This window comes from Amycolatopsis sp. TRM77291 (assembly GCF_054166285.1).
Map to the genome: position 1 here is coordinate 1,646,598 of NZ_JBSZHF010000001.1, position 57,671 is coordinate 1,704,268.

A 57,671-nucleotide genomic window follows, 5' to 3' on the forward strand; every position below is an offset into this window, starting at 1 on the left:
GTCGCGAAAGCCACTTTCGGGACATCAGACGTCGCGAAAGTGGCTTTCGCGACACGCTCGGCCATGAGCACGCCGTCATGAACGACGTTGGCCTCAACGCGAAGGGTCCCTTCGCTACCTTCAGGGTAGGCAAGGAGGCCTTCACAGACGACCGCGTCCGCGTTTAGTCGACTGACTCCGAGCATTTAGGTCAGGATCTGGCCTGAATGGCCCCTACGGTCGCCTCATGACCGACATCGAGCAGTTCCGCATCGACATCCCACAGTCCGATCTGGACGATCTCACCGACCGGCTGGCCCGCACCCGCTGGCCGTCGGCGCTGCCCGGTGCCGAGTGGAGCAGGGGCGTTCCCGTCGCGTACCTCAAGGAGCTGGCCGAGTACTGGCGAGACGGCTACGACTGGCGCGCATACGAGAAGCGGCTCAACGAGTTTCCGCAGTACACCACGATCATCGGCGGGCAGCGGATCCACTTCCTCCACGTCCGGTCGCCGGAACCCGACGCGATCCCGCTGATCATGACGCACAGCTGGCCGAATTCGATCGCCGAGTTCCTGAACGTCCTGGGGCCGCTCACCGACCCGCGCGCCCACGGCCTCGACCCGTCGCGCGCCTTCCATGTCGTCGCGCCGTCCTTGCCAGGTTTCGGCTTCTCGCCGTTCCCCGAGTCTGCTGACGAGCGCCCGTGGGACATCGCGCGGGTGGCGCGGACCTGGGCGGAGCTGATGAGCCGTCTCGGCTACGAACGCTATGGCGCGCACGGGAACGACGCCGGAGCGCTGGTGACACCCTGTCTCGCGGTGCACGCGCCCGAGCACGTCATCGGCTCGCACATCACGTCCGGGCTCGGCGTGCCGACCGGAGACCCGGCCGACTTCGAAGGGCTCACCGAACGGGATCAGGCGGATCTCGCGGGGCTGCTGGAGCGGTTCGCGGGCGGCAGCGGATACGCGCCGTACCTGACGAACCGGCCGCAGACGCTCAGTTTCGGCTTCCTCGATTCGCCGGTCGCGCAGCTGGCGTACCTGGTCGAACGGTTCAAGGAGTTCGACGGCTGGCCCGAAGGCGCGGCGCCCGCCGAGCCGATCGAGCGCGACCTCCTGCTCACCAACGCGACGTTGTACTGGCTGACCGGGACCGGCGGCACCTCGCTGTGGCCGTACTACGAGGGCGCGGCCGCGATGCCGATCGACCAGACCGCGGTGCCGACCGGCGTGTCCCACGGCGGGCCGTCCGCGCTGCGCACGATCGCCACCCGCAAGAACGACATCGTGCGCTGGGCGGATCACGAAAGCCCCAGCCATATGGTCGCGATGGCCGTTCCGGACGACGTGGTGGCCGAGCTCCGGGAATTCTTCGGAAATCTCCGGAAGTGATGTCGAGCGGTGGTCGCCGGCTCCGACCCAGGGACGAAGCTAAAGTGCGAAAGACCCCTTGGAGGACCTGATGACCACCTCGTTCGAGACCGTCACCTCGGCCGACGGCACCTCGATCGCCTTCGATCGCACCGGGCAGGGCGCGCCGGTGATCCTGATCGGCGGCGCGTTCAACGACCGGACGACCGTCGCCGGCCTGGCCGCGACGCTGGCCCCGCACCACACCGTGATCGCCTACGACCGGCGCGGACGCGGCGACAGCGGCGCGGGCGCGGTCTATTCGGTGGAGCGCGAGGTCGAGGATCTCGCGGCGCTGGTCGAGCACGTGGGCGGTTCGGCGGCGGTGTTCGGGCACTCCTCGGGCGCCGTGCTGGGCCTGGAGGCCGCCGCGAGAGGCGTCGCCATGACCAGCCTCGCCGTGTACGAGCCGCCGTATGTCGTCGACGACAGCCGTACGCGGCCCGCGGCAGACCTTTTCGACCGCGTCCGGGCGTTGATCGCCGACGGCGACCGCGACGGCGCGGCCGAGCTCTTCCTGGTCGAGGGGACGGCCACCCCGGCCGAGGTCGTGAAGGGGATGCGGGACGACGCGTTCTGGGCGTGGTTCACCGGCCTCGCCCACACGCTGCCCTATGACCTCGCGCTCTGTGGTCCCGGCAACGTGCTGCCCGCGGACAGGCTGGCCAAGATCCAGGTCCCCACGCTCGTCATCAACGGCGGCGAGAGCGACGCCTGGATGCGGGCGGGCACCCGCGCGGTCGCCGACACGGTCCCCGGCGCCCGCTATGCCACGGTCGAGGGGCAGGACCACGGCGTCCTCCACCAGCCGGACACCTTGCGCGACCTGCTCACCGGATTCCTCAGGTGACGACCTTCAGCGGTTCGGGGCACAGGCCCATCGCCGAGTAGTGGTCTCGTGCGGCGCGGGTCTGTCCCAACCCGGCGAGCGCGCGGGCTTCCTGCAGCCGGTAGCCGATCCGCCTCGCCGTTTCCAGCGCGAGCCGGTGCCGGTCGAGGCCCGCCGTCGTCTCGCCGAGGGCGAGGCAGGCGGTGCCAAGGCTGTTCGCCGCCATGGCCAGCAGCAGCGGATGGTTGAGCCGACCGAGGATCGCGCACGCGCGTTCGGCCTGGTCGCGCGCGTCGCCCGGCCGGTGGGCGAGCAGCAGGGCCTCCGCGAGGTCGATCCGGCTCCACGCCTCGCCGAACAGGTAGCCGAGATCCCGCGAGGTGGCGATCGCACGCTGGATGGTCTCGAAAGCTTCGTCGAAGTGGCCGAGCCGGGCGAGGACGAGACCGAGCTGGGCCGAACTCAGGATCATGCCGCGGTCGTTTTCGCGGAGCGCCACCGATCGACGAGCCGACTTGAGCGCGTCGTCGAGGTCGCCGAGGACCTCCTGCGTGTTGCTGAGGTTGGTCCACAGCGTCGCGGCGGCGTCGGTGCTGCCACCCGAGACAGCCAGGCCTTCCCGATAGAACCGGATCGCTTCGGCGTAACGGCCGAGCATGCTGTGCAGGGCGCCCGCCCGGGACAGCGCGATCGCTTCGGCCGCCCGATCGCCGGATCTCCGGACGACGTCGAGCCGCTCCATGGCGCAGTCCATCCCCTCGGTGAGCCGCCCGTTCTCCCAGAACGCCAGGGTGAGGCCCGCCAGGCTCAGCTGGATCGCGTGCGGATCCCCGATCCGGCGGGCGGCGGCGGCCCCGGTCCGCGCCACGGCGAGCAACTCGTCGAGATACCCGTTCTCCCGGAGGTTTTCGGTGGTGTCCTCGGCGATACGCCAGGCGTACTCGTCGAGACCGGCGTCGAACGCGTGGCGCGTCACCGCGACCAGGTTCGCCCGTTCCCCGCGGTACCAGCCGGGGCCGCCGCCGTCGCGGTAGTGATCGAGCAGCCTGGTCATCGCCGGACCCGATTCCTCGTCGCGCGCGACGCTGCGGGCGTGCTCGGCGATCAGATCGTGGAACGCGTAACGGCCCAGCGCGGGCTGCCTGAGCAGATGAGCGTCGAGCAGGTCCTCCAGCAGCCGTTCGGCCTCGGGTTCACCGACACCGGCCAGCGCGGCCGCCGCGGGTACCCCGATGTCGGTGCCGGGATTCCGCCCCAGCAAACGGAACATGCGCTGTTGTGCGGAGTCCAGCTCCCGATAGGACAGTGCGAAGGCCGCGGCCACGTCGCGTCCGGCGACCTTCAGCTCGGCCAGCCTGTCGTGTTCGGAACCCAGCCGTTCGGCCAGGGTCGACACGGTCCACTGTGGACGATTCTGGAGCCGCGCCGCGGCGATCCGGATCGCCAGCGGCAAATTCCCGCACAACGCGGCCACGCCCGCATCGGGTCGTCCGGACGCGGCCGCGAACAGGGCGCCCGCCTGTTCGTCGGGCAGGACTTCGAGACTGATCGACGCGGCACCGTCCACGGCGGCGAGGCGGCGCCTGCCGGTGACCACGAGCGCGATCGTGGCGGAACCCGGCAGCAACGGTCTCAGCTGTTCGGCGCTCGCGGCGTTGTCGAGCACCACGAGCAGTGACCGCCCCGCCGTTCTGGCGCGCCAGAGCTCGGCCCGGCGGTCCGCGCCGCTGGGGAGCCTGCTCGCCGGCACGTCCAGCTGGCCGAGCAGGGCTTCGAGTGCGGCCTCGGGTGAAAGCGGTTCCCGGGCGGGGGAATGCCCGTGCAGATCCACGAACAGCTGCCCGTCGGGAAAATCGGCGGCGAGCCGGTGCGCGACATGGACGGCGAGCGCGGTCTTGCCGACCCCGGCCATCCCGTCGACGGTCACCGGGCGGCCGAGCCGGACAGCGTCGAGCAGGCGGCCGATCTCGGCTTCCCTGCCGGTGAAATCCGGGACGTCGTAGGGGAGGAAGCACCGGGTCTTGCCGTATTCCGGCTCGTCGCGGAGGATCCGTTCGTAGAGCTCGCGGAGCTTCGGCCCGGGTTCGATCCCGAGTTCCTCCACCAGCCGCGTCCGTGCCTGCCGGTAGACGTTCAGCGCGTCGGCCTGCCTGCCCTGCTGATGCAGTGCGCGCATGAGCAACCCGGCGAACGGTTCCCGGAGCGGATGTTCGGCGACCAGCGCCGTCAGCTCCGCGACGGTGTCCTCCCCGGCGGAGATCTCCTCGTCGAGGCAACGCTCCACAACGGACAGACGACGCTCGTCGAGCTCTTCGGCCTCACCGCGTAGTGCCATACTGTCCACACCGGACAGAGCCGGGCCGCGCCAGCACGCGAGTGCTTCGCGGAACTCGCCTCGCGAGACGTGATCCTCGAACGTGCGCAGATCGAAGACGCGCGGGCGCAGGACGAAGCCCGGCCCCTCGGCGGTCAGGACGTCATCGGCGGCGCCCTCGGCGACGAGTGCGCGTTTCAGCGCGGTGGTGAGGTTGCGGATCTGCCGGGTGGCGGTGGCGGGCGGGTCCTCGTCCCAGACGACGTCCACCAGCCGCGAGACCGAGACGACGCGATCGGCGCCGAGCAGCAGCGCGGCCAGGATCCGCTCCTGCCGTGAGCCCGCCAGCTTCAGCGCCCGCGAGCCGCTGCGGCACTGCACCGGACCCAGAATCCGAAACTCCATCGCACCCCCTACCGCGAGGTTAACCGGCGGTCCGCCCGCGCCGGTGCGGAAGTGATGCAGCTGTGATGCGCCGTCCGGAGAACCTGCGAGGACGGAATACAGGACGTGATGAGGAGAATCCCATGCGCAAGCGGTATTACGCGGCGTTGGCCGGGGCGGTCGTGGCGGCGGCGGGAATCGCCGTACCCGCCGCCGCGGCGGCCAGTGACCAGCGGGCGGAGACGGAGCGGCAGGCCTGCCAGCGCGCGTTCGACCGCGCGGTCTGGGAGGACATGGACAGCTTCAACAAACGTGACGCGGCCCGCTACCGGGCGATCATCCACCAGAACATGGTGACCATCGGCCGCAAGGGCCAGACGATCATCGGCTACGACGCCAACGTGGATCCGGTGATCGACGTGCAGTTCAAGCTGCCGTACGAGTGGAGCATGCCGTGGACGGTGACGCACACCGTCGTCGAGGACTGCAAGATGGGCTTCGCGATCCTCGACGCGTACTACAAGGCTCCGTCGCAGAACATCGACCGGCACTACACGATCAGCCTGACGCTGGTGCGTGAGCACGGCAAGTGGCAGGTCATCAAGGACACCGTGACCGACGTACTGCCCTGAGGGGGTCGTGAGTGGTAAGGACGGTTCTGATCGTCCTTACCACTCACGAGGGCTGCCTCAAGGTTTGCGGCCCACCCCGGCGTACGGCAGCGCGTTGATCTCGGGATCTTCGGACATGTCGCCGGCGCCTTGGGGGTTCCACATCGCGCAGCCGACGACGCCGGGTTCGATGACGTCGAATCCGTCGAAGAACGACAGCACCTCGTCGTGGGTGCGGGGGATGGGGTCGTTCTGGGTGCTCTTGTATGCCTCGATGGCCTCGTCGAGGCCGCTCGAGTCCGCGTCGGCGGCGACATGCGAGATGGCGAGGAAACTCCCGGGCGCGATCCGGTCCCGGTAGCGGGCCAGTATCGCGTGCGGCTCCCACGAGTCCGGCACGAAATGCAGCAGCAGCAACATGAACAGGCCGACCGGCTGGTCGAGGTCCAGCAGTTCCTTCGTTTCGGGCGCGTCGAGGATGCCGTCGACGTCGCGGAGATCGGCCTGGATCGCCGCACATCGGTCGTTGCCGCGCAGCAGCAGTTTGGCGTGGGCGACGGCGACGGACTCGCGGTCGACGTAGACCACCCGGCAGGAAGGGTCGATCCGCTGGACGATCTCGTGGAGGTTGCCGACGGTCGGGATGCCGGAGCCGATGTCGAGGAACTGCCGCACGCCCGCGTCCACCATGTGCAGCGCGGCGCGCCGGAGGAACGCGCGGTTGAGCCGGGCCGCGTCGCGGATTCCCGGCATGATCTTCAGGATCTGGTCACCGAGGACGCGGTCGGCCTGGAAGTTGTGGTCGCCGTTGAGCCAGTAGTCGTAGACCCGGGCGGGATTCGGCACGGTCGTGTCGACCTCGGGGGGTACCCAGCTCAGGTTCGAAGTCACCGTGGTCGCCGCCGTTCGGTCGAGGATCCGTTGGGGCACAGGAGTCTAGCGGCCCCACCGGAGCGGGCCGCCATCGTCCGATCGTGTGGATGCCCGGCGATGGACCCCGCTCCGCGGCCTCATGGCCCTAAGGTGGCCGGGTTCAGCGCCCAGGCACCGGGAGGCGAGCACGATGGCACCACCTCGGGACGTCGCCGTCGCTCCAGGCCGGTGGCCGGTGCTGGGACATACCGTGCCGATGCTGCGTGATCCGGTGAAACTGTTGTCCTCACTGCGATCGCGCGGCGACGTCGTACGGCTCGACTTCGGCCCGATGCCGGTCTATCTGATCACCACACCGGAACTGGCGTGGCGGCTGCTCGCCGTCGACGCGGCGAAGTTCGACAAAGGCATCGTGTTCGACAAGATGCGGCCGTTGTTCGGCGACGGGCTCGCGACCTCCAACGGAGCCTTCAACCAGCGGCAACGACGGATGATGCTGCCCGCCTTCCAGCGAAGCCGGATCGCGCTCTACGCCGAAACGACGATGACGAAGGTCGCTGTAGAGCTTGCGGACACGTGGAAACCCGGCGAGGTGGTCGAATTCGACCGGCGCATGCAGGATCTCGCGCTGACCGTGTCCGGGCGCACGTTGTTCTCCACCGAACTCGGCGACGACGCGCTCACCGAGATCCGGCGGTCGATCCCGATCATGCTGAAATACGTCATGGTCAGGGCGTTCTCGCCGAAGTTCGTGGAACGCCTGCCGATCCCGGCCAACCGCGAGTTCGACGCGGCGGCCGCGCGGCTGCGGCGGGTCATCGGCGACGCCGTCGTCCGCGCGCGCGAGAAGGGCGGCGACCAGGGCGATCTGCTGTCGATGTTGCTGCTGGCCGAAGACGACGAGACCGGCGAGAAGATGACCGACCGCCAGGTGGAGGACGAGGTCATCACGATCCTCACCACCGGCGCCGAGACGACGGCCGTCGCGCTCGCGTGGTTCTTCCACGAAATCGGGGCGCGGCCGGAGATCGAACGCCGCTTCCACGCCGAGGTCGACGAGGTGCTGGCGGGCGGGCCCGCGCGGTTCGAACACCTGCCGCGCCTGATCTACACGCACCGGATCATCAACGAGGTCGTCCGCCGCACCCCGCCGGTGATCCTGATGCGGCGGGCACGGGAGGACGTCGAACTCGGCGGAGTGCGCATCCCCGCCGGGACCGAGGTCGCGGTCAGCCAGCACACGCTGCACCGTGATCCGCGCTGGTTCCCCGATCCCGACAGGTTCGATCCGGATCGCTGGGAGCCGGAGCGCGCGGCGGAGGTGCCGAAGGGAGCGTTCATTCCGTTCGGTGCCGGCGCCCGGCTGTGCCCCGGCCATCGGTTCGCTCCCACGGAGATCGCGTTGGTGGCGGCGACGATCGGCGCCCGGTGGCGGCTGGAACCGGTACCGGGGGTGAAGGTCTTTCCCAGGATCAAAGCGACGATGCAGCCGAACCGGTTGCCGATGATCGTGCGGCCGAGAACCCCGGGCTGACCGTGAGTGTCCGATCACCCCGTGTAGGGTTCATGCTCCTTCCGAGCGTCCCGATTCCGGAGAGGTTCTGTGAGAATGCCGCTCAAACTGGCCACGGCGGTGGCCGCCTGCTGCGTGCTCCTCGGCGGTTTCCTGGTCGCGGCACCGGCCGAAGCCGTCGACGTCCGCTGTTCCGATCTGGATCTGCCGGTCACCGGCCCGCTCGGCGAACCCGCCACGGTCCACGGCCGGCTCTGCCTGCCCGGCGGTCCGGCGCCCGGCGCGGTGCAGTTGCTGGTGCACGGCGGTACCTACAACAGCGCCTACTGGGACCTGCCCTACGACCCGGACCGCTATTCGTATCAGCGGGACATGGCCAAGCACGGTCACGCCACCTTCGCCGCGGACCAGCTCGGCACGGGCGGGAGCAGCAAACCACCCAGCCTTCCGCTCCTGCTGCCGGTGCTGGCACGCTCGATGCACGAGGTGGTCGGCCATCTGCGCGCGGGCCGGGTCGGCGGCACGCCGTTCGAGAAGGTGGTGATCGTCGGGCATTCGGTCGGTTCCGGCATCGTCGCGGCCGAGGCCTCGACGTATCAGGACGTGGACGGCGTGATCCTCACCGGAATGACGCATCTGCCATCGGTCCCCGCCTTGGCCCTCGGGGTGCTTTTCGGCCTGCAACCCGCGTTCACGGACGGCAAGCTCGGTTCGCTCGGTAGCGATCCGCTGTATTTCACGACGAAACCGGGAGCACGTGCCGGGCTGTTCTACGCGACGGAAAATACCGACCCCCGGGTCATCGAAGCCGACGAGGCCACCAAGGATCAGGTTTCGGTACCGGGAATGGGAACGGTCGCCGTGTTCGGGATCGTGCTGCCCGCGACGAAAGCGATCCGCGTACCGGTTCTCCAGGCGGTCGGATCGAAGGACGTCCTGTTCTGCGGCCTTTTCGCGCTTCGGGACTGTTCGAGCGGCGAGACCCTGCGTCCGGCGGAAGCGCCGTTCTTCCGGCCCGAGGCCCGGCTTTCCACGTATGTTCTGTCCGGTGCCGGACATTCGCTGGCCTTGCATCGCAACGCGTCCGAATATCGGGACGCCACCCGGGTTTGGCTGAGGGACAAGGTGGGAGTTGCAGTACCGTAGGGTGACCACCCGATTGGATGATCGGTGAACCGTGAGTACGGTTAGAGAATCGTGGAAGATGTTTCTCCACCACGGAATACGAAAGCGACCCCAGGACCGGCGGACGTGACTGCCCCACTTCCGGACGGCGATGAGTTCCCCGTATCGCCGGACGCCCCGAAGAGAACTTCATCCTCCGCATCCCCGAGGCGGAAGAACACCGCGCCGAGCCGCGCCACGCTGGCCCGCAAGTGGGCCTACCTGGTCACCGGTACGGCGTATCTTCCGTATACCCACGCCCAGATCGAAGAGCATTTCGCCGCTCTCCTGGACGAGGTCTTCGCGGCGGTGCTGAGTGAAGACGCCGAGCCCGCGCAGGCCACCGAAGCCGGCGCGCGGCTCGTCGCGCTCAGATGCGTCGGCCCGGACAGCCTCCGCCGCACGATGGAGGTGCTCGGCAAGGGGCTCTTGCACGAGCCGGAGCTGCAGAGCGTGAAATCGCTCCCCGAACGGGTACTGCAGGTGCTCGGCGCGCTCGCGGCGGGCTACGGCGAGGCGTTGCGCGAGAGCATCCAGACCCAGCAAGAGGATCTGAGCCGCACCATGGTCACGCTCGAACGCGAGACCCGGCGTGAGCTGGTGCTGACCCAGGCGCGCTTCGAGCAGCTCTTCACCGGTTCGGCCACCGGCGTGGCCGTCACCAGGGTCGACGGCCGCGTCCAGCGGGTGAACCCCGCGTTCGCCGAAATGGTGAACCGGCCCGTCGCCGACCTGACCGGGGTCAACCTCTACGACCTCGTGCACCCGGACGACGCCGGCGGCCTGCGCGAGGGCTACCGGAAGCTGCTCGACGGCGAGAGCCAGCGGCTCGAGCTGTCGCGAAGACTCGTGGCCGAGGACGAGGAACCGACGTGGGCCGGTTTCACCGGCGCCGTCATCCGCGACCCGGCGGGCGAAGCCCAGCAGTTGATCACCCTGGTCGCCGGCGACACGGACGTCTCCCTGTTGCAGCGGCAGCTGAGCCGTCAGGCCCTGCACGACCCGCTGACCGGCCTGCCGAACCGGCAGTGCTTCGGCACCCGCCTGGAACGGGCGCTCCGGCACGCCGACCCGTCCTTCGGCGTCACGGTCTACCACCTCGACCTGGACGGTTTCTCCCTGATCGCGGGCGGGCTCGGCCAGAAACAGAGCGACGACCTGTTGAAGAACGTCGCCGCGAAACTGCGGGCCGTCGTCGGCGGCGAGGACGCGCTCGTCGCCAGGATCGGCGGTGACGAATTCGGCATCCTCATCCAGAACACCGCGGCCAGCCCGGACGTCGCCACCGTCATCGGCATGATCAACCACGAGCTCGCCGAACCGGTCTACCTCGACAGCGGGAGCGGGGTGGCGGTTTCCGCCTGTATCGGGGTCGTGCACCGGCCACCGAGGGACATCGCGCCGAACGAGCTGCTGCGCGTCTCCGGGATGACGCTGCGCCGGGCGCAGGCCAACGGCTACCGCCAGTGGGCGTTGTCCGACTCCGTCCTCGACACGAGGGAACGGCACGAGTTCGGCCTGGCCGTCTCCATGGCGGGCGCCTGGGAGACCGGTCAGCTCGAGGTCGGCTTCCGGCCGCTGACGTGGCTGGCCGGCAGCAGGCCGGCGGGGATCGAGGCCAGGCTCGCGTGGAACCACCCGCGCCACGGCCGGATCGGTCACGACACCTGCGTCCGCTTCGCCGACGAGACCGGTCTCATCGTGCCGCTGGGCGAATGGCTCATCCGCACCGCATGCGAGGAGTCGGACGACCGGCTCCCGATGGTCGTGGGACTGACCCCGCACCAGGCCGCGGACCCCGATCTCGTCGGGTCGGTGCGGACCATCCTGACCACGACCGGGCTCGGGCCGTCACGGCTGCGGCTGGGCTTCCCGGCCGGTGCCGTGCTCGCCGAACTCGGCGAAACGGTGGACAACCTGCATCTCCTCGCCGAGATCGGCGTGGACGCTGAACTGCAGGACTTCGGCGCGGCCGGTGACGTCGTCTGCCTCGTCGACGTGCCCGTGCGGACGGTCCGGATCGCGCCCCGGCTGGCGGAGCGGCGGACGGAACCACTGGCGGAACGTTCGCTGCGGAACCTCATCGACACCGCGAAGATGGCGGGCGCGACGGTGATCGCGGACGGGATCGACTCGACCGGTGACGCCGGATGGTGGCAGAACGCCGGTGCCCACATCGGTGCCGGACGTTATTTCGGTTAGGCCTTTCGGCCGAACACGCGTGATCAGAGCCGTAACTCGCGTGATCAGAGCCGTAACTCGCGTGATCAGAGGCGTAACTCACGAGTTACGCCTCTGATCACGCGAGTTACGCCTTCAATCACGCGAGTCGCGAGTTCGGTTAGGCCGTTTGCCGCAGCGGAACGCGCTAAGTTACCCGAGGGTTGACGTTCGCGGGCGGATTGGGCAACATCCCAGGTCCTCACCCCGCACCTCGGAGGCATGCACATGCAGGTAGGCCCGAGGCGTGGCGGGCGTTTCAACGCGCCCGTCGTCGTCTTGAGCCTGTTGCTGGTGATCGCGCTCGGCGCCTGGTGGGGCGTGGACTATCTGCGGGCACGGCTGGCGGGCAACGGTTGTGACGCGTTGACGCCGGTCGAGATCACCGCGGCACCCGACGTGACACCGGTGCTCACGCGGCTCGCGAAGACCGTGCCGCAGGAAGAATGCTTCAGCGTCAACGTGACCGCGAAGGAGTCGGCCGAGGTCGCCGATCTGCTCGGGACCACCGCTTCCGGCGGGCCCGACGTCTGGGTTCCCGAGTCGAGCACGATGTTGTCGCAGGCGAGGGACGCCGGCGCGTGGAACCTGCCGGAATCCGGTCAGTCGGTGGCGAATTCCCCGGTGGTACTGGGACTTTCCGACGAAACCGCGCGGCGGTTCGGCTGGCCGGGGAAAGCGCCCTCCTGGCAGGAGATCCTCGACGGCTCCCCGGTCGGGATCCCGGATCCGGCGCGCGATCCGCTCGGCGTCGGCACCCTGCTCGCCCTGCGGAAGCTGACCGAGAAGGAGCCCGACCCGGCCGCGGCCTTCACCGCCGCCATGCGAAAACTGAACCCCGCGTCGGGGCAGGCCCCGACGACCGAACAGTCGGCACTCGCACGGAATCTGGTGGCCGCGTATCCCGGCGTCCCGGTGCAGGGGTTCGACTATCCGTATGTCGTGCTGCCCAAGGCCTCCGAAGCGTCGAGGACCGCGGCGGAACGTTTCCTGCGGCTGCTGCTCGATCCGCTCGCCGGCAGCATCTTCGCCGACGAGGGATTCCGGGCGCCCACCGGTCAATTCGCCGTGCCGCGGGCGCGGGACAGCCGGACCGACCCGGCGCCACATCCGCCGGGGCCTCCGCCGGTCACGGACCTGTACGCCGCGCTGCAGGCCTGGGCGGGGACGAACCTGAGCGCCCGGGTCCAGGTGCTGCTCGACGTCTCCGGATCGATGTCCGCCGCCGTGCCGGGGACGGGGAAGAGCCGGATGGAGCTCACCCTGCAGGCCGCGACGCAAGGCCTCGGGCTGTTCAAACCCTCCACCGAACTGGGCCTGTGGCTGTTCTCGACCAAATTGGACGGTGACAAGGACCATCGGATCCTGTTGCCGATGAAGACGATCGCCGAGCAGAAGTCGTCGGGCGGGGTCGAGCGGCTTCAGGCCGTGCGGCCGAAGGCCGGCGGCGCGACCGGGCTCTACGATTCGATCCTCGCCGCGTATCAGAACGCCAGGCAGAACTGGAAACCCGGCCGGATCAACCTGGTCGTCGTCCTCACCGACGGGCGCAACGAGGACAACGAGACGATCGGGCTGCCGCGATTGCTGGAGGAACTGGGTGAACTCCAGGACCCGAGGAAACCGCTGCCCGTCATCGGGATCGGCATCGGGCCGGATATCGACGCGTCCGAACTGCGGCAGGTTTCCACCGCCACCGGCGGGGATTCGTTCACCACCCCCGATCCGAGGACGATCTCGGACGTCTTCTACCAGGCGCTGAGCAAGATCATGTGCCAGCCGCCGACCTGCAAGAATTGAGGCGATCCGTGCTCCTCCGGGGGAAAAGACCTTCGCCGGTCACGCTCGCCGCGTTGGCCGCCGGCGCGATCCCGTTCGTCCTGCACGTGTGGGCCGCGCTGCGCGGCAGCCTCGCGCAGGACGATTTCGTCATCACGTATCACGCCGCGAAGTCGGGCCCGTTCGACTTCGGCTACTTCTTCCAGGACTACCACGGCCATCTCGCGCCGGGCGGGTTCCTGCTCGCCGACGTGCTGACCGCGTGGGCGCCGCTGAACTTCGCCGTGCTGATGGCGCCTGTCCTGGTGATGCAGGCGGCGTCCTCCGTGCTGCTGTGGGCGGTACTCGTACGCTGTTTCGGGCGCCGGTGGGGGATTCTCGTCCCGTTCACCATGTTCACGACGTCGACCCTGCTGCTCGTCCCGACGTTGTGGTGGGCGTACGCCATCCAGATCGCGCCCGTGCTGCTGGCCGCCACCGCCGCCCTCCACGCGCATGTGCGGTATCTCGCCGACGGCGGGCGCTGGGCGTTCGCCACCGTGGCCTGGACGGTGTTCGGGCTGGCCTTCTACGAGAAGGCCGTGTTCATCCCGGTGCTGATCGCCGGGATCACCGTGCTGCTCGGGATTTCCTTGCGGCGGCACCTCGTGCTCATGGGTGTCCTCGCCGCCGTCCTCGCGAGCTACGCCGTCGTTTTCCTGGCTTTGACCACGAGCCAGGTCGGGCAGGGCGGCGGCGCGGTCACCGTCGGCACGGTCGCGGACATGACGGGACGGATGCTCGGCGACACCTTGATCCCCGGGCTCGTGGGCGGGCCTTGGTCGGGCCCGGGTCCCGGTGCGACGTTCGCCGCTTCCCCCGTGGCGGTGCGGATTCCGCTGCTGCTTCTGGCAGTCGCGGTGCTGGTCGCCGGGATCCGCGTGGGTGGGCTCCGGGCCAGGAAGGCGTGGCTGTTGCTGGGTCTGGTGTTCGTGGCGGACATCGGGCTTTCGGCGGCCACCCGGCTCACCGAGGTCGGCCCGGAACTGGGCAGCGATCCCCGCTACGGCGCCGACCTGGCGCTCGTCGCCGCGCTGTGTCTCGCTTTCGCCTTTCTCGAGCCCAAACCTCTCGACCGGCCTTCGGATACCGTGGCGTCCACGGCGAAACGGCCGATCGCCCTGGCGTTGTGCCTTGCCTTGCTCGCGAGTTCCGCCGGGGGATTCTCCCGGCTGGCGCCCGGGCTGCGATTCGACCACTCCCGGGAGTTCCTCGCCAATGCGCGTGCCTCGATCGAACGGGATCCCGATCTCGTGCTGTTCGACACGGCGGTGCCGAACGACGTCCTGCACGGGTGGTTCGGGGAAAACGCCCGCACGTCCAGGGTGGTCGGCCTGATCCCGGGTTTCCAGTTCGACCAGCCGACGAGCCGGATGTCCCTTTTGGACGATTCGGGCACCGCGCGGACGATCACCGGAGTGGAGCCGGTTTCCCGCGGCGTGCCCGGCCCGGTGGCGGGCTGCGGGTACACCGTCGGTGAACAACTGGTCCGCGTTCCGTTGGACACGCCCGTTCTCGGCCGTTACCTGCTGCGGATCGACTACTTCACCTCGGACGGCGGCGAAGGGTTCGTGGACCGCGACGGCACCCGCGTGCCCGTGTGGTTCCAGCCCGGCCTGCACACGATGTACCTGCCGATCGAGGGACTTTTCGACAAGATCGGCTTTCAGCTGTCCGCGAAGGGGGCTCCCGTCTGTCTCGCGAAGGTCGACGTCGGCAAGCCGCTCACTCAGTAGGGGTCGTACGGACTGTCGTGCCCGAAGACCCTCGCGACGGGCGCCAGCCGGAGCCGCAGCAGGATCTTGATCCCGACGTTGCGCAGGAACCACGGCAGCTGGGTGAGGACGCGCACTCTGTCCTTGAACGACGGTGGGGAGAGCCGGAATCGCGCCAGCGACGTCGCGCGGTCGAGATAGGTGTAGCGCCGTCCGAAGAGGACTTTCGCGATCGTGCCGAGGGTGACACCGATCGACGAAAAGCAGTCGTGGACCAGGATTTCCCGGCCGTCGGCCAGGTTGGCCGACCAGCGCAGGTCGTCGGTGTAGGTCCAGTAGTCGTGTTTGCCGTCGATGTAGAGCAGCTCGATCGGACGATCCCAGCTCGGGCGGAGCTTCGTGCTGTACTCCGCCACGAGCTCCACGACGTCCTCGACGCCGGCCTTCCGCAAGTTCGCCTCGAACCGTTGGCGTGTCGGCGATCCACCGAACAGACGGCCGTCGACGAACGGGTCGACGGCGACCACCCGCGCGCCGACCGTGCGGGCGGCACTGGCGAGCACGATCGTCGAACGGCCCTGGTGGCTGCCGATTTCGACGATGAGGTCGCCCTTGTCCAACCGGCGGGCCGCGTTCCACAGGGACAGGCCCTGCTCCCGCGTCATCCAGCCCTTGACGGGTTCGGCGAGCGACCACGCATCTTCGAAACCGTCTGTCATAGGGCGCATAGTAGCCACGTTTCCGCCTAGTATCTACCGGATGGTAACCCCCGGGGCGCTTGTGAAACGGCCGAGCACGTGGATCGTGCTGGTGCTCACCGTGCTGTCCTTTGTGCAGCGTCCCGGCAGGACGACGTTCGACACGAAACTCGATCTGGCCGTGGATCCGCTCGCCTTCCTCGGCCGGGCGCTGCACCTGTGGAATCCCCAGGCGACGGCGGGGGAGCTGCAGAACCAGGCGTACGGCTACCTGTTCCCGATGGGACCGTTCTTCGCGCTGTGCCAGGCGGCCGGGATCCCGGTGTGGATCGCGCAGCGGTTGTGGTGCGCGATCCTGCTCGCGGTCGCCTTCGGTGGCGCCCTGCTGGTGGCCCGCGCGCTGAAAATAGGGAACGAACGTACTCGGCTGATCGGAGCAGTCGGTTACGCCCTCGCGCCGAGGATGGTCACCGAAATCGGTTCGCTGTCCTCGGAAATGCTGCCCGCCGTCCTGTTGCCGTGGGTGCTGCTGCCGCTGATCCTCGCCGATCGCGTCGGCTCGCCGCGCCGTGCCGCCGGGTTGTCCGCGCTCGCTGTCCTGTGCATGGGCGGGATCAACGGCGCGATGGTCGTGATGGCCCTCGTGCTCCCGGGGTTGTGGCTGCTGACCCGGAAATGGCGGAGCACGCATGTCGCGCTGGTCATCTGGTGGTTCGTCGTCGTCGTCGGCGTGGTGCTGTGGTGGTTCCTGCCGCTGGTGCTGCTCGGCCAGTACAGCCTGCCGTTCCTCGACTACATCGAATCCGCGACCAACACCACGGCTCCGATGTCGTTGTTCGAGGTGCTGCGCGGCACGAACCAGTGGGTCGCCTACGTCGTGCAGGGCACGCCGTGGTGGCCGTCGGGCTGGGCGCTGATCGACAATCCCGTGTTGATGGCGGCCACCGGGCTGGTGGCCGCGGTGGGGTTGCTCGGCCTCGCGAGGCGTGGCCTGCCGGAACGGCGTTTCCTGGTGCTCGGGGTCCTGACCGGGCTGACGCTGCTGACCGTCGGCTATGTCGGGACGCTCGACAGCCCGCTGGCGGAACCGGTGCGGCAGCTGCTCGACGGACCGCTCGCACCGCTGCGGAACGTGCACAAATTCGAACCGGTGCTGCGACTGCCGTTGATGCTGGCGTTCGTGCACGGCATCACGAGCGCCGCGCCCGCGCTCCGGCGGAATCTGCGTCCGGCGCTGGGCGCCTTGCTGGTGGTGGCGATGGCCGCGCCGGTATGGCTGCTGACGTTGCGGCCCGGGCCGGGCTGGGACGAAGTGCCGGGATATTGGTACGACGCGATGGGACACGTCGCCAAGACCGACGCGACGGCGCGCACGCTGCTGCTGCCCGCGACCGGATTCGGCGAGTACGGCTGGGGCCGCACGGTGGACGAACCGGCGCAGGCCATCGCGGACAGCCCGTGGGCGGTGCGCAACCAGGTCCCGTTGGGTTCGGAGGGCAACACCCGCCTGATGGACTCGATCGACGCGGCCCTGGCCGACGGCCGGGGGGATCCCGGGCTCGCGGCGCTGCTCGCGCGATCGGGTTACCGGTTCCTGGTGCTGCGCGGCGACATCGACCGCGCCAAGGTCGGCGCGCCCGATTTCACGACGTTGCGCGCCGGGCTGGCGGGTTCGCCGGGGATCGAGAAGTCGGCCCAGTTCGGGCCGCTGGAGGTCTTCGAGGTGAAACGGCCGGTGCCGCTCGTCACCGCGACGTCCGCGAAGGACGTCCCGACGGTGAGCGGTGGTCCGGAGAACCTGCTGCCGCTGATGAACTCCGGGCAGCTCGACCCCGGCACGCCGACGGTGCTGACCGGTGACGGCGGTTCGCCGTCCGGGCCGAGGCTGGTCACCGACGGGCTGCGGCGTGCCGAACGCAACGTCGGCGGGGTGCGGGACAACCTGAGCCAGACACTGACCGCCGGGGAATCCGCGCGGCAGCAACGAGCCGCGCTGGACGTCTTGCCGTTTCCCGGCGAGCAGCACCAGACCGTGGCCGCGTACCGGGGAATCCGTTCGGTCGACGCGTCGACGGCGGCTTCGTTCGCGGACGCGTTCGGTGGTTCGGACCCGAGCCACCAGCCGTTCGCCGCACTGGACGGAGATCCGCGCACCGCCTGGCATTCGTCGAGTTTCACCGGTCCGATCGGCGAATGGCTCGAAGTCGAGCTCGATACGCCGAGGCTGGTGAATTCGGTCGATCTCGCGATGGTCGACGACATCCGCGTCGGCTGGCCGCCGACCCGGATCCGGATCACCACGGACAACGGTTCGGTAAATCACCAGGTCGTCCGGGGCGCGGGGGCGCACACCTACCCGGCACCCGCCGGGGTGACTCGGAAGGTGCGGGTCACGTTGCTGTCGCTCGTGGTCGGCAGGCAGGACGGCAACGTCGGGATCTCGGAACTGAAGATCCCCGACGTCGACCCGCAACGCGCTCTCGAAGTCCCCGCGGACCTCGGCCCCGGTGCGGCGCCGGGCTTCGCGTTCACCCGGGGCCCGCAAGCGCGTTACGCGTGCGTGCCCGATGGAGGGCGCGTCCGCTGCGATGCCAACGCGGGCCGCGACGGTGAAGAACCGGACGGCATCCGGCGGCTGTTCTCGACGACGTCGCCGAGCGCCTACGAGTTCGGCGGCACCGTGCTGCCTGCCGGCGGCGGCCGGTTCCCGGTGACGTTGCCCGGCGTGCAGGTGTCGGCGACCTCGCAACTGGGCGGGGATCCGTCGGCGAGCGGATTCGCCGCGGTGGACGGGAATCCCGCGACCACCTGGCTGCCCGACGTCACCGACCTGCGGCCGGCGCTGACCCTGGACTGGGCGAAACCCCAGACGATCTCGGGGATCCGCGTCGCCGCCGACACCGGCGCGCCCGCACGGCTGGAACTGACCACACCGACGTCGAGCCGCTCCGTCGAGCTCGACTCTTCCGGCGCGGCGACGTTCCCGCCCTTGGAGACTTCGCAGCTGAAGATCGCGTTCGCCGGTCTCGACGACGACCAGCGGACGCGGCATTCGCTGGGCATCGGGAGCCTGTCCCTGACCGGGGCCGAACTTCCCGCCCCCGCTGAGGAGTTCACGCTGCCCTGCGGATCGGGTCCGAACGTCCGCCTGGACGGCTTCGACTACGACACTTCCGTGCGCGGCACCCTCGCCGACTTCGTCGCGCACCGGCCGCTGACGCTCTCCGCGTGCCCCGATTCGGCGGGCGGCGTCGACCTGGCGGCGGGCGGGCACGAATTGCGGACCGAGCGATCCGAGTCCTTTGTGGTCCAAGATCTGTGGCTGAAACCCGCCGGTCGGACCGTTGCGCCCGCCGCGCATCGCGCCGTCACAGTGGAGTCCTGGGACGCGACGTCCCGCTCGGTCACCGTGGCGGGCGGCGACGAGTCCATTTTGGCCGTTCCGGAGAACGCGAACGCGGGCTGGACCGCTTCGTTGAACGGGACTCCGCTGGTGAAGACGCGTGTCGACGGCTGGCAGCAGGCGTGGATCCTGCCCGCCGGCTCCGGTGGCGTCGTGAAGCTGGAGTTCGCCCCGGACTGGAAGTACCGGTCGGGTCTGCTGATCGGGGCGGTCGCGATCCTGCTGGTGCTGATCGGTGCCCTGTGGCCGGTCCGGCGGCGACGTGTCCCGGTCGAGGCGGGCTCCGGACGAGTGGTCCCGGTGGTGCTCATCGGGTTGCTGGCCGTCCTGGGCGGAATGCTGCCGATCGTGCTGCTGATCGCCGTCCTGCTGGCCCGCCAGTTCAGCGAACGCGCGCCGCGGTACCTCGCTTTCGGCGGCATGGTCGTGGGAACGCTCGTCGCGGTGGTGGGGCGGCTGCTGGGGCACGGGCAGGAGTGGGCCTATGGTCCGGTGACGCAGGCTTCGCTGCTGCTGGCGGCGGCGGCGATGATGGCGACTTGTGTGCCTTGGTTCGCTGGACGGTCACCCGAGACGGACGTCGGGCCGCGGTCGTAGGCGTGCGCTGTCCAGTGCCGCCCGGAGCTCGGCCATGACCCTGCCGGGTTCCGAACGCAGCCGGGACGGCAGCGTCTGGAGAACGACGATCCCGGCCGCGGCATAGCGGGCGTTGCGGGCGAGGGTGTCCCGAAAGCCCGCCTCTCCCGCGTGGTGCCCGAGGGAATCGATTTCCCAGGCGAAGCCCAGTTCGTCGCACCAGCCGTCCGGCTGCGCGATGTAGGTGCCGTCCGCGGCGAAGATCTTGACGTTCCAGCGGAACTCGGGGAGATCCGATCGCTGCCAGAGCCGCCAGGCATCGGCTTCGGCGACCGACCGCGCGCCGCCCAGGATCAGGGTCAGTGCGCGACGCAGGAGTGCTTTGCCTGTTCGGCCTTCGGCGAGCTCGTCGGAGAGAGCACGCGGGAGGCAGAAACCTCGCTGGACGGACTCGGCCATCATCGCCGTGATCGCGTCCCTGTCCGGTGTCCTTCGCGCCGCGTCGATCACCGCGCGGGGGACAGGAGCGGTCGGGACGCCGCCTCGCGGTCTGGATTTCGGGATGCGCCGTGTCCTTTCGACGCGGACGAAGCCGCAGTTCGTGACCGAGCGTTCCGCGGGAACGAGGATGTGGACCTCCTGGCTCTCCGGAAGGCAGCGCAGCCCGTATCGCTGCAAGGCACGTACACCGGTCAGTAGCGAGCCGGGGCCGCAATGCAGCAGCGCGGCGTGAATCTTCTGCTCGTCGGTGGGCTCGCCGTTCTGGAGCAGCACTATGCCGGGCAGCAGCATCCGCCACGTCCCGCCGGGCCCGCAGCGTCGCGAGATCGTGCTCCGCGATACTCCGATGGTCTCGAGTTGTTTCGCCGCGATCACCGGTGGACCGTCGATGATCAATGGGTGGCGCGCCCACTCGCCTCTACGCACCGGATCAGCATGGAGCCGACCACCGACAGAACCCGGCGCCTCGGCTTCGTGACCGGACCTTTCACGCGCGACTGTGTGGATTTTGGTGCGTTGGATGACCAGAAATCCACACAGTGCCGCTCAAGCGCGACGCGACCGCCACTCCAACACGGCGCCGGACAAGGCCAAACCCCCGGCACAGCAAGCGGCGACGGTCACCACCTGGACAGCCGAAGAGTGCAGCCAGGCGGTCACCAGCACCGTCTCCACCACCACGGTCGTCCACATCAGCAAGGTCACCCGCCGGTCACCGGCGGCGAGGCGCGAGAACAGCAGGATCTGCACCAGCGCGAGCATCGAGCCGGCGAGGGCGAACGGCCAGACCGGCATGGTGCTGGCGGCGTAACCGGAGCCGCCGATGAACGAAAGCAAGCGCGACCCGAAAACGAGAGACACGAGAAGGACGAAGGCGTCGAGAGCGGCGCAGACGGCCAAGGCGACCGGCAGGATGCGGCGCCGGTCGTCGCCGTTCGCGAAACGCGGGAGCACCAGCACACCGACGGCCTGGGGGAGCCAGTAGGCGATCTTCGTGACGATCGCGCCGAGCGCGTATTCACCGGCCTCGGTCGCGGGGAGGGTGTGGCGCGCCAGCACCAGGTCGAGGTTCACCAGCAGGACCAGCGCCAGCATCGCCTGCGCCGCGTGCAGGACTTCGCCCGCGTGCCGGCCCGTCTTTCGCGGGCGCTGCCGTCCACAGAGGATCCAGCCGCAGAAGATCACCAGGTACGAGCCGATCGCGGTCCCGGCCAGCGCGCCGGTGGCATCGCCGCCGATGAGCAGGCCGATCAGCGAGCCGCCGACCTTGCCCGCGCCTTCGAGCGCCATGAGCCCGGCCAGCCGGGTGAAGCGGCCGCTGCCCTGGAGCAGGCCGTGGAAGAGGCCGAGCAGCGTCAGCGGGCCGAGCGTGACGGCGAGCAGGAGCGCGGGCACCACGGAATCCAGGTGCAGCACGAAGACCAGCACCGGCGCCAGTAGCAGCCCGATGGTCGCGACGATGGCGCTCGTGGTGAGGCCGAGCGCGAGCAGTGTCCCGCTGTCCTGCGGTTTGCGGGCCACCCGCAGCGCGACCACGGTTTGCAGCCCCATCGCGGGGACGACGCCGATCACCAGTACCGCCAGCAGCGAGCTCAGCTCACCGAACGCGCTCGGAGCGAGCAGGCGGGCGGCGACGATGCTCAGCACGTAGGCGCCGGCGTTGTTGGCCGCCAGCACCAGGGAAACGAGGATCGCCGCGACACGCTTGTCGGTCCTGGTCTGTTCGACCTCGACGTCTACGCTCAACAGAGCTCCCATTACCGGCGAGTAATCTCCGCGACCATAACCGTGATCGCGGCGGAAAGGGAAGAGCAGTTGGACGCACGGCGTGAACGTCTCGTACTGGCCGCGGTGTCGGCCGCGCTGGCGACGCTGGTGTTCCTGCCCGTGCTCGGACGCGGCTTCGTCCTGAGTTACGACATGGTGTTCGCCCAGCGTCAGTCGCTGATCCCGGACGCGCTCGGGCTCGGGTCCGCCCTGCCGCGATCGGTCCCCGCAGACGCCGTGATCGCGCTCGCGACAGCCGTGGTTTCGGGTGACATCGTCCAGAAAATCATCTTGCTGCTCTCGCTGTTCTTTGCGGCATACGGGGCAGGTCGGCTGGTCCCGACGGAGCAACTCGGTACGCGGATCGTCGCGGCCACCGGTTACGCGTGGACGGCCTATTTCGCGGAGCGGTTGTTCATCGGGCATTGGCCGCTCCTGCTGACCTACGCCTGCCTCCCGTGGATCGTGGGCGCCGCGGTTTCCCTGCGCCGGAACGAACCGAGGGCGCTCGCGGGACTGGTGCTCGCCTGCGCCCCCGCGGTGCTCACGCCACCCGGTGGTGTGCTGGCCGCGCTCACCGCGATCGCGCTGGCCGGACCGCGGAAACTCGGCCACACCCTCGGTCTCGCCGTCGTGCTCAACCTGCCGTGGCTCGTCCCGGCGTTCCTGCACGACGGCGGCACGCTGTCCGATCCCGCCGGGGTGCCCGCCTTCAGCGCCCGCGCGGAAAGCTGGGGCCCGGCGATCCTGAGCGTGCTCGGGCTCGGCGGGATCTGGAACGGTGACGTCGTTCCCGGCAGCCGGGGCGCGCCGATGGCCCCGGTGCTGATCCTCGTCACGGTCGCCGTGGCACTGGCCGGGCTCCGCCCCCTCGCGCGAAAGTGGGGGACACCGCCGGCGAGAGCGTTGCTGCTGCTGGGAGTTCTCGGTGTCGTGCTCGCCGCCCTGGCGACACTGCCGTTCGGCGAGCCCGTGCTCTCCTGGGCGATGGGGCACGTTCCCGGCGCGGGTCTGCTGCGGGACGCGCAGAAATGGGTGGCCTGGTGGGCGCTCCCGGTGGCGCTCGGGTTCGCGCTGGCGGTCGAAGCCGCCGCCGCACGCCTGCGGACCGGGGCGGCACGCAGGGCGATCGTCGCGGCCGCCGCGCTCTTTCCCTTGCTCACCATGCCCGATCTCGCCTGGGGCGGCTGGGGAAGGCTCGAAGCGGTGCGCTACCCGGCGGACTGGAGCGAGGTGCACCGCGTGCTGGCGGAAGGCGACCGGCCCGGCGACGTCGTCGCGCTGCCGCTGTCCACGTTCCGCAGTTTCGCCTGGAACGACCATCGGACCCAGCTGGACCCGGCGCCACGCGCGCTGCCCGAGACCGTCCTCGCCGACGACACATTGCGCGTCGGCGGTGAGGAGATCGCGGGCGAGGATTCCAGAATGGACCGTGTCCGCGCCGCGAAGTCGCCGGAAGAGCTGTCGGCGGCGGGAATCGGCTGGATCCTGGTCGAACACGGGACCCCGGGGCGGATCGACCCGCGGTTGCTGACCGGCGCGCAACCGGTGTGGTCCGGTGATTGGCTCACGCTTTACCGCACTCCCGGTGAGCCCGCGGTGACCGGGACGCGATCACCGATCCCTGTGGTGCTGGCAAACGGAGTAGCGCTGGTGTCGATCGCGGTCGCACTGTTGTGCCTCAAGTTACCGGTGCGTACATTGAGCCGACGCAGGAATTCCCTGTCTCGGAAGGAGTAGGTCTTGGGCACCCTCATCGGCGCGGCCGCCGCCGTAATCATCGGGCTCGCGACGGCCGCGGGCGGGAGTTACGCGCTGACGACCACCGCGGATCCGGACGCCGCACCCCAGGTGCAGGCGAAGATCAAGGAGCAGTTCAACCCGAACTCGAGCCCCGAGCACGTCATTTACGGCAACCGCTGAGCCGGTGTCCGAGCTCGCTTCCGACCACGCCGGCCGGGTCGTCGGGCTCTACGGCGACCCCACCGTTTCCTGGAGCATCCTCCTGGAAGCGAGGCTGTCTTCGTCGCTGACACCGGAAAAGGCGCGGATGCGGCTGGCGGTCGCGGTCGAGGAACGGCCGTGGCTCGGCGCCGCTCCCGAGGTCTTGGCCGTGTCCGGCGAAGAACTCCCGGCGATCCGCGATCGTTTCGCCGAGACCTCGTACGAGCGCGGCGCGCCGTTGCTCCGGGTCGCGGTCGGCGTCGACGAACCCGTCGTGCTGATCGCCGCGCACCACGGCGCCCTCGACGGGCTCGGCCTGCTCGCCGTCCTCGGGCTGGCCCTTGACGTCCCGATCTCGTCCGCCGCCAAGGGAATCGGCGCCCGCACGGCCGATCGATCGTTTCTCGTGTCCGCCTTCCAGCGCCTCGCTGAAGCGCTTTTCGCGCCTCCGGCGAGGATCACCCCGGAACGGGCCGAAAGTCGCCCAGGGGACGTGTTCAGCGCGAGGATCCTCCCTCGCTCGCGGTTCGGTTCCTCGGCCTTCGCGGCGGCAGCAGCCAACTTGACCGAGACGTGGAACGCCCGGCACGGCGAGGAAGCCGTCAGAGTGGTCGCCGCGGTCGGCGCGTCATGGCGCAGCGGAGCCGCGCCGGAACCCTTGCACGACAGCGCGTTCTTCCGGTTGAGGCTCGGCGGGAAACCCACGGTCGCCGAGGTGGGCGCGCTGCTGGCCGCCCAGCCGCCGGAACCCGATTTCCCCGCCCGCAGCAGCAGGATCGCCCGGCTGGGCACCCGGCTGCTGGCGAGCAGGCTCGGTTCGACCTACCTGGTTTCCAATCTCGGCGTCGTCTCGGCGGCGGACGCGGTCACCTCGATCGCGTTCTATCCCGCCGCCAGCGGCCGCTCAGGCGTGGCGTTCGGCGCGGTGACCGTCGGCGAGACGAGCACCGTCACCGTGCGCGCACGCCGCAAGGACTTCGACGACGCCGCCACGGCCGACCTGGCCGACGGGCTCGTGGAAGCGCTGCGGCGTCAGTGTCTGTAGGTGAACCCGCGTCCGCGATCGACGTCGACAGGGCGCGACCTGGTGTTCCGGGTCGCGAGAATGGTGAAGGCGCCCTGCCGCCGCGATAGCGGGGCCTTCGGCCGGGCGGGTTCACGCCTGTGGTCACGTTCCGGACAAAACCTCAGCTCCGCCAACAGGCATCAGCACCCGGGGATGGGGGATGGCCACCCCGGCCACGTCGCGCACGAGTGATTCGAAGCGGTTCACGCTGTGTTCCCAGTCGAACAGGCCTGCCCAGGTGATGCCTGCCTTGCCCATCTCGTCCCGCCGTGCGCGGTCGGCGAGCAGTCCCTCGACCTGCGCCGTGAAATCGGCGAAGTCGTCGGCCAGCAGCCCGGTCTTGCCCTCCACAATGGACTCGGCCACCCCGCCGGCCGACCGGTAGGCGACCGAGGGCACGCCGTGCGCGGCGGCCTCCATGATGACGATTCCCCAGCCTTCCTTGACCGACGGGCACAGGTGCAGCCAGGACCGTTCCAAAATCTCGTGCTTCTCGTGCTCGTCGACCCAGCCGTGCAGCCGGACGCGGTCTTCGACGCCCCGGTCGCGGGCGTGCTTGCGCAGGACCTCTTCCCATGGACCTTGGCCCACGATCTCGAGCCGGAGCGTCGGCCAGCGACGGCTCAGCTCCGCGACGACGTCGATCGCGTGCTCGATCCGCTTGTGCGGTACCAGCCTGCTGACCGCCACCAGCGTCGGCTCGGGTTCGCGGACGGCCTTGCCGCGCGGGGGAGTGTCCAAGCCGTTGGGTACCACGGTGATCCGCGAGCCTTCGACGCCGAGTCCGGCCAGTTCGCCCTTGGTGATCTCGGAAACCGTGGCGTAGCGGCAGTGCCGGAACAGCCACGGCGCCAGCCTCGACTCGATCCACCAGCCGATACGGCCCAGTGGCTCGCCGAGCGCGCTGATCCACTGTTCCTTGTGGACGTGGTGCACCAGCACGAGAACCGGGCAGCCCGCGACGAGCCTGGCGAAGAACGGCATCCCGTTCTGGACGTCGACGACGAGGTCGGCGTGCGCCTTCCGGATCGCCCGGAGTGCGTGGAGGTAGACGCCGAACTTGTTGCCACGGCGGCGATAGCGGACGCCGTCACGCCATTCTCCCGCGTTCGCGCCCGGGTATGCCGCGCACTGGATCTCGACTCGGTATCCGGCCTTGGCGAGCCCTTCGGCCATCCGCTCGACGTACCGCTCGGAGCCGCCGCCCTCCGGATGCCCGGTGTCGCGCCAGTTGACGAGCAGCACACGTGGCCTTTCCATCGTGGTTCTCCCAACCTGTTAGCGACAATGCTAGGTTACCGGTGCGTACACGGTAGATGAATCATTCTCGGAAAGCGATGGTTCGATGGTCGGTAATCGGTCGGTGACTCCAGCAACGATGCCTCATCGCGCCACTTTGCGCAGATCGGTGACGTTGTTCCGGGCTTTTCTCACCGAACAGACGGATCCGGACGGTTTCTACTCGGTGCTCGCCGGCGACTCGGTCCGCCAATTGGCGCAGCACACTCCGTTGAACGGACGGACCATCGTCGACGTCGGTGGCGGGCCGGGCTATTTCTCCGACGCGTTCCGCGCCGCCGGAGCCACGTATCTCGGCATAGATCCCGACGTCGGAGAGCTGACGGCGCGCGGAGAGGCCGGGGAGAACATGGTCCGCGGCAGCGGGACGAAACTGCCGGTGCGCAGCGCATCGGTGGACGTCTGCTATTCGTCGAACGTCCTCGAACACGTTTCCGAACCCGAGGTCATGCTGGCCGAGATGTGCCGGGTGACCAAACCCGGCGGCACGATTTTCGCCTCGTTCACACCCTGGTATTCGCCGTGGGGCGGCCACGAGACGGCGCCGTGGCATTTCCTCGGCGGCCACTACGCCCGGCGGCGTTATCTCGAAAAGAACGGCAAGGAGCCGAAGAACAAATTCGGGGAGAGCCTTTTCGCCTTTTCGGCTGGCGCGGCCATCCGGTGGGGGAAGGCCGCGCCGTACGCCGATCTGCAGGAGGTCTATCCGCGCTACCACCCCTCCTGGGCCCAGTGGATCGCGTATGTCCCCGGTGTCCGGGAAGTCGCGTCGTGGAACCTCGTGATGGTGTTGCGCAAGCGTCAGTGACGCGAGGGGGCGGGGCGCCGCTTCACCAGAAGGAAGACGCCGAGCGCGAGGAAGGCGGCTCCACCGGCCCCGAGCACGATCGGCCCGGTGCTGCCGATGAAGTCCAGCTTGCCCTTGTTCTCGTCGACCTGCTTGACCATCGCTTCGACGGTCGCGTCGGTGAAGGCGAGCTTGCCGTCGAAGACCACCGTGGGCGTGGGATTCGCGGCCGACCGCAGTTCCTGGTGCGACTGCTGCTCCTGCTTGACCTGGATGCCCGTCACCGGCTCGATCCAGCTCGTGATGGTGCCCTGGTAGAACTGGCCTGCTTCGACGGAGTCGCCGGTGGCGCCGATGAGCGAGCCCGGCACCTTCTTCGTCGAGATCTTCGTGGCGGGGATCTCCTGGACGAACTTGTAGACCTCGACGCCCTTGATCTCCTCGACACCCTTGAACCGGGCCTGGACGGCGCGGCCGGTGTTGTCGTCGTAGACCTGGTAGTCCTTCTGCTCGGTGCCGAAGGGGAACTTGAAGTTCAGGCCGGGCTGCGGCTTGTACTCCTGGACCTCCTCGGGCTTCTCGCCTTCTTTTTCGGGCTTGTCCTTGAGTTTGGTGACGAAGCTGCTGTTGGCCGAGCACTTCGCCTCCTGGTCGCCGCCCGGCGGGACGTAGCCTTCCGCGGTGCGGCGGTCGAAGCAGACCTGGCGTTTGCTCGCGCTGACCACGGTCTGGTCGCTCGTGTCGACGACCGAGACGGCCATCAACCAGACGGCGACGTCCGTGCCCTCCCGCATCTCCGGTGGCGCGAAGTTCGCCACCACGCGGGCGGTCGCCTTCAGCTTGGCGTCGTCGCGGATCTCCGTGACGGTCTTGCCGTCCACGGTCTTCACCGCGAGCACCTTGGAGGCGGTGCCTTCGAGGATCGACGTCGATTCCTGGTTCAGCGGCACCTTGGCGAGTTCGGGTTTGACGTAGGTCGGCAGCAGCACCGCGCCGGCGATGGCGAACACCCCTAGTGCCAAGAAGATCAGGCTCAACGCTCGACGCAACGGTCCTCCTGGTGAGACACATTACCCATCGGTAATCAGTCGCCAGATACTGGCCCGCCCGCCGGTCAGCGTCAAAGGTGTGACCGAGGGTCACAGGAACGTCGTGCCACCGGAAGGCGGTACGCGCGCCGCCATTCGGCGTAAGCAGCCAAACATGTTTGTTCCCGGGAACAACGTGAGCGGGACCACCATCGGACGACTTCCGGTGCGTGGAAAGGAACTCTGTGCCGCAGGACCCGAACGATCCCCGTGCGCTGGACATCGGCGCCTACTCGGATTCGATCACCGACGTCGAGCTGCGCGACGCCGTCGCCGACGTCGCGGCGCTGCTTTCGTTGCACGGCAACGTGATCCGTGATCTCGACGCCAGGAGATCACGGTGGCGGCCAGGGCGGCGGTCCCCGCATCCCGACATCGTCCTGTCCGCGGCCGGCAGACGTCCACAGTGGACGAGGTCGGCGAATCCCGAGGTGACCCTGCCGGTCGCCACGACCGCGCGCGGCCGGACCCTCGCGGTGCGGCTCACCGCGCGGCCCGGTCTCGGGCACACGCTGCTGGACCTCGCGAGGATCATCGACGCCGACATGGCGCCGGACAGAAAAGCTTAAGCGTCCGCCAGCCGGACCGCCTCCAGCGCGACATAGAGCTCGCCGACGTCGACCGGGTCTGACAGGTCGCGTCTGGTCAGTTCCTGCACGCGGCGCAGCCGGTAGCGGACCGTGTTCGGGTGGACGAACAGCCGGTCCGCGGCCTCCTTGGCCGAGCCGTGCCCGGCGAACCACGCGACCAGCGTGTCGAGCAGGACCTGCCGCTCCGCCTTGGGCAGCACCAGGACCCCGGTGAGCACCGAGCGCAGGACGTCCCGCGACATCTCCGGCGCGCTCGCGACCAGCGTGGTGACCGGGGAGTCGCCGAAGACGGCGACACCGGCGGCGCCGGTGGTCAGCGAGCGGCGGGCGATCCGGGCCCGGTGGACCGCGTCCGGTACCTCGAGGAATCCGTTGAACGGCCTGCTCATCCCCACCGCCAGCGGCAGGGTGCCCAGTACGTCGCGCAGCCGCCGGACGTCCTCGACGCGGTCGATCACGACCAGGCCGACCTCGGCGCCGGGCCGCCAGGCCGACTTCCAGCGCCGTGCTCGCAGCAAGGCCTCGACGCCGGGGCGTTCGTCCGCGTCGACGGGCTCGGTCACGACGGCGACGAACGTGCCCGCCGCCGGAAGGCCGAGATCCTTGGCGGCGTTCTCGAGTTCGGTCTGGGTGGCGAAGCGGCCGTGCAGCAGGCCGTCGAGCAGGGCGAGCTTCTCGTGGGAGAGTTCGGCGGCTACCTCGCTGTACGCGGTGGTCAGCGCGTCGGAGTAGAGGTCGATGGTCTTCCACACGTTGGAGTTGATCTCCACCGTGCGGGCGGGGTTGATGAAGCCGGGGCCCGCCAGCTCCAGCAGGCGTTCGTAGACGAAGATCCCGCCGATGCGGAACGCGCGGAGCACGGACGGCAGCGGAATACCCTGCCTGGCCTGCGCCAGCCCGGTCTTGCGGGCCGCGTCGAGCGGGAGCCCGCGCCCCTCGACGAGGGCGGTCAGCGCACGCTCGAGGTTGGCCCGGCAGACCTTGCGCAACTCGTCGGGCGCGGTGCTGTCGACCTGGTGATAGAACTCGTCCTCGTCGCTGAGGAGCTGGGCGAGGCGGTCACTGAACTCGGGCAGCCGGGTGAGCATCGCCTGCATGAGCACACGCTGCTCCCGGGGTGCGGGAGTAGCGAGAGCTTCGGTGCCCATCCGTCAACTCTAACCCGCATCCGTGGCCGCTTTTTATCACGATGCGACGAAAGGGCGGTTTCACGAGCTGAGCGCGGTTGACAACCTGCGCAGGGTGTCGCGGGCTTGCCGCAGCTCATCGGGGGTGACACCGCTGTCGGCGAGCAGGTCGCGCCGCCGGGATCCGCTCGCGACCCACAGCCGCTCCAGCAGCCGCGCGCCCTCGGGCGTGATGGCGTACAGGGGTGAGCGGCGATGTGCCGGATTCGGTTCCGCGCGAAGCTGGCCCGCCTCGGTGAGGTCGTCCGCGACGCGTTGCACGGCTTGGCGGACCTGGCCGAGCCGTCGCGCGATGGCGGGGACGGCGAGCGGTTCACCGGACACCGTGCTGAGCACGTGCCAGCGGGCGACCGTCGTGCCCTGTCCGGCGGCCTCCCGCTCGCTGATCCGGCGGCTCAGTCCCGCCAGTTCGTAGACGTCGGCGATCAGCAGCCGGTAGTCGTGGACGAGATCGGTCATATTTGACAGCATACTGTCAAATAGTCATCCTGGCCGGATGGACGTCATGGAACGGATCGCCGCCGTCTTCACCGCCCCGGGGCCGCGTCCCGAACTCGCCGGACGGCTGGCCGTGTTCGAGCCGCTGATCGGCAGCTGGGACCTCGTGGTGCACAACTACGCCGAGGACGGGACCGTGCGGACCGTCGACGGGGAATGGCATTTCGGCTGGGCGCTCGACGGCCGCGCGCTGGCCGACGTGTGGATCAGCCCCGCCAGGGCGAGCCGGCGTGACGGGTCGGACGGGGAGTGGGGGATGAGCCTGCGCTTCTACGACGAAAGGGTCGACGCCTTCCGCTCGACCTGGCTCGGCCCCGGCAACGGCTGGGTGATCCCGTTCCTCGGCAAACCGACCGAGGACGGCTTCGAGATCGAAGCCGACACCGACGGCGTCCGGCGCCGGTGGATCTTCTCCGAGCTGACCGGTGAGAGCTTCTCGTGGCGGGCGGAGGAAACGCTGCCGGACGAGGACCCCTTCGTCCGGCAGCGTTTCGAGGCCACTCGCGCGATCAGTGGTTGATCTTGAACCACGGCTGCGACCAGCCGAGATAGGTGTAACCCCACGCGTTCTTGATCTCCGCGATGGTGGTCTCGGTGAAGCTGCCGGGGCCGTGGATGTCGTTCGACAGGAACTTGCCGCCGCCGATGGAGAACATCGCGTGCCCGGTGCCGCCGTTGCTGAAGAAGGCGAGCCCGCCCGCGGGGACCTGGGTGTCACCGGGGTGCTTGAACGAACCGGGGATCTGGGTCCAGTGGACGTAGGCCGTTTCCGAGCCGCTCGCGTTCCAGCCGTAGGCCCACGCGTTGATCCGGTCGCACCAGCGGTAGTAGTCGGGGTCGTTGTGGGTGTGCACGTGCGCCTTCGCCCACGCGATGGCTTCGGCGCAGGTCCGCGGGTTGCCGGTGCCGGCGGTGGAGCAGGAGAGGGTGCTGCCGGCGCAGTCCGGGGCGACCCGGCCGTCCGAACCGGTGTAGACGTAGGCGTCGCTGATGTAGCCGCCCTTCGACGGCACGTAGTCCCAGATGTCGGTGGTGCCGTACTTCCCGGTCACGGTCGAGCCGTTCGTCTGGCAGTCGATCGTGACGGCGGTGCCGCTCGCGACGGTGCCGACCGAACTCGCGCTGGTGCTCGGGCTCGACCGCACGGTCACCGCCGCCCCGGAGTCGGTGTTCACCGTGCCCGTCGCCGCGAGCGCCTCGCCCGCGCCGCCGAGCATGATCGCCCCGGCGAGGGCGATCGTGCCCACCGCGCCGGTCATGCCTCTGGCGATCCTCGATCGGATCTTCATCTCTGTCCTCCAGTGGTTTCCCCGAATAGGGGGACAGGATGGTGGATCGCCGTACAAGGCACGTACAAGAAGTCGATCGTCCGAAGTGGACGGTTCTATACCGGGACGAGCTCCGGTTCGGCGGCTGGTCCGATGATCGGGACATCGGTCGCGTACCGGGCGTTCCGCTCGGTGAGCAGCGCCCGAAGCCGCGCGAGCGCGCGGAACTGGGCCGCGCGGACCGCCCCCGCGCTCGGCAGGCCGAGCCGTTCGGCGGTCTCCTCGGCCGAAAGCCCGAACACGAACCGGAGCGCGAGCACCTGCCGGTGCGGCATCGGCACTTTCGCCAGCAGGACGCCGGCCTGCAGCCGGTGTTCCAGGCGTTCGATCTCGTCCGGGTCGCGGCGGGCCCAGAACGGCAGCCCGTCCTCGATCTCCGGGACGGAGGCGACCGGTTCGCGGGAGCGGCGGCGGTGCAGATCGGCCACCTTGTGCCCGGCGATCCCGAAGACGAACGCGAGGAACCGGTCCGGGCGGTACCGGTAGCGGGGCAAGGCGATCAAGACCGCCTGCAACACCTCCTGCGCGCAGTCCTGTGCGTCGCAAGCGCCCGTTCCGCCGCTTCCGAGCCTGCTCGCGCAGTAGCGGAACACGTGCGGGCAAAGGAAACGGCTCAACTCGCGGATCGCGTCCGGATCACCGGCCACGGCCGCCCGGACCACCCGGCTGTCCGGGTTGGGCAGCCGTCCCGCCGTTGCCGCGGCACGGGAATCCGCGGGGACCGTCGATGGCGCTACCTCGTCCAAGTCTGCACTCCTGGTTCAGGGGAACTGCCGCCAAGGTGCGCCCGTCATCGGGGGCCGGGACTTCGTGCGCGGTTGTCCAGCTTGCCGTTCCCCGCGAGGGATGTCCACACGACGGGCCGGAAGTCATCCGAACCGCTCAATGTCTACTGTGGACACCGGCGGACGCGACCTTGAAGCAGGACAGCACCGGGGGATAGGCGGTGGTGTCGGTGCTGAGGAGATCCGACGTCCAGACCAGGCAGTGCGCGAGCACCTGGATCCGCTGGTCGAGATCGGCGTTCTCGCAGGCCTCGCCGATCTGGTCGGCGCAGGTGTCCCGGTCGTCGCGGACGTTCGCGGCGATCGCGCGGACGATCGCGGCCACGCCAGGGTCGAGCCGGTCCGGCCGGACCGTCATACCCGCGTGATCCCGCAGGCGCAGGGTGAAGGGTTCACCGATCCGCAGCGACCGGCGGCGATCCTTGGCCGCCAAGGAGAACGTGTCGACCAGCCGTCCGACGACGTCGCCGAACGCCGGTGCGCGCCGGGTGGAGGAAGCGATGGAGACCAGTGCGGTGGCGAGCTGGTCGGCTTCACCCGATCTGGTGAGCGAAAGGAGATCAAGGGCGACGGTGTGCGCGCGTTTGGCAGTGGGTGTCATGTCGGGCCCCTCGTTCGTCGTGCCGACTCCCGATACCCCGGGTAACGAGCGTTAAACCCGGATTGGGGCGGGTAGCGGTCCGGATTGCTCCGTTCGGCTCAGCCCGTTGGACCCTCTCCGACGCTCAGGTAGCCGCGCACGGCGGTGACGACCTGATCCGCGCGAGACGGTTCGAGGTTCCGCACCCATACCTCGAGGGCGTCGAGAAAACCGGCGAGATCCCGATTCACGCCTTGGAGAAGGCCAGGGAGGTCCTGACGCCGGATCTCCAGCCGCCGTCCGTCGGGTGACCCCCAGTCCTCGTCGTCCGTGTCCGGCCAGAACCGGATGATCTCGCCGTCGAACTCGAACACCGACCCCGGCCCATGACCGAGATAGGGTCCGTTCCCGTCCGCCAGCCCGTACCAGTCCGGCCAGTCGGTCAGGTCGGCGCAGCAACCCGGAGTCACGGCGATGCCCTCGGCCTCGAGCTGCAGACCGCCGGGGAGGAAGGTGCGCTCGAGCCGTATCAGCTCGTCGAACGCGGTCCCGAGGTCGGGCCGGCCGAGCTCACCGCTCGTGCTGTGCCCGAGCAGGGAGAGCACGACCGCGCCGACGTCGTCGGAGGGCATTTCGCGGTGCAGGGGGATCCACTCGCCATCGTGGCCGCGAAACGGCCACAGCGCGAAGGACGAATAGCTGGGCGGCAAGGATTCCACCACCGGAAAGAGCCTGGGCATGGGGTGACGATAGGGGCCGTGACCCTGTCGGAGCCACGGCCTTTCGCCTAGCGCGTGAGCAGGTCCCGCAGCGCCTTCACCACCTCGGCCGGTGATTCCTCGGCCATGAAGTGCCCCGCCGTCACCGTCCGGTGGTCCAGATCCGCCGCCCACGCCTGCCAGAGCGCGACGGCGTCGTAACCCAGTGCGGCACCCCAGTCCTGCTGGAGCACGGTGAGCGGCATCGTGAGCCGGTTGCCCGCCGCGCGATCCGCCTGGTCGTGCTCGACGTCGATGCCTGCCGACGCGCGGTAGTCGGCGACGATCGAGGGCACCGCGTTGCGTGACGCCTCGAGGTACGCGGCCCGGACGTCGGCGGGGATCGCGTCGCCGCGCTGGGTCCACGCGTCGAGGAAGTGACCGAAGAACGCGTCGGGCGCGGCGCCGATCAGCTGCTCGGGCAGGCCGGGCGGCTGGGCCATCAGATAGAGGTGGAAGCCCACCGCGGCCGAGGTGCCGTGCAGGACGTCCCACATGTCCAGCGTCGGCAGCACGTCGAGGATCGCGAGATGGCTGACCTTGTCCGGGTGGTCGAGGCCGGCGCGCAGCGCCACCAGCGCGCCCCGGTCGTGCCCGGCGAGGGCGAACCGGTCGTGACCGAAGGCCTTCGCGACGGCGACGACGTCGGCCGCCATCGAGCGCTTCGAGTAGGTCTCGCCGGTGTCGGCGGGCTTGTCGCTTTCGCCGTATCCTCGCAGGTCAGGGCAGAGGACGGTGTGGTCGGCCGCCAGATCCGCCGCGACGTGCCGCCACATGAGATGGGTTTCGGGGAAACCGTGCAAGAGCACGATCGGGCTGCCCGTCCCGGCGACGGCGACGTTGACCGCCACACCGTCCGCGACGGGCACCCGCTGGTAGTCGAATCCGGTGATGCGCATGGGTACCTTCCTGGTCGTTCAGTGACGATCGTCAGCGTCCCCGGCCCGGATCAGCACCCGGTCAGCGGCGGCCGAGCGGCCGGGGCACGATGATCACCGTCGAGGCGAGGAGGTGACGATGCGGTTCGGGGTGCTCGGCCCCCTCGTGGCCGAGGACGACGGCGGTGAGGTCGGGCTCAAAGGGCCTCGGCACCGCGCGGTGCTGGCCAGGTTGCTGATCGCCCGCGGCCGGGTCGTGCCGGTGGAACGCCTGGTCGACGACCTCTGGGAACGCCCGCCCGAGGGCGCGGTCGGCGCCGTGCAGACGTTCGTCGGTGCCCTGCGCCGGGCGCTGGAGCCGGATCGCGCGCCCCGTGAGCCAGCGCGGCTGCTCGTCACGGTCGCCCGCGGCTACGCCCTGCGCGCCGATTCCGTCGACGCTTGGGACTTCGAGGACGCCGTCGCCGCGGCCCGTGAACTGCTCGACACCCGGCGGCCGGACGCGGCACTGTCGCAAGTGGACACCGCGCTCGCGCTCTGGCGTGGTCCCGCGTACGCCGAGTTCGCCGAGGAAGGCTGGGCGGTCGGCGAAGTCTCCCGCTTGACCGAACTCCGTTCGCTGGCGGGAGAACTCCGTGCCGAGGCGCTCCTCGCGCTCGGACGCGCCGCCGAGGCGGTCCCGGAGCTGGAACCGCTGGTCCGTGAACATCCGTTGCGGGAGAACGGCTCCCGGCTGCTGGCGCTCGCGCTGTATCGCGCCGGGAGGCAGGGGGACGCGCTGGCGGTGTTGCGCACGACGCGCGAGCACCTCGCCGACGAACTCGGTATCGATCCCGGCGCCGCCCTGCGGGAGCTGGAGGCCGACATCCTGGCGCAGGCGCCCCGTCTGGAGCCTTCCGCGCCCGAGATCGCCGAGCGGCCGCTGGTCGGACGCGACGCGGAGCTGGCCGAGCTCGAAGAAGCCGTGACGCGGTCGCGGCTGGTGCTCGTCTCCGGCGACGCCGGGGTGGGGAAGACCGCGCTCGCCGAGGCGTTCTCCGCCCGTCTCGCCGCGCGGGGCTGGACCACGGCCTGGGGGAGCGATCCCGACGACGAGGGCGCGCCACCGGCCTACGCCTGGACCCGGATCCTGGCCACACTCGCCGAAGCCGGGTACGGCCCGGCGCCGACAGCGGAGCCGGGGACCGAAGACCCACTGGCCGCCCGCTGGCGGTGGCATCGCGCCGTCGCGTCTCATCTGTCCGGCGCGGCGCCGCTCCTGCTCGTCCTCGACGACCTGCACTGGGCGGGCGAAGAGACCTTGGCGCTGCTGACCTCCGTGCTGGCCGAGCCGGTCTCGATCATCGCGACCTATCGCGGCATCGACCCGCCCGCCCGGCTGACGGACTTCCTCGCCAAGGCCGCCCGCCACGAGCCGGCGCGGATCTATCTCGGCGGCCTGCCCGAGAGCGAAGTCGCGGGCCTGGTCCGCGCCACAACCGGGGAAGAGATCGACCCGGCCACCGCCGCGGTGCTTCATCGGCGCACCGGCGGGAACGCGTTCTTCGTCCGTGAACTCGCCCGCCTGCTGGCCACCGAGGGCGCGGCCGCCTTGGACGCGGTGCCGCCGGGCGTTCGCGATGTCGTCCGGCACCGGGTGGACGCGCTGCCGGGTGACGTCGGCGGCGTGGTGCGGCGGGCGGCGGTGATCGGGACGGGCGTCGATCTGGACGTTCTCGAAGCCCTGGTGGGGAAGACCGCGCTCGACGCCGCAGAGATCGCGGTCCGGCGCGGATTCCTGACCGAGCGGGCGCCGCGCCGGTTCCGGTTCGCGCACGCGCTCGTGCGGGACACGCTCTACCACGATCTCTCCCGTTCGCGGCGCGCCCGCGAACACGGCGAGATCGCCGAGGCGCTGGAAGGGCTCCGCCCGGACGACGTCGACACCCTGGCGCACCATTTCCTGCTGTCGGGGGAGCACGACGACGGTGCCGCGCGGTACGCGCAGGCCGCCGCCGAACGCGCCGAAAGCCGTTTCGCGCCAGTGGAAGCGGCGCGACTCTGGGACGCCGCACTCACCGCGTACGACCGCTCCGGCGCCTCAGACACGGCGAAGCGGCTGGAGCTGATCATGGGCAAGGCCCGCGCTTCGGCCGTCGCCGGCGGGCTCGGCCAGTCGCGGCGGCATCGGACCGAAGCGTTGGAACTGGCGGAAAAGCTGGACGATCCGCTGCTGACCGCGCGGGTGATCGGTGCCTTCGACGTCCCCGCCAGCTGGACCGAGAGCGACGACCGGGAACTCGCTTCCCGGATCGCGGAAACCGTCGAGCGCACCCTCGCCTCCTTGCCCGCCGAACGCGTGGCCGAGCGGTGCCGCCTCCTGGCCACCCTCGCCGTCGAACTGCGGAACGCGGGCGGCCGGCGGGCACGCGAGGCGGCCCGGGAAGCCGAGACGATCGCGCGGACGCTGGAAGATCCCGCTCTGCTGGCGTTCGCGCTCAACGCCCGGTTCCTGCAGTCCTTCGACCGCGCCGGTCTCGCCCCGGAGCGGGCCGCGATCGGTGCCGAACTGGTCGACCTCGCCACGCGGCACGGGCTCGTGACGTTCGAGGTGCTCGGGCATCTCGTGCTCCTGCAGGCGAAGAGCGCGCTCGCGGATTTCGCCGCCGCGGACCGGCATGCCGCGTCGGCGGACGAACTCGGGGAGCGCTACGGCCTTCCGCTCGTCGGCGTGTTCACCCGGTGGTATCGCGCGATGCGGACCGCGATGACCGGCCCCGGTGGGGAAGCCGCCTATCGCGCCGCCGCGGCGGGTCTCGCGGGAACCGCCATGTCCGGTGTGGACAACGGGATCCTCGCGCTCGCCCTGTACTGCGACCGGCTCCAGCGTGGTTTGCCGCCCGAAGCGCTGGAGGACGACTACGGCGCTTACGAAAGCTGGTGCCGCCCGGTGCTCCCGATCCCGGATTCGCCACGGGATCTGCTGTTCGAGGCCCGCGCCTGTCTGCACGCCGTCGTCGCGATCGAACTCGGTGACCGGACGACGATGGAACGCCTCTACGCCGAGCTCCTGCCCGCCGAAGGAGAGATCGCCGGCGCGGGGAGCGGGATGCTCACCCTCCGCCCGGTCGCGTACTACCTCGGCGAGCTGGCCACCGCCCTCGACCGGCGGGAAGCGGCCGCCGAGCACCATCGGAAGGCGCGGGCCATCGCGGCGAAGGCCGGTTCACCGCATTGGGGTTAGCTCACTGCTCCCGCATCGCGCGGCGGATCTCGGCCAGCTTGTCCTTGGCGGCCTTGTCCCGGTCGGCGATCTTCTTGTCCAGCGAGGCGACGTCTTCCTTGCCACCGAGCCCGGCGAGCTCGGTCGAGCCCAGCGACGTCGTGTAGCGCTGCTCGATGCGGTCCCGCACGTGGTCGAACGAGGGCACGCCGCCCTCGCTGTAATCCGGCTCCGGGACCTCGACGGGCGCGGTCGGGCTCTCCTCGACGATCTCGGCGTCGAGGATTTCCTTGTCCGGTTTGTTCTCGGTCATCGTCCACTCCGTCCTGCGTGCCACGGCACGGCTTCGGTCATCAACCCGAGCATGCCCGAAACCAGCCGCATCTGGTCGACCGTGCGGATGTCGGCTTCGACCAGCCGCGGCGAGCAGACCACGATCGCGAGCGCCTGCGCCCGCGAGAGCGCCACGTTGAGCCGGTTGCGGGAGAGCAGGAAGTCCAGGCCACGCGGCAGATCGACCGCCGAGGACGAGGTCATCGTGGTGATCACCACCGGCGCCTCCTGCCCCTGGAACCGGTCCACGGTGCCCACCCGGACACCGGGGTGCCCGGCCTCGTCCAGCGCGCGGGCCACGACCCTGGCCTGCAGGTTGTACGGCGCCACGACCAGGATGTCCTCGTCGCCGAGCGGCCGGGGCTCGCCGTGATCGGTCCAGGCGCGGCCGTGGAGTTCGGCGACGAGGGCGGTGACCGCGTCGGCCTCCTCGACCGACCGCGTCGTGTTGCCGTGGTGGTCGACCTCGGCGAGGTACAGGCCCGCCTCGACCCCGTCGATCGCCCGCTCGGCGGCCGAGGGATGCGAGTGCAGGCGGCCCGCGTAGGACAGCCGCGACACCGGCGCGCAGACGGCCGGATGCATGCGGCGGGTCTCGTCGAGGAAGTACCCGAGCTCGGCCGGGATGATGTCCGCCTCGCCGATCAGATGCCCCAGCGCGGAGGCTTCGGCGCCCGCGGGATGCGTCCCCTGCACGACCTGCGGCAACTGCTGCGGATCGCCCAGCAGCAGGAGATTCTTGGCGCACATCGACACCGCGAGCGCGTCGGCGAGGGCGAACTGGCCCGCCTCGTCGATGATCAGCAGGTCGAAAGGCTCTTCCCGGATCGCGGCGTTCGCGAACGTCCAGGCCGTCCCGCCGACCAGATGGCCCGTGTCGTGCTCCTCGCGCCATTTCACCAGCGCGGGATTGGTCTTCGGCTGCTCCCACGGCGCCGCCGGATCCGGGGTCCGCTTGGCGCGTTTGGCGCACGGCAGATCCGGCGCGTTCTTGAGCGCGGCGGACAGCACGTTCTCCACGGCCTTGTGGCTGGTCGAGGTGACGGCGATGGTCTTGCCCGCGCGCACGAGTTTCGCGATCAGCCTGCCTGCCAGGTAGGTCTTGCCCGCGCCGGGCGGGCCCTGGACGGCGAGCGTGGAGCCGTCGAGCGCCTCGACGGCCTCGATCACCGTGCTCACCAGGTCCGTCCCGGGTTCGGGCAGGTCCCGGTCGTCGCGCAGCCGCGGTGACGCACGCCGGAGCAGATCGACGCCGGGATGGGCGGGCAGGGCCGGCAACCCGTCGACGACGAGGCGGGCGAGATCCGCGACCGCGTCGTCCTTCGGGGAGGGACGGACCGGGCTCCCGGGCAGCACCGCGACCGGCCGGTCGGCGGTGGTCTCGTCGGGCGGGCAGCTCTCTTCTAGGGTCAGCTCGACGGCGGTGGCCGAGACGACCTTCGCGTCCCGCGCGGCCGCTCCGTATCGCAGGCGGACGTCGTCGCCCGGGGCGAAGGGATGTGGCCGGTCCGGGTCGCAGCGGAGCACGAGCGAGCGTTTCGCCTTGCGGACCCGCCCGGACGGCGGCACCCATTCCCCGGCCTCCAACGAGATCGGGACGGTGCAGGCATTGTCGGTCTCCAGATCGCCCAGCGGGGCGGCCAGCTGGCGGAAGTACTCCCACCACGCCGGATTCGTCTCGCGGCGGTGGTAGCCGACGGACGCGGCCAGCAGCGCGCGGGCGCGATCCTCGCCGGTGAACTCGGCCGGATCGTCGGGAAGCCCGTCCAGCAGCGGATCGACCAGCGCGGCGAGCTGCGCGGCGCGTTCGGCGCGTTTCTGGGCGGCGACGTCCTCTTCGGTCTGGCGGAGCAGAGCGTCCACATCGGACTCTTCGGGCGGCTCGGCGAGCGCGATCCCTTCCTCCACACGGACTTTGTGGAGGAATTCGAAAAGCCGCAGCGTGGAGACGCAGTCGTATTCGTTGTAGTCGCTGATCCCGCGCAGCACCTCGTCCGCGTGTTCGGTCTCGCCGGAAGCCGTGAGCGTCAGGTACTCCTCGTAGGCCTCGATGCTCGAAACCGCCGTCTTGACGTCGCCGTCACGGGCTTCGGGCATGTAGAGCGGTTCGAGGTACTTGATCGAATACGACCGCTGCGAGACCCGGAGTGCCTTGCGCACCACGGAATACAGGTCCACCAGGCCGCCGCTGCGCAGCAGATGGTCGACGGCGTCCTCGCGGGTCCCGTGCACGGCGGCGAGCCGCTTGATCGCGGTGACCTCGTACGGGGCGTAGTGGTAGACGTGCGAGCCGGGATGCTCGGCGAGCCTCGCGGTGGCGAAGTCGACGAACTCCTCGAAGGCCCGTTTCTCCTGCGACCGGTTATGCGCCCAGAACGGCGTGAACTTCGTGCCCTCTTCGGCGGTCACGGCGCCGAAGAGGTATTCGAGCCCTTCACCCGCCAAGGCGTACGGGTCACCTTCCATGTCGAAGAAGACGTCGCCCGGGGCGGGCGGCGGAAGTTCGGCCAGCGCGTCCGGATCGATGACCTCGTAGGCGATCTGCCCGGTGGCGTCCTGCCGGACCTGGATCGCGGCCTGGGCGCGCAGCGTGGTGAACGACGTCGCCGAGATGTCGCGCGGCCGGTCTTCGGGTGCGGCGGCCGCGAGCGCGTCGATGGTGCCGAGGCCCGCGGCGACGAGTTTGCGCCGCTGGTCGCCGCGCATCCCCGCGACCAGCGAAAGATCGCGATCGGCCTCGCGGGCGCTCGCGCAGTGCGCGGCGTACGAGCAGCCACCGCACGCGGGCCGCTCATCGGCCCACAGCGGGACCGGCAGCGTCGGCGGCCGGTCCCGCAGCCGGGCGCGGAGCCGGTCCACCAGCGGGAGGAAGTCGTCGACGCGGAACGAACGCGTGCTGTGATCGCCCAGCAGCAGATGCATCCGCGGACCGGCGGGCCAGCCGGCCCGGCGCAGCGCGTCGGCGTACGCGGTCAGCTGGACGACCGCGGCGGGCTTCGCGTGCCTGGCCAGCTTCGTGTCGTAGACCTCGTAGCGGCCTTCGTCGTCCCGCATCAGGAAGTCGGCGCGGCCGGAGAACTCACCGTCATGGAAGACGGCCTGGTAGATCACCGGCGCACCGGCCCGTAGCGCTTCTTCGGTGGCCTTCGCGGCGACGACCGGGTCGCGTTCGTCGATCTCGACGACGGTGCTCCGTTCACCGCGCAGCTTGTCCAGCGTCGCGGCCTCGTGCGCGCGCCCGTGCGTGACCGCCAGCTGATCCGGCCCGGAGCCCGGCCGCGGCGCCCCCGGGAGGCCGGCGGCCAGCGCCTGGTTCAGGAGGCTGCGGTGCTCGCATTCGAGCAGGTCGGCGAGATCGGACGGGGTGTACATCGCCCGGGAGTCTCGCACGGACTCCCGGATGGACGGTCCCGGCGCGCCGGAGTCAGCCTGAGGTGTGGTCGAACTTCAGATGCGAGGTGATCCGGTAGCGGTCGCCCCGGTAGATGGAGCGGGTGTACTCGATCACCCGGCCGCCCGCGTCGCGCGTGGTGCGCTCGAACAGCAGCGCGGGGGAGTGCTGCGGGACGCCGAGCAGCCCGGATTCGTCGGCGTCGGTGACCGTCGGCTCGATGATCTGCACGGCCGTCGCGGGAACGACCTCGTACCGTGAACGGAGCAGTTCGTAGAACGAACCGGACTCGAAGCCCGCGGCCGTGATGTCCGGCACGAGGTCCCGGGGGACCATGATCCGTTCGATCGCCATCGGCGCGTCTTCGACCACGCGAACGCGGGTGACGGCCACCAGCGTGTGGCCGGGGGAGACTTCCAGCCGCTTGCCGAGCCGGGCGCCCGCCGGGGTGGTGGCGAACTCGATCACCCGGCTGGTCCAGTGCCCCTCGGCGGGCGGGGCGAACTGCTCGCCGCCGGTGGCGGGAACGAGGTCCTGGGAGATCTTGCGCGGCGCGGTGAAGGTGCCGCGGCCGTGCTCGCGGACCACGAGACCGTCGCGCTCCAGCTCGTCGATCGCGGCCCGCAGAGTGGGGCGCGAGACGCCGATTTCACTGCTCAGCGCGCGCTCCGACGGCAGGACCTCGCCCGGCTGCCGCCGCTCGATGAGCTGGCGTAGCCGGTCCTTGACCTCTGTTCGCCGCATGACCACAGCCTACCCAGTGGTCAGCGTGAATTGGCTGGTGGACAAGTTGTCTAGACCTATTGACTTTACCACTTCACCGGGTGACCGTGGAAGAAACTGACCAGTGGTAAAGGAGACGACGATGTCGAACACAGGGAAGTTCCGAGCCGCCGCCGTCGCCGCGTTGTCGGTCGCCGCGCTGGCGGTGGCGCCGGGTGCCGCGGCCGGGGCGGCCGCTTGCGGGGCACTGTTCGACGATTTCCACTACGGCTCCCACACCGACGGGCTCCTCGCCCAGCACGGCTGGCAGGTGCGCTCCGGCGCCGGCGGCCCCGGTGTCGGCGGGGCGCGCTGGGCTCCGGAGGGCATCACGTTCCCGACGTCCGACGGGGACAAGGTGCTGCAACTCGCGTCGACGACTGACGGCACGCCCGCGGGCACGACACAGACCGAGATCATGCAACCCGACCGGCGGTTCTTCGAGGGGACCTACGCGGCGCGGATCCGCTTCTCCGACGCACCGGTGTCGGGCCCGGACGGCGACCGGATCAACCAGACGTTCTTCACCATCAGCCCGCTCCGCTACGACAACGACCCGATCTACAGCGAGCTGGACTTCTCGGAGTACCTGCCCAACGGCGGCTGGGGCGAGGCGGGGCCGGTGAACTTCCAGACCAGCTGGCACACCTACACGCCGGATCCGTGGTACGCCGAAAACAAGAGCGACAGCCAGCGCCGCAGCATCGACGGCTGGCATTCCGTCGTCGCGACCGTGTCCGGCGGCCATGTGCGGTACTACATCGACGGCGCGCTGGTGGCCGACCACGACCGGAGCGGCCCGTTCGACGTGTACCCGCGGCAGAACATGTCCCTCAACGTGAATCAGTGGTTCATCGACCTCACACGGCACAGCGGCGGCACGAGCACCTACCTCGAACAGGTCGACTGGGTCTACTACGCGAAGAACGAGGTCCTGACGCCGCAGGCCGCCGCGGAACGGGCCGCGTCGTACCGGTCCTCGGGTGTGCGGTTCGCCGACGACCTCGGTGGTTGTTAGATATGAGCCGTGAATCGGCTGACTGAACGTTTCGAGGAACACCGGACCAGGCTGCGGGCGGTGGCGTACCGGATGCTGGGTTCGGTCAGTGAGGCCGAAGACGCCGTCCAGGAGACGTGGCTGCGGCTCCACCGCACCGACGCGGCGGAGATCGAGAATCTCGGCGGCTGGCTGACCACGGTGGTGGCGCGGGTGTGCCTGAACGTGCTGCGCTCGCGCGATCACCGGCGGGAAGAACCGCTCGACGACCGGCTCGCCGAACCGATCGACGCCTCCGCCGATCCCGCCGTCGACGCGGTGCTCGCCGACTCGGTCGGGCTGGCGATGATGGTCGTCCTGGACACACTCACGCCGGCCGAACGGCTCGCGTTCGTCCTGCACGACATGTTCACGGTGCCGTTCGACGAGATCGCCCCGCTGATCGACCGCACCCCGGCCGCCGCCCGGCAACTCGCGAGCCGCGCCCGGCGCCGCGTCCAGGGCCGTCCCGTCGCGACGGAACCGGACGTCGCCCGACGACGCCAAGTCGTCGACGCCTACCTGACCGCGGCCCGCGGCGGCGACTTCGCGGCGCTCCTCGAACTCCTGCACCCCGACGTCGTCCTCCGCGCAGACAAGGCGGCAGGCCCCTCGCGCGAGCCGATCTTCCTGCGGGGCGCCAATGTGGTGGCTCGTGGTGCGGCCGCCGCTTCGGTGCGGGCGGCGGTCACTCAGCTCGCGCTGGTGAACGGCGGCATCGGCCTCGTGATGGCCGACGAGGGACGGCCTTCGGTGGTGCTCGCGTTCGCCTTCGTGGACGGGAAGATCAGCGAGATCGACGTCATCGCGGATCGGGAACGGCTGCGGGGGCTGGATCTGGTGATGGTGGACTGAGCCGGGTTGCGGTGAACGTTACGACTTCCGTGTCCGGGATGAGCGGACACGATCATCGATGAGTTGTCGGTGATCGACAGGCCGCCGGCGATACAGCAGGAAGTTCAGAAGAGGATCATCGGCTCGCTCAGCCCGAAGATTCCTGTCCGGTTCCGGGTTCATCTATCGCGACAACGCACATGACGGCACGGCCAAGAGTTCTCCAACGCTTGACGCGGTCGGGCCGTCACCGACTACATCTGTCTGCAGAGTTCGATGTTCGGTACGTGGTTCAACTGAGCGAGGCACGCGGAGTGTGCGGGGGCCTGGGAGTGAAAACGGACAGCGATCACTTGATGTCTCTCGCGTGGTTGGTGTCGTTCTCCGGGCATGCCGAAGGGCCCGTCGCCGGTGGTGTGCGGCGGGTTCTTCGGTTTCAGCGGTGGTTGTGGCGTGGTGTTTGTAATGGGTCGAGGTATTGGGGTGGGATGAATTCGGGTCGGCCGTTGGTGATTTGGACTTTCCAGCCGGATTGTCCGTGGATGACCATGTGGTGGTAGCGGCAGAGTAGGCAGAGGTTGTTCAGGTCGGTGTCGCCGAGTTGGCCCCACGGCAGTATGTGGTGGGCTTCGCAGTGTTTGGGGCGTCGATGGCAGCCGGGGAAGGCGCAGCCGTGGTCGCGGAGGTTCAGCGCGCGGCGTTGGGCGGGACTGACGGACCGGGTGGCGCGGCCGATGTCGAGTGGTTCGCTCTCGGAGCCGAGGACCGCGGGAATGATTCTCGCGTCGCAGGCCAGCATCCGCGCATGCCGTGCGGTGATCTGGGTGACTCCGTCTACGCAGGCCGCTCCGAGTCCGGAGGTCAGGGTTTCCAAGGGGATGGTGACGACGATGGTGGTCCGGTCCCCGGACAACGTAGGCGCCTTCTCGTTGGTCATCGCGTAGTGGATGGCGTCGAACAACGCGTCGCCATTGCGCTCGCCCGGCGTGCGGGGGTCGCGGTTGCCGTCCTGGTCGATGGGTCTTCGTTGTCCCCAGGTGTCGAACAGGGCGTTGACCCGGGCCCCGAATTCGGGGTCCAGCAGGCCGTTCAATCGCCACCAGCCGTCGTCGCGCTTGCGGAGATGGACCTCGCGTGAGGGTGGTTTCAGGTCCTCGTCCTTCGGTTCATTGCCGTCGGGATCCAGGTGCGCCAGCAGTTCGGCGCCGACGTTGGTGATCTCCTGGGGCCCGGCGTGGCGGGCCAGGTTGACCAGGATCTGTTCCGCTCCGGACCGGTCCTCGGCCGACACCTCGGCGGGGATTTTCTTCAGCACGGCGAGGATCGGGTCGAGTTGCTGATGCCCGAGATCGCCCTCCGCGGCCGCGGCTCCGGCGATCGGCGCGAACGCCGGAGCGGGGGAGCCGTCGAGGTTCCGGCTCTCGTTTACCGCCAGCGCTCGCGTCACGGTGTCGCCGGCTTCTTTGGGGCTGATGCGGGCGGTTTCGGCGAACCAGCCCGCCGTCGATCCGTGCCCGAAGAGTTCCATCGGGCCGCGCGATTCGATCTCGACCAGGTACTGCCCGACCTCCGCCAAAGCCTGCCGTGCCACCGACAACCGCTCGACCACACCGTGCGCGAGCTCGCGCGCACCGGCACGCCACAAATCCTGTGGCGGTTCGAGGATGCGTTGACTGGACACCCCGCAAGAATACCAGCAATCGAACAGGTGTGCGAATATGAAAAGTGCTCCAGAAACGGTTTCGGATATTGGCGATGGTCGAGGCGGGACAACTAGATCTTGTTGAGAAGAAACGGAAACGCAAGACTGGAAGCGCGAGATCATGCGTCGGACAGTGACCCAATATCAAGGCGCAGAACGGTTTCTTCGATATCGGCACCCCTGGCGGACGCGTAGGCCGTCTCGGTGCCGATGACACTGAAGCCCGCCTTCTGCAGGACCCGAAGCGACCCGAGATTGTCGCTGGCGGCGCGCGCGTACAAAGGCCGAACCTCGACCATGTCCAAAAAGAGCGCGAGTGCTCGGCTGGCGATTCCCCGGCCCCAAACCGAACGGTCGATCCAGTAGGTGATTTCGGCGTCACCGTCCACGAAGAACCTGCCGATGGTACCGAGGAATCGCCCGTCACCCGTCACCGCGCGCAGGATGAGATCCGGCGCATTCCTCAACCTCGTCATGTGCAGGTCGAAGGCTTCGCGATCGTCGGGGTCCCTGGCGATGAACGCGGCCATCCGGACCGACTCGGGGTCACGCATCAGCTCGAACAGGGGGTCGAGGTCACGATCCTCGACCGGCCGCAGTGCCACCTGGACCATCGATCTCCTCCTCAGCATATCGGCGACGTCCCCGGCAGCCATCAAACCCTGAATCCGCTTAAAGTGACCGAAGACGCCGCAGTCACCCGGGAGGCACGCATGTCGTTGTTGGCCCAGCTGAACACCGCGATCACCACGGGCACGATCGAGGTCGTCGACCTCACCGCCCCGCTGAGCGCGAGCACCCCGATCCTCCAATTGCCGGAGCCGTTCGCGAACACGATCCCGTTCGGCCTGGAGGAGATCAGCCGCTACGACGAACGCGGGCCGCGCTGGTACTGGAACAACATCCACACCGGCGAGCACACCGGGACCCACCTCGACGTTCCCGTGCACTGGGTGTCGGGAAAGGACGGTCACGACGTCTCCGGGGTGCCGCTGCGCACGCTGGTCGCCCCGGCCGTGGTGCTCGACGCGACGGCCCGCGCGGCCGAAGACCCGGACTTCCTGCTTTCCAGAGAAGACATCCGTGAGTGGGAGCGCGTGAACGGGCCGCTGCCCGACGGTGGCTGGCTGCTCTACCGCACGGGCTGGGACGCCCGTTCGCATGATCAGGATGCCTTCCTCAACAACGACGAGAACGGTCCGCATTCGCCGGGTGTCTCGGCGGAGTGTGCCCGCTGGCTGGCGGAGGAGGCGCCGATCACCGGGTTCGGGGTGGAGACCGTGGGCACCGACGCGGGGCAGGCGCTGGCACTCGAGCCTGCCTTCCCTTGCCACGAACTCCTCCTGGGCGCGGGAAAGCACGGCCTGACCCAGTTGCGGAACCTGGCGAGCCTGCCGCCCACCGGATCGCTGCTGGTCGTCAGCCCGTTGCCGATCGTCGGCGGTTCCGGCAGCCCCGCCAGGGTGTACGCGCTGGTCGAACGGGCATGAACGTCGCGGAGCTGGTCGGCCGCACGCTGGCGGAGCTCGGGGTGGGCGCGGCGTTCGGGGTGGTGGGCAGCGGCAATTTCGAGGCCACCAACGGATTGCGCTCCGGCGGGGTGCGGTTCGTCGCCGCGCGGCACGAGGGCGGCGCGGCGAGTATGGCCGACGCGTACGCGCGGATGAGCGGCCGCGTGTCGGTGCTGAGTGTCCATCAGGGCTGCGGGCTGACCAACGCGCTCACCGGGATCACCGAGGCCGCCAAGAGCCGGACACCGATGATCGTCCTGGCCGGTGACACCGCGGCGTCGTCCGTGCTGTCGAACTTCCGGGTGGACCAGGACGCGCTCGCGGCCGCCGTCGGCGCCGTTCCGGAACGCGTGCACGGCGCGCGTACCGCGGTCGCCGACACCGTCCGCGCCTACCGGACGGCGGTGCAGCAACGCCGCACCGTCGCGCTCAACCTGCCGCTCGACGTCCAAGCCCAGGAAGCGCCCGAGGCGGCCCGAATCCCGAAGGTCCCCGGTCCGGCACCGATCCGGCCGGACGCCGAGGCGGTGGCGAAGCTGGCCGGCCTCCTCGTCGAAGCGCGGCGGCCGGTGTTCATCGCCGGTCGCGGTGCGCGGGCGAGTGCCACGTCCCTCAAGGCACTCGCGGAAGTGTCCGGCGCGCTGCTGGCGACTTCGGCGGTGGCCCACGGCCTCTTCCACGACGATCCCTTCTCGATCGGGATCGCGGGCGGCTTTTCGTCGCCACCGGCGGCGGATCTCATCAAGGACGCCGACCTCGTGATCGGCTGGGGCTGCGCGCTGAACATGTGGACCACGCGGCACGGCACGCTGCTCGGCCCGGACGCGAGGCTGGTCCAGGTCGACGTCGACCAGGCCGCGCTCGGCGCGCACCGGCCGATCGACCTTGGCGTCGTCGGCGACGTCACCAGCACGGCCGTGGACGTTCGCGCCGAACTCGACAGGCGTGGCCACCGCGCTCAGAGGCAACGAACCGGCACCCGATGGAACGACGTGCCGTATAACGACCTATCCGGCGACGGGAGGATCGATCCGCGCACACTCAGCCGCCGTCTCGACGAGATGCTGCCGGCCGAACGCGTCGTCTCGGTCGACTCCGGCAACTTCATGGGCTATCCGAGCGCGTACCTGTCCGTTCCCGACGAGAACGGCTTCTGCTTCACCCAGGCGTTCCAAAGTATCGGGCTCGGTCTCGGAACGGCGATCGGCGCGGCGCTGGCCCGGCCGGACAGGCTACCGGTGCTCGGAGTCGGTGACGGCGGCTTCCACATGGCCGTCTCCGAACTCGAAACCGCCGTGCGACTGGGTATCCCGCTCGTCATCATCGTCTACAACGACGCCGCGTACGGCGCCGAGATCCACCATTTCGGCGACGCGGACATGACCACGGTCCGGTTCCCCGACACCGATATCGCGGCGATCGGCCGCGGTTTCGGCTGCGCCGGGATCACCGTGCGTTCGGTCGACGATCTCGCCGCCGTCAAGGAATGGCTGGACGGACCAAGGGACGCGCCGCTCGTCGTCGACGCCAAGATCGCCGACGACGGCGGCTCGTGGTGGCTCGCCGAGGCCTTCCGGCATTGAGCCGGCTAAACGCCCCAGTCCGGCCGCAGCGGCATGCCCGAGTCACCGTCCGGACCGACCTTCACCCCGAGCACCTGGTGCAGTTCGATCTCCCGCCGCTCGAAGGCGAGGCGGCACGCGGCCATGTACAGCGCCCAGACGCGGCTCCGCCCGGCGCCCGCTTCGGCGACGGCCGCGTCCCAGTTCGCGTCGAGGTTGGCGCACCACGCGCCGAGGGTGGTGGCGTAGTGCTCGCGGAGGTTCTCCGAATGCCGCACTTCGAGCCCGCTGTCGTGCATCGCGGTGGTGATCTCCCCGACCGCCTCCAGTTCGCCGTCGGGGAAGACGTACCGGTCGATGAACCCGCGCGACCGGTGCGCGACGGAAGTGTCCGGATTGGTGATGCAGTGGTTCAGCAACCGCCCGTGCGGCTTCAGTTTCCCGGCGAGGAAACGGAAGTACGACGGCAGATTGCGGGCGCCGATATGCTCGGTGAGCCCGATCGAGGACACCGCGTCGAAACCCGTTTCGGTGACGTCGCGGTAGTCGAGATGCCGTACTTCGGCCTTGTCCGCGAGCCCCTTGGTCACGATGTCCTTCTGCGCCCATTGCGCCTGCTCGCGCGAAAGGGTGACGCCCAGCGCCTCGACGCCGTAGTTCGCGACGGCGTGCTCGACCATCCCGCCCCAGCCGCAGCCGACGTCCAGCAGCCGCATCCCCGGCCGGAGGCCGAGTTTCCGGCACACCAGGTCGAATTTGTGCGCCTGTGCCTCTTCCAGCGAGGCGTCGGCGGACGGATACGCGGCGCAGGTGTAGGCCATCGACGGTCCGAGCACCAGTTCGTAGAACCGGTTCGAGACGTCGTAGTGATTGGAGATCGCGTTGCTGTCTCGCGCTTTCGAGTGCCGCAACCCGTCGAAGACGCGCTTGGCCCGGCTCGGCAGTTCTTCGGCGGGTGGGGCGACGCGGCGCAGATGCGTGGGGCCGAGTTTGCGCAGCAGCCACAACCGGTCGGCGGCGCTGAGCTGATCGACCTGGGAAACGAGCGCGCGCAACGCCGTGTAGAGGTCGCCGTCGACGTCGAGCGCGCCGGCTACGTAGGCCCGCGCGAGACCGAGGTCGCCTGGCGACGACATCAGGTACGTCAACGCCAGTGGCGACCGCACTTCGATCGACACGGGTGCGTCCGCGGGCCCGCTCGTGCTGCCGTCGTAGGCGGTGATGGACACTTCGGTGCTCGGGCCGAGCAACCGCTCGAAGATCTCGCCGACGGTCGTCGTCTCAGCCATGGTCGTCTCTCTTCTTCCGGCCCGGGTCACCGCCGCCGCACGCATTTCGCGTACAGGTCGAGCAGTCGGCCGTCGGGGTCGTAGGCCGTCTTCAATTTCCGGTAGGCGTCGCCGTTGTACAGCTGCCAGAACTCGTCCTCGGTATAGAAACTGTCGGAATACAGCGACTTCCGCCCGCCGAGCCGGGTCACTTCGGCCTCGATCAGCCGATTGTGCGTATCCGGCTCCTCGCCGGGGTCCAGCGGGACCGCGGACCAGAACCCGAAGTTGACGTACAGCGTTTCGGGGTCCAGTTCGTACAGCGGCGAGTTCACGCCGCCCGGCCGCTGCTTCAGCGGGCAGATCCAGACCGGGCTGATCGGGATCTCGCGGCGGAAGAAGTCCAGGAACTCCGCGGCCCGCGAGAGCGGTACTTCGATGTCCTGGACGATGGTCTCTTCCGGGGGGAGCCCGCGCAGCTTGAGCAGTTTCGCGGCGATCCCGAACCGGCGGTCGAGCGCCACGACCTTCCAGTAGACCGACGACCGCAGCAGCCGCCTGCTCAGCAGCAGCCGGGGGAGCCGGTGCTGCACGCCGAACGCCCGCGAGCACCAGAACCAGTCCGTGTCCCAGCGCCACAGGTAGTCCCGGACGCTCAGATGGTCGGTCTCGCGGGAGCGGATCGACTTGTAGTAGATGTCGAGCCAGGTGTAATCGCTGGTCGCGGGCGCCGAGGCGGTGAACGTGCCCAGGGTCAGGTACTGCTCGCCCGGCCCGAAGACCGTGCCGTCCACGAAATCCGCCGAACCGTCACGGCAGGCTTCACCCAGCGCCGCGAAGTACTCCTCGGAGTCGTCGTAGCGGACGTGCTCGAGCCGCACGTACGGTTTGACCGGCTCCAGTTCGATCTTCAGCCGCAGCGCGTAGCCGAGCGTCCCGTACGAGTTCGGGAAGCCGTGGAACAGGTCGCTGTGCTCGTTGTCGGGCCGTGCGACGACGATCCTGCCGTCGCCGGTGAGCAGCTCCATCTCCAGCACCGACTCGTGCACGAGCCCGTTGCGGAACGAGGACGACTCGATGCCGAGGCCGGTGACCGCGCCACCGAGCGTGATCGTCTTGAGCTGGGGTACGACCAGCGGCATCAGGCCGTGGGGCAGGGTCGCGTCCACCAGCTGCTCGTAGGTGACCATGCCTTCGACGTCGGCCGTGCGCGCCAGGGGATCGACGTCGAGGACATGCGTGAATCCCGAGACGTCCAGCCCCGGGGTGGTGGTCGCCGTCCGCGCCCGGAACAGGTTCGACGTCCGTTTCGCCAGCCGGATCGTGCCGTGGAGATCCGCGAGCTGTGCGCGGAGCGTTTCGGCGCGCGCTTCGTGTTCGGCGAACCGGACCAGCCTCGCCGTCTCCCGGATACCGCTGTCGCTCGCCATCGGTTCATCGTGCCCCACGGAACCGCTTGGCGCAGCCCTTATTCGTGCCGGAGGCGGTGCAGCGGGACGGCGTCCGCCATGGCGGTGAAGCCCTTGTCGCCGGGATGGAGGTGATCGCCGGAGTCGTATTCGGGTTTCATCCGCTGCGGGTCGGCGGGATCGCGGATCACCGCGTCGAAGTCGATGTAGCCGTCGAAGAGCCTGCTGGTCCGGATGAACCGGTTCACCGCCTGCCGGGTCTCTTCGAGCTGCGGCGTGTACGAACCCCAGCCCTTCCACGGGGTGATCGTCGCTCCCAGCACCCGCAGCCCACGGTCGTGCGCCCTCGTCGCGATCTGCTTCAGCGCCGAGATGATCTTGTTCGGATCGGCCTGGTGCGGGGTCTGCTGGATGTCGTTGATGCCCTCGAACACGATCGCCGTCCGCACGCCGGACTGGTTCAGGACGTCCCGGTCGAGCCTGGCCAGCGCGTTGACCCCGTAGTTGCCGCCGTCGAGCAGCAGCCGGTTCCCGCTGATCCCGGCGTTGAGCACGCCGAGGCGCGCGCTGATCTTGTCGGCGAGCTGATCGGGCCAGCGCAGGTTGGCGCCCCAGGTCGAATTCGCCCCGTCGGTGATCGAGTCGCCGATCACCACGACGCTGCCGCGCAATCCGGTGCCGCGGACGTCCACTCCGGACACGTAGTGCCAGACCGCGGTCTTCTCCGGGAACGCGGCCGCCGACTCGTCGGCCGCCTTGTCGCCGTTCCGGGTGAAGTACGAGTTCTGCATCGCGAGCGGGTGGTAGGTGACCGGGCCCGACGGCTCCGGGGTGTACGTGGTCACCAGGAGGTCGCCGTCCCTCGGCACGGTCAGCGCCGCGCCGTCGCTGACGACGTCTGCGCCCGGCGGCACGGTGACCTCGCGATCCCCGCCGAAGGTCAGCGTGCGCATCGTGCCGGGTACGGCCTGCGGCGTGTCAGGGCCGGCGGCGACCGCGACGGTCACCCTGCCGAACAGCACCGGAGCGCGCCCGAAGGCGTTGGACAGCCGTACGCGGACCTCGTGCCCACCGGCGCTGGTGTGCACGATGTTGCGGATCGAGAAGTCCGGGTAGCCGTTTTCGGTCCCGGCCACCCCGGCCGCGGGCGCCGCCGCCCAGGTGCCCACCCAGCCGCTGGTGGCCGTGTTCTCCACTTGCGCCGTCGCGGCGCCCGGCGCCAGGCCCAGCACCAGGATTCCCGCTACGGCGAGATACTTCACGCGCATGCCGGTTCGCCTCCACCCAGTCGGCTCCACTCATCGTCAATGAATCACCGACAGCCGGTCAACGGCCCGGACAGGACAGGTTTCTGTCGGTGGGGGCCGTTAGCCTGAACGCCATGAAGCCTGCTGCTCTCCGGAAGATCTGCCTCGGCTTCCCGGCGCCCGCGAGGAGTTCCCGTTCGGGGAGCACAACAGCGTGTTCAAGGTCGCGGGCAAGGTCTTCGCGCTCGGCCCGCTCAAGGCGAAGCCGCTGCGGATCAGCCTCAAATGCGAGCCCGACCTGGCGGTCCGGCTGCGCGCCGAGCATCCGGCGATCATCCCGGGATACCACCTGAACAAACGACATTGGAACACCGTCGAGCTGGACGGCTCGCTGACCGACGAATTCGTGCGGGAGATGATCGAGGACTCCTACGACCTCGTCGTCGCGGGCCTGCCGAAACGAGAACAGGAGAAACTGAACTGGGTGGCGCTCAGCCAGGAATGACCGGCCCGGGTTTCATCCGGATTTCATCCCGCCGTGCTCGCCCGGCCTCCTACCGTGGGCGGAGACGGGTGCCGCCCGCCGCACGATGACGCGCTCACCGGGACTTCCTAGGCTGATGCCGTGCTGAGGATCTTGCGGGACCGGTTCCGGGCACGGGTGCAGGCGAGTCTCACCCGGGCCGGGCTGACCCTGCCGTGGTGGGGGGCGTTGTGCGCGAGCGCGGTGAGCTTCGTGTTCACGGCAGTCGCGTTGGTGCAGCGGGACGCGCTGCTACCGCCCGAGCCGATCGCGCTCGCCGGTCTGATCGTGATCGCGCCTTCGGTGATCTGGGCGATCACCCACTGGATCATGCCGTGGGTGCGGATGACGGCGCTGATCATCGCCGCCTCGGTGCTGCTCCTCGAGCCCGTGCTGCCGGATTTCGCGCCGTTGCTGCTGCTGGTCGCGGCCACCGAAGCGGGCAGTGTCCTGCGGACGACCTGGGCGATCGCCCTCGTCACGGCCGCGAGCGAGGCCGTACTGGTCGTGGCGGGGATCTGGGGCGGGCTGATCGGCGGGCCGGTGTACATGGTCGCGATCCTGCTCGGCCTCAGCGGCGGGCTCATGGTCCGCTGGTACACCAGGGTGCTGGACGCCGAACGCGGCAACCGGGACGCCTCCCGCGACAAGGCGCTGCTCGCCGAACGGCAGCGCATCGCGCGTGAGGTGCACGACGTCGTCGGCCATTCGCTCAGCATCACGCTGCTGCACCTGACCGGCGCCCGGCACGCGCTGCAGCAGGACCGCGACGTCGACGAGGCGATCGAAGCGCTCACCGAAGCCGAGCAGGTGGGACGGGCGGCGATGGCCGACATCCGCCGCACGGTCGGCCTGCTCGCCGACTCCCCGTCGGGCAGCGCCCCGCTGCCGGGGGTGGAGGACATCGCCACGCTGGTGGAACGCACTCGCAGCGCCGGGCTGGCGGTGCGCTATACACAGGAAGGCGACCTCGGCCGGGTAGGCGCCTCGGAAGGATTGGGCCTCTACCGGATCGTGCAGGAATCACTTGTCAACGTCGTCAAGCACGCCCCCGGCGCGACCGCGGAGGTCCGGCTGAACGCCGGCCGTTCGGGGTTGGAACTCGTCGTCAGCAACACCCTCCCCGCGACCGTCCGGCGTGCCGCGGAGGACGGTTCGGGACTGGCGGGGATGGCCGTCCGCGCCGCCCAGCTCGGCGCCGATCTCAGCGCCGGGCCCAGCGGCAGGCAGTGGATCGTGCAGGTCACCGTGCCGGGGGTCAAACCGTGACCGCCGCCGAGATCCAGGTGCTGCTGGTCGACGACCAGGAGCTGGTCCGGTCCGGGCTGCGGCGCATCCTGCGGCGCCGCGACGGGTTCGTCATCGCGGGCGAATGCGGCGACGGTGCGGACGTGCCGTCGGCGTTGGCCGCGCACGAGGTCGACGTCATCGTGATGGACCTGCGGATGAAGAACGTCGGTGGAGTCGAGGCGACCCGGCGGCTGCGGCGGTCCGGCGGGCATCCGCCGGTGCTCGCGCTGACCACCTTCGATGACGACAACCTCCTGGCCGACGCGCTGCGCGCGGGCGCGGCCGGGTACGTACTCAAGGATTCACCGGCCGAGGATCTGATCCGGGCCGTGCGGGCGGTCGCCGCGGGTGACGCGTGGCTCGACCCCGGCGTCACCGGGCGGGTGCTCGCCGCGTACCGGCAGGCCGCCGGGAACGGCAGTGGCGGACGCTCGCCGGAACTGCTGACCCCGAGGGAGCAGGACGTGCTCAGGGCGATCGGCCGCGGGCTGACCAACGCGGAGATCGCCGCGGCCCTCGTCATCTCGGAGGTGACCGTGAAAAGCCATATCGGCCGGATCTTCACCAAACTCCAGCTGCGGGACCGGGCGGCGGCGATCGTATACGCGTTCGACCACGGGATCGTGGTGCCGGGCTGATGCGCAACGATGGGGGGATCATGCCGGACTCGCGACTTCGCTTCGAACTGCTCGGCCCGTTGCGGGCCTGGCACGGGGAGACCAGGCTGGACCTGGGGCCGGTCCGGCAGCAGGCCGTGCTGGCCGCGCTGCTGCTGCGCCCGGACGTGACGGTCAGCCACTACGAACTCACCGATGGGCTCTGGGAGAAGCCGCCGGAGTCCAACGTGCTGCCGGTGTACGTCCGGCGGCTGCGGCAATGCCTGGACACCTCGGGCCAGAAGCCCCGGGACTCGGTGATCGTGTCCGATCGCGGCGGCTACCGGTTCGCCAGCGGCGGGGTCCGGCTGGACGTGGTCCGGCTGGAGGAGGTCGCCGCCGTCGCGGCCACCGCCGAGGAGTCGGGTGACCTCGTGGCCGCGGTGGACACCTTCGCCGACGCGCTCCGGCTGTTCCACGGCGAGCCGCTGACGGGGCTGCCCGGCGCGTTCGTCCAGGGGGAGCGGCGACGGCTGGAGGAACGCCGCCTTCTGTTGCTGCGCCGGAAACTGCGGGCCCAGCTGAAACTCGGCCGGTTCGACGAGGTGATCGGCGAGCTGTCGGCGCTGGTGTCCGCGGATCCGCCGAGCGAGCCGCTGGCCGCGCTGCTGATGCGGGCGCTCTACGGCGGCGGGCGGCAGGCGGAGGCGCTGGAGGTGTTCACCGACGTCCGCGAGCGGCTGATCGAGCAGCTCGGCGTCGAGCCGGGCGAGGAGCTGCGGCAGGTGCAGGAGGCGGTGCTGCGCGGGGACGAGGCGCTCCTCGGCGTCGCGCCGCGCCGGGAGCCGTCCCGCCGGATCCGCAACGAACTGCCCGCCGTCAACGGCGAACTCGTCGGCAGGGACCGGGAACTCGCGCTGCTCGTCGAAGACGGCGATCCGGAGTCCGTCTCGGTCGACGCCGTCGACGGTGTTCCCGGAGCGGGGAAGACCACGCTCGCGGTGCGCGCGGCCCACCGGATCCGCGAGTCCTATCCGGACGGTGCGCTGTTCGTGGATCTCCACGGCTACACCGAAGGCCGCGAGCCGGTGACGCCGGAGCGAGCGCTGCGGCGGTTGCTGCGCGCGGTCGGTGTCGAGGACGGGGCGATGCCGGACGATCTCGACGAACTGGCCGCTTCATGGCGGGCGGCCACCGCGCAGCTGCGGCTGCTGCTGGTCCTCGACAACGCCGAGTCCGCGGGCCAGGTGCGGCCGCTGCTGCCGTCCGGGCCGGGCAGCCGCGTGCTGGTGACCAGCCGCCGCCGTTTGTCCGGTTTGGACGCCGACCGCCGCGTTTCCCTTGGCGCGCTGGGTCTCGAAGCCGCCGAGCGACTGCTCAGCCGCATCGTGGGGGCGCCGAGGGCGGAGGGGGAGCGGTTCGCCGTGCGCGCGCTCGCCGGGCTGTGCGGGCGGCTGCCGCTCGCGTTGCGGATCGCGGGCGCCCGGTTGCAGAACCGTCCGATGTGGACGTTCAAGGACCTGGTCGACCGGATGTCGGACGACGAGCGCAGGCTCGGCGAACTGACGGCCGAGGATCGCAGCGTCGAGGTGGCGCTGCGCCTGTCCTACGACCAGTTGCGGCCCGCCGAGCAGGACGCGTTCAGCGTGCTCGGCCTGTCGCCGACGACGGAGTTCGACCGGCTGACGGTCGCCGCCCTGCTGGACTGCTCGCCCGCCGAAGCCGAGCGGCGGCTGGAAAGCCTGGTCGACGCCAGCCTGGTGCAGGAGCCCGCGAGCGGCCGCTACCGGCTGCACGATCTGGTGGCGGTCTACGCCCGGCGGCTCGCCGGGGAGATGCCCGAGGAGGCCGCCGAAGCGGCGCGGAAACGGGTGTACGGTTTGTACCTCAGTGCCGCTCGCCGGGCGAGCGAATGGGGTGTGGCGCGATTCCCGTTGGAGACCGGGGGGCCGTTCACCGGGCAGCGTGACGCTTCCGCCTGGCTCGACGCGGCCGGTGACCTGCCGGAGGTGGTGTCGCAAGCGGCCGAAGCCGGGCTGGACGACCTCGCGTGCTCGGTCGCCGAGGGCCTGGTCGACTATCTCGGGCGCCAGCAGCGGTACCACGAATGCCGGACGGCGTTGCAGGTCGCGCTGCCGCTCGCCGAACAGGCCGAAGACGGACGCCTGGTCTCGTCGCTGCGGTTCTGCCTCGGCTACGCCTATGCCATGCAAGGTCAACTCGACCGGGCGCGTGGCTGGTTCGACGAGGCGCTCCAGGCGGGCAAGGCATCCGGAGACCGCGGGGTGGAGGCGCGGGCACTGGGCGGGCTTGCCATGGCGGACCTGATCGCCGGCAGGCACGATCTCGCGATTCCCGGCACGCGGCGGGTGATGGTCCTGGCCGAGGAGGTGGGGGACCAATGGCTCGCCGAACGGTCGCTGTCCGCACTCGGCTAT

At 69.7% G+C, this 57,671-nt stretch carries 45 protein-coding genes and 1 pseudogene (1 of these 46 only partly in view); 24 read left to right on the forward strand and 22 right to left on the reverse strand.

The annotated features are described in order from the left end of the window. Positions 1–226: 226 nt before the first annotated feature. Entirely contained in the window at positions 227–1,375 is a 1,149-nt protein-coding gene (locus tag ACXIZN_RS07885; protein ID WP_457953293.1) for an epoxide hydrolase family protein, read from the forward strand. 70 nt (positions 1,376–1,445) lie between these two features. Then, positions 1,446–2,243 (forward strand): alpha/beta fold hydrolase, encoded by a 798-nt coding sequence (locus ACXIZN_RS07890; RefSeq protein WP_457953294.1) that lies wholly within the window; start codon positions 1,446–1,448, stop codon positions 2,241–2,243. On the opposite strand, the gene ACXIZN_RS07895 is transcribed toward ACXIZN_RS07890, so the two are convergent. Then, complete coding sequence (locus ACXIZN_RS07895) at positions 2,236–4,941, reverse strand: BTAD domain-containing putative transcriptional regulator (RefSeq protein WP_457953295.1); 2,706 nt, start codon at positions 4,939–4,941, stop codon at positions 2,236–2,238. The two genes, ACXIZN_RS07890 and ACXIZN_RS07895, sit on opposite strands and share 8 nt — an antisense overlap. A gap of 122 nt (positions 4,942–5,063) precedes the next feature. Here ACXIZN_RS07895 and ACXIZN_RS07900 point away from each other — a divergent pair, with 122 nt between their 5' ends. Beyond that, entirely contained in the window at positions 5,064–5,552 is a 489-nt protein-coding gene (locus ACXIZN_RS07900; protein ID WP_457953296.1) for a hypothetical protein, read from the forward strand. A 57-nt stretch (positions 5,553–5,609) separates the two neighbouring features. On the opposite strand, the gene ACXIZN_RS07905 is transcribed toward ACXIZN_RS07900, so the two are convergent. Further along, positions 5,610–6,422 carry an SAM-dependent methyltransferase gene (locus ACXIZN_RS07905; RefSeq protein WP_457953297.1) on the reverse strand — a complete coding sequence of 271 codons (813 nt, stop codon included), beginning with the start codon at positions 6,420–6,422 and terminating at the stop codon, positions 5,610–5,612. Between the two features lie 172 nt (positions 6,423–6,594). Between ACXIZN_RS07905 and ACXIZN_RS07910 the strand changes: the two genes are divergently transcribed. From ACXIZN_RS07910 to ACXIZN_RS07930, 5 genes are all read left to right on the forward strand, one after another. Further along, complete coding sequence (locus tag ACXIZN_RS07910; RefSeq protein WP_457953298.1) at positions 6,595–7,938, forward strand: cytochrome P450; 1,344 nt, start codon at positions 6,595–6,597, stop codon at positions 7,936–7,938. 75 nt (positions 7,939–8,013) lie between these two features. Then, positions 8,014–9,063 carry an alpha/beta hydrolase gene (locus ACXIZN_RS07915; protein WP_457953299.1) on the forward strand — a complete coding sequence of 350 codons (1,050 nt, stop codon included), beginning with the start codon at positions 8,014–8,016 and terminating at the stop codon, positions 9,061–9,063. 105 nt (positions 9,064–9,168) lie between these two features. Then, positions 9,169–11,283: an EAL domain-containing protein gene (locus ACXIZN_RS07920; RefSeq protein WP_457953300.1), complete on the forward strand. Its 2,115-nt coding sequence runs from the start codon at positions 9,169–9,171 to the stop codon at positions 11,281–11,283. A gap of 240 nt (positions 11,284–11,523) precedes the next feature. Beyond that, on the forward strand, positions 11,524–13,101 hold the full coding sequence (locus tag ACXIZN_RS07925; RefSeq protein WP_457953301.1) for a substrate-binding and VWA domain-containing protein: 1,578 nt from the start codon (positions 11,524–11,526) through the stop codon (positions 13,099–13,101). A gap of 8 nt (positions 13,102–13,109) precedes the next feature. Next, the gene (locus ACXIZN_RS07930) at positions 13,110–14,855 is read left to right on the forward strand and encodes a hypothetical protein (RefSeq protein WP_457953302.1); all 1,746 of its coding nucleotides are present in this window, start codon (positions 13,110–13,112) and stop codon (positions 14,853–14,855) included. On the opposite strand, the gene ACXIZN_RS07935 is transcribed toward ACXIZN_RS07930, so the two are convergent. Further along, on the reverse strand, positions 14,849–15,553 hold the full coding sequence (locus tag ACXIZN_RS07935) for a class I SAM-dependent methyltransferase (protein ID WP_457953303.1): 705 nt from the start codon (positions 15,551–15,553) through the stop codon (positions 14,849–14,851). The two genes, ACXIZN_RS07930 and ACXIZN_RS07935, sit on opposite strands and share 7 nt — an antisense overlap. A gap of 40 nt (positions 15,554–15,593) precedes the next feature. Here ACXIZN_RS07935 and ACXIZN_RS07940 point away from each other — a divergent pair, with 40 nt between their 5' ends. After that, on the forward strand, positions 15,594–19,532 hold the full coding sequence (locus ACXIZN_RS07940) for an alpha-(1->3)-arabinofuranosyltransferase (RefSeq protein WP_457953304.1): 3,939 nt from the start codon (positions 15,594–15,596) through the stop codon (positions 19,530–19,532). Here ACXIZN_RS07940 and ACXIZN_RS07945 read toward each other — a convergent pair. Next, positions 19,500–20,438: a hypothetical protein gene (locus ACXIZN_RS07945; protein ID WP_457953305.1), complete on the reverse strand. Its 939-nt coding sequence runs from the start codon at positions 20,436–20,438 to the stop codon at positions 19,500–19,502. The genes ACXIZN_RS07940 and ACXIZN_RS07945 overlap by 33 nt on opposite strands. A gap of 120 nt (positions 20,439–20,558) precedes the next feature. Next, the gene (locus tag ACXIZN_RS07950) at positions 20,559–21,758 is read right to left on the reverse strand and encodes a lipopolysaccharide biosynthesis protein (RefSeq protein ID WP_457953306.1); all 1,200 of its coding nucleotides are present in this window, start codon (positions 21,756–21,758) and stop codon (positions 20,559–20,561) included. A 69-nt stretch (positions 21,759–21,827) separates the two neighbouring features. Here ACXIZN_RS07950 and ACXIZN_RS07955 point away from each other — a divergent pair, with 69 nt between their 5' ends. The 3 genes from ACXIZN_RS07955 to ACXIZN_RS07965 are packed head-to-tail and all read left to right on the forward strand — an operon-like array spanning position 21,828 to position 24,768. Then, positions 21,828–23,519: a hypothetical protein gene (locus ACXIZN_RS07955; RefSeq protein ID WP_457953307.1), complete on the forward strand. Its 1,692-nt coding sequence runs from the start codon at positions 21,828–21,830 to the stop codon at positions 23,517–23,519. A 3-nt stretch (positions 23,520–23,522) separates the two neighbouring features. Then, a complete protein-coding gene (locus ACXIZN_RS07960; RefSeq protein ID WP_126736791.1) occupies positions 23,523–23,702 on the forward strand; it encodes a DUF2613 domain-containing protein in 180 nt (59 codons plus the stop codon). A gap of 4 nt (positions 23,703–23,706) precedes the next feature. Next, on the forward strand, positions 23,707–24,768 hold the full coding sequence (locus ACXIZN_RS07965) for a hypothetical protein (RefSeq protein WP_457953308.1): 1,062 nt from the start codon (positions 23,707–23,709) through the stop codon (positions 24,766–24,768). A gap of 123 nt (positions 24,769–24,891) precedes the next feature. On the opposite strand, the gene ACXIZN_RS07970 is transcribed toward ACXIZN_RS07965, so the two are convergent. Then, positions 24,892–26,034, reverse strand: a complete 1,143-nt coding sequence (locus ACXIZN_RS07970; RefSeq protein ID WP_457960477.1) for a glycosyltransferase family 4 protein — start codon at positions 26,032–26,034, stop codon at positions 24,892–24,894. A gap of 163 nt (positions 26,035–26,197) precedes the next feature. Between ACXIZN_RS07970 and ACXIZN_RS07975 the strand changes: the two genes are divergently transcribed. Next, the gene (locus tag ACXIZN_RS07975) at positions 26,198–26,896 is read left to right on the forward strand and encodes a methyltransferase domain-containing protein (protein ID WP_457953309.1); all 699 of its coding nucleotides are present in this window, start codon (positions 26,198–26,200) and stop codon (positions 26,894–26,896) included. Here the strand turns inward: ACXIZN_RS07975 and ACXIZN_RS07980 are convergent. Beyond that, on the reverse strand, positions 26,890–27,924 hold the full coding sequence (locus ACXIZN_RS07980; protein WP_457953310.1) for a DUF3068 domain-containing protein: 1,035 nt from the start codon (positions 27,922–27,924) through the stop codon (positions 26,890–26,892). The genes ACXIZN_RS07975 and ACXIZN_RS07980 overlap by 7 nt on opposite strands. A gap of 224 nt (positions 27,925–28,148) precedes the next feature. On the opposite strand from ACXIZN_RS07980, the gene ACXIZN_RS07985 reads away from it, so the two are divergent. After that, the gene (locus tag ACXIZN_RS07985) at positions 28,149–28,532 is read left to right on the forward strand and encodes a hypothetical protein (protein WP_126736792.1); all 384 of its coding nucleotides are present in this window, start codon (positions 28,149–28,151) and stop codon (positions 28,530–28,532) included. Here the strand turns inward: ACXIZN_RS07985 and ACXIZN_RS07990 are convergent. Both ACXIZN_RS07990 and ACXIZN_RS07995 read right to left on the reverse strand, forming a co-directional pair. Next, the gene (locus tag ACXIZN_RS07990) at positions 28,529–29,701 is read right to left on the reverse strand and encodes a PucR family transcriptional regulator (RefSeq protein ID WP_457953311.1); all 1,173 of its coding nucleotides are present in this window, start codon (positions 29,699–29,701) and stop codon (positions 28,529–28,531) included. The genes ACXIZN_RS07985 and ACXIZN_RS07990 overlap by 4 nt on opposite strands. Positions 29,702–29,761: 60 nt before the next feature. After that, positions 29,762–30,199, reverse strand: a complete 438-nt coding sequence (locus ACXIZN_RS07995; protein WP_457953312.1) for a MarR family winged helix-turn-helix transcriptional regulator — start codon at positions 30,197–30,199, stop codon at positions 29,762–29,764. Between the two features lie 37 nt (positions 30,200–30,236). Between ACXIZN_RS07995 and ACXIZN_RS08000 the strand changes: the two genes are divergently transcribed. Beyond that, the gene (locus ACXIZN_RS08000; protein ID WP_457953313.1) at positions 30,237–30,758 is read left to right on the forward strand and encodes a hypothetical protein; all 522 of its coding nucleotides are present in this window, start codon (positions 30,237–30,239) and stop codon (positions 30,756–30,758) included. Here the strand turns inward: ACXIZN_RS08000 and ACXIZN_RS08005 are convergent. From ACXIZN_RS08005 to ACXIZN_RS08025, 5 genes are all read right to left on the reverse strand, one after another. Next, positions 30,748–31,527, reverse strand: coding sequence for an SH3 domain-containing protein (locus ACXIZN_RS08005; protein ID WP_192741737.1), 780 nt, complete (start codon positions 31,525–31,527; stop codon positions 30,748–30,750). The genes ACXIZN_RS08000 and ACXIZN_RS08005 overlap by 11 nt on opposite strands. Before the next feature lie 95 nt (positions 31,528–31,622). After that, positions 31,623–32,312 carry a sigma-70 family RNA polymerase sigma factor gene (locus ACXIZN_RS08010; RefSeq protein ID WP_457953314.1) on the reverse strand — a complete coding sequence of 230 codons (690 nt, stop codon included), beginning with the start codon at positions 32,310–32,312 and terminating at the stop codon, positions 31,623–31,625. Between the two features lie 136 nt (positions 32,313–32,448). Next, positions 32,449–32,952: a hypothetical protein gene (locus tag ACXIZN_RS08015; protein WP_457953315.1), complete on the reverse strand. Its 504-nt coding sequence runs from the start codon at positions 32,950–32,952 to the stop codon at positions 32,449–32,451. Between the two features lie 98 nt (positions 32,953–33,050). Continuing rightward, positions 33,051–33,671 (reverse strand): hypothetical protein, encoded by a 621-nt coding sequence (locus ACXIZN_RS08020; protein ID WP_457953316.1) that lies wholly within the window; start codon positions 33,669–33,671, stop codon positions 33,051–33,053. Positions 33,672–33,718: 47 nt separating this feature from the next. Beyond that, positions 33,719–34,588: an alpha/beta fold hydrolase gene (locus ACXIZN_RS08025; RefSeq protein WP_457953317.1), complete on the reverse strand. Its 870-nt coding sequence runs from the start codon at positions 34,586–34,588 to the stop codon at positions 33,719–33,721. Between the two features lie 118 nt (positions 34,589–34,706). On the opposite strand from ACXIZN_RS08025, the gene ACXIZN_RS08030 reads away from it, so the two are divergent. After that, the gene (locus ACXIZN_RS08030) at positions 34,707–37,790 is read left to right on the forward strand and encodes a BTAD domain-containing putative transcriptional regulator (RefSeq protein ID WP_457953318.1); all 3,084 of its coding nucleotides are present in this window, start codon (positions 34,707–34,709) and stop codon (positions 37,788–37,790) included. A 1-nt stretch (position 37,791) separates the two neighbouring features. On the opposite strand, the gene ACXIZN_RS08035 is transcribed toward ACXIZN_RS08030, so the two are convergent. The 3 genes from ACXIZN_RS08035 to ACXIZN_RS08045 are packed head-to-tail and all read right to left on the reverse strand — an operon-like array spanning position 37,792 to position 42,237. Next, a complete protein-coding gene (locus ACXIZN_RS08035) occupies positions 37,792–38,082 on the reverse strand; it encodes a hypothetical protein (RefSeq protein WP_457953319.1) in 291 nt (96 codons plus the stop codon). Continuing rightward, positions 38,079–41,474, reverse strand: coding sequence for a TM0106 family RecB-like putative nuclease (locus ACXIZN_RS08040; RefSeq protein ID WP_457953320.1), 3,396 nt, complete (start codon positions 41,472–41,474; stop codon positions 38,079–38,081). The genes ACXIZN_RS08035 and ACXIZN_RS08040 overlap by 4 nt, the downstream gene beginning before the upstream one ends. A 52-nt stretch (positions 41,475–41,526) precedes the next feature. Further along, a complete protein-coding gene (locus tag ACXIZN_RS08045) occupies positions 41,527–42,237 on the reverse strand; it encodes a GntR family transcriptional regulator (RefSeq protein ID WP_457953321.1) in 711 nt (236 codons plus the stop codon). A 121-nt stretch (positions 42,238–42,358) separates the two neighbouring features. Here ACXIZN_RS08045 and ACXIZN_RS08050 point away from each other — a divergent pair, with 121 nt between their 5' ends. Together ACXIZN_RS08050 and ACXIZN_RS08055 are read left to right on the forward strand one after the other, a co-directional pair. Beyond that, entirely contained in the window at positions 42,359–43,273 is a 915-nt protein-coding gene (locus ACXIZN_RS08050) for a glycoside hydrolase family 16 protein (RefSeq protein WP_457953322.1), read from the forward strand. A gap of 9 nt (positions 43,274–43,282) precedes the next feature. Continuing rightward, positions 43,283–44,146, forward strand: a complete 864-nt coding sequence (locus tag ACXIZN_RS08055; RefSeq protein WP_457953323.1) for a sigma-70 family RNA polymerase sigma factor — start codon at positions 43,283–43,285, stop codon at positions 44,144–44,146. 415 nt (positions 44,147–44,561) lie between these two features. Here the strand turns inward: ACXIZN_RS08055 and ACXIZN_RS08060 are convergent, their stop codons facing one another. After that, on the reverse strand, positions 44,562–45,806 hold the full coding sequence (locus ACXIZN_RS08060) for a DUF222 domain-containing protein (RefSeq protein ID WP_457960478.1): 1,245 nt from the start codon (positions 45,804–45,806) through the stop codon (positions 44,562–44,564). A gap of 140 nt (positions 45,807–45,946) precedes the next feature. Continuing rightward, positions 45,947–46,483, reverse strand: a complete 537-nt coding sequence (locus ACXIZN_RS08065) for a GNAT family N-acetyltransferase (protein ID WP_457953324.1) — start codon at positions 46,481–46,483, stop codon at positions 45,947–45,949. 57 nt (positions 46,484–46,540) lie between these two features. On the opposite strand from ACXIZN_RS08065, the gene ACXIZN_RS08070 reads away from it, so the two are divergent. Next, entirely contained in the window at positions 46,541–47,317 is a 777-nt protein-coding gene (locus tag ACXIZN_RS08070) for a cyclase family protein (RefSeq protein WP_457953325.1), read from the forward strand. Continuing rightward, positions 47,314–48,921 carry a thiamine pyrophosphate-binding protein gene (locus tag ACXIZN_RS08075; RefSeq protein ID WP_457953326.1) on the forward strand — a complete coding sequence of 536 codons (1,608 nt, stop codon included), beginning with the start codon at positions 47,314–47,316 and terminating at the stop codon, positions 48,919–48,921. Before ACXIZN_RS08070 ends, ACXIZN_RS08075 begins: the two co-directional genes overlap by 4 nt. 5 nt (positions 48,922–48,926) lie before the next feature. Here ACXIZN_RS08075 and ACXIZN_RS08080 read toward each other — a convergent pair whose 3' ends face one another. Genes ACXIZN_RS08080 through ACXIZN_RS08090 form a run of 3 tightly spaced genes read right to left on the reverse strand, consistent with a single transcriptional unit; the run spans position 48,927 to position 52,845 of the window. Next, positions 48,927–50,189: a class I SAM-dependent methyltransferase gene (locus ACXIZN_RS08080; protein ID WP_457953327.1), complete on the reverse strand. Its 1,263-nt coding sequence runs from the start codon at positions 50,187–50,189 to the stop codon at positions 48,927–48,929. 26 nt (positions 50,190–50,215) lie between these two features. Next, positions 50,216–51,598: an FAD-binding oxidoreductase gene (locus tag ACXIZN_RS08085; protein ID WP_457953328.1), complete on the reverse strand. Its 1,383-nt coding sequence runs from the start codon at positions 51,596–51,598 to the stop codon at positions 50,216–50,218. Between the two features lie 38 nt (positions 51,599–51,636). Then, on the reverse strand, positions 51,637–52,845 hold the full coding sequence (locus ACXIZN_RS08090; protein ID WP_457953329.1) for an SGNH/GDSL hydrolase family protein: 1,209 nt from the start codon (positions 52,843–52,845) through the stop codon (positions 51,637–51,639). Positions 52,846–52,958: 113 nt separating this feature from the next. On the opposite strand from ACXIZN_RS08090, the pseudogene ACXIZN_RS08095 reads away from it, so the two are divergent. The 4 genes and pseudogenes from ACXIZN_RS08095 to ACXIZN_RS08110 form a co-directional block, all read left to right on the forward strand. After that, a pseudogene (locus tag ACXIZN_RS08095) lies at positions 52,959–53,329 on the forward strand (MmcQ/YjbR family DNA-binding protein). A 120-nt stretch (positions 53,330–53,449) separates the two neighbouring features. Further along, on the forward strand, positions 53,450–54,616 hold the full coding sequence (locus tag ACXIZN_RS08100; RefSeq protein ID WP_457953330.1) for a sensor histidine kinase: 1,167 nt from the start codon (positions 53,450–53,452) through the stop codon (positions 54,614–54,616). Continuing rightward, positions 54,613–55,275 (forward strand): response regulator, encoded by a 663-nt coding sequence (locus ACXIZN_RS08105; RefSeq protein WP_457953331.1) that lies wholly within the window; start codon positions 54,613–54,615, stop codon positions 55,273–55,275. The genes ACXIZN_RS08100 and ACXIZN_RS08105 overlap by 4 nt, the downstream gene beginning before the upstream one ends. Next, positions 55,275–57,671, forward strand: the 5' portion of a protein-coding gene (locus tag ACXIZN_RS08110; protein WP_457953332.1) for a BTAD domain-containing putative transcriptional regulator. Its footprint extends 507 nt past the window's final position; the window shows 2,397 of its 2,904 coding nt (coding positions 1–2,397); the start codon lies at positions 55,275–55,277; its stop codon lies beyond the right edge, outside the window. Before ACXIZN_RS08105 ends, ACXIZN_RS08110 begins: the two co-directional genes overlap by 1 nt.

Excerpts from the sequence above, each read along its gene's own strand:
- ACXIZN_RS07885 (WP_457953293.1), top strand. The coding sequence starts at position 227 with ATGACCGACATCGAGCAGTTCCGCATCGACATCCCACAGTCCGATCTG.
- ACXIZN_RS07890 (WP_457953294.1), top strand. The coding sequence starts at position 1,446 with ATGACCACCTCGTTCGAGACCGTCACCTCGGCCGACGGCACCTCGATC.
- ACXIZN_RS07895 (WP_457953295.1), bottom strand. The coding sequence starts at position 4,941 with ATGGAGTTTCGGATTCTGGGTCCGGTGCAGTGCCGCAGCGGCTCGCGG.
- ACXIZN_RS07900 (WP_457953296.1), top strand. The coding sequence starts at position 5,064 with ATGCGCAAGCGGTATTACGCGGCGTTGGCCGGGGCGGTCGTGGCGGCG.
- ACXIZN_RS07910 (WP_457953298.1), top strand. The coding sequence starts at position 6,595 with ATGGCACCACCTCGGGACGTCGCCGTCGCTCCAGGCCGGTGGCCGGTG.
- ACXIZN_RS07915 (WP_457953299.1), top strand. The coding sequence starts at position 8,014 with ATGCCGCTCAAACTGGCCACGGCGGTGGCCGCCTGCTGCGTGCTCCTC.
- ACXIZN_RS07925 (WP_457953301.1), top strand. The coding sequence starts at position 11,524 with ATGCACATGCAGGTAGGCCCGAGGCGTGGCGGGCGTTTCAACGCGCCC.
- ACXIZN_RS07935 (WP_457953303.1), bottom strand. The coding sequence starts at position 15,553 with ATGACAGACGGTTTCGAAGATGCGTGGTCGCTCGCCGAACCCGTCAAG.
- ACXIZN_RS07940 (WP_457953304.1), top strand. The coding sequence starts at position 15,594 with ATGGTAACCCCCGGGGCGCTTGTGAAACGGCCGAGCACGTGGATCGTG.
- ACXIZN_RS07990 (WP_457953311.1), bottom strand. The coding sequence starts at position 29,701 with ATGGGCACCGAAGCTCTCGCTACTCCCGCACCCCGGGAGCAGCGTGTG.
- ACXIZN_RS07995 (WP_457953312.1), bottom strand. The coding sequence starts at position 30,199 with ATGACCGATCTCGTCCACGACTACCGGCTGCTGATCGCCGACGTCTAC.
- ACXIZN_RS08000 (WP_457953313.1), top strand. The coding sequence starts at position 30,237 with ATGGACGTCATGGAACGGATCGCCGCCGTCTTCACCGCCCCGGGGCCG.
- ACXIZN_RS08005 (WP_192741737.1), bottom strand. The coding sequence starts at position 31,527 with ATGAAGATCCGATCGAGGATCGCCAGAGGCATGACCGGCGCGGTGGGC.
- ACXIZN_RS08015 (WP_457953315.1), bottom strand. The coding sequence starts at position 32,952 with ATGACACCCACTGCCAAACGCGCGCACACCGTCGCCCTTGATCTCCTT.
- ACXIZN_RS08020 (WP_457953316.1), bottom strand. The coding sequence starts at position 33,671 with ATGCCCAGGCTCTTTCCGGTGGTGGAATCCTTGCCGCCCAGCTATTCG.
- ACXIZN_RS08025 (WP_457953317.1), bottom strand. The coding sequence starts at position 34,588 with ATGCGCATCACCGGATTCGACTACCAGCGGGTGCCCGTCGCGGACGGT.
- ACXIZN_RS08030 (WP_457953318.1), top strand. The coding sequence starts at position 34,707 with ATGCGGTTCGGGGTGCTCGGCCCCCTCGTGGCCGAGGACGACGGCGGT.
- ACXIZN_RS08035 (WP_457953319.1), bottom strand. The coding sequence starts at position 38,082 with ATGACCGAGAACAAACCGGACAAGGAAATCCTCGACGCCGAGATCGTC.
- ACXIZN_RS08040 (WP_457953320.1), bottom strand. The coding sequence starts at position 41,474 with ATGTACACCCCGTCCGATCTCGCCGACCTGCTCGAATGCGAGCACCGC.
- ACXIZN_RS08045 (WP_457953321.1), bottom strand. The coding sequence starts at position 42,237 with ATGCGGCGAACAGAGGTCAAGGACCGGCTACGCCAGCTCATCGAGCGG.
- ACXIZN_RS08050 (WP_457953322.1), top strand. The coding sequence starts at position 42,359 with ATGTCGAACACAGGGAAGTTCCGAGCCGCCGCCGTCGCCGCGTTGTCG.
- ACXIZN_RS08065 (WP_457953324.1), bottom strand. The coding sequence starts at position 46,483 with ATGGCTGCCGGGGACGTCGCCGATATGCTGAGGAGGAGATCGATGGTC.
- ACXIZN_RS08070 (WP_457953325.1), top strand. The coding sequence starts at position 46,541 with ATGTCGTTGTTGGCCCAGCTGAACACCGCGATCACCACGGGCACGATC.
- ACXIZN_RS08075 (WP_457953326.1), top strand. The coding sequence starts at position 47,314 with ATGAACGTCGCGGAGCTGGTCGGCCGCACGCTGGCGGAGCTCGGGGTG.
- ACXIZN_RS08080 (WP_457953327.1), bottom strand. The coding sequence starts at position 50,189 with ATGGCTGAGACGACGACCGTCGGCGAGATCTTCGAGCGGTTGCTCGGC.
- ACXIZN_RS08085 (WP_457953328.1), bottom strand. The coding sequence starts at position 51,598 with ATGGCGAGCGACAGCGGTATCCGGGAGACGGCGAGGCTGGTCCGGTTC.
- ACXIZN_RS08090 (WP_457953329.1), bottom strand. The coding sequence starts at position 52,845 with ATGCGCGTGAAGTATCTCGCCGTAGCGGGAATCCTGGTGCTGGGCCTG.